The organism is candidate division TA06 bacterium, assembly GCA_016235665.1.
Lineage (GTDB): Bacteria > Edwardsbacteria > AC1 > AC1 > EtOH8 > UBA5202.
In genome coordinates, this window is sequence record JACRJI010000001.1 from 1 (window position 1) to 57671 (window position 57671).

Genomic DNA, 57671 nt, shown 5'->3' on the forward strand with positions numbered 1-57671 from the left:
AATGAAGCTTATCCCCCACTGCCTGACTCCCGGAATTGATGTGCACGGTATTCGGAGTTTGAGTGGGGTCGGTAATCTGGTAAGATCCCTTCCCCATCCAGTGCTCTACCTCCGCCACAAACTTTCCGAGGCTATACCTAAATATATTTCGAGGAGAACCAGCTATCCCTGGGTTTGATAGGCCTTTCACTCCTACCCACAGCTCATCCGAGAACTTTTCAACGTTCATCAGTTCGGACCTCCATGACGTGTTACCGTCACTTCATCCTGGCCATGGGTAGCTCACCCAGTTTCGGGTCTGCTGCATGTAACTAAAACGCCCTATTCAGACTCGCTTTCGCTACGGCTACGCCCCAGAAGGGCTTAACCTTGCTGCATACAAGCAACTCGCCGGATCATTATGCAAAAGGCACGCCGTCACCCTGTATAAATACAAGGCTCCGACTGATCGTAAGCACATGGTTTCAGGTACTATTTCACTCCCCGCCAGGGGTACTTTTCACCTTTCCCTCACGGTACTAGTTCACTATCGGTCAGATGAGAGTATTTAGCCTTAGAGGGTGGTCCCCCCATATTCCCACAGAGTTTCTCGTGCTCCGTGGTACTTAGGTATCGTCAAGGAGAGATCGCTTCCTTTTCGCCTACCGGACTATCACCGTCTGTGGTAGGACTTCCCAGACCTTTCGGCTAAGGAACGACTTTTTGACTCTCCGGTTCCGGTTGGTACACGGAACCAATAACGACCCTGATACCCCCGCCCTGCAACGCGCACCAGCTATTACGCAGGACCGAGTTTGGGCTGTTCCCCGTTCGCTCGCCGCTACTAGGGGAATCTCAATTGATTTCTCTTCCACTGGGTACTTAGATGTTTCAGTTCGCCAGGTTAGCCCCGCAGGAATACTTCCCGTTAGGTTTTCTTCCTGTGGTATTCCGACATTACTCGGAAGGGTTTCCCCATTCGGGCATCTCCGGATCTAAGGTTGTTTGCACCTCCCCGAAGCTTATCGCAGCTTACCACGCCCTTCATCGCCTTCATCTGCCAAGGCATCCACCATGTGCTCTTTGTAGCTTGACCAAAAACAATATTAAAAACCAATAGTCATCAATCGCAGAATCCAATGACTATTATTCCAAGCTCTAAAGTGCTTATTACTTTTCTTTATTAATAAAGACCCTATTCAGTTTTCAAAGAACTAAGTAATCCATCTTGTCCATAGTTTTTGCAGAGCTTTGTATTATAATAAAAAACGCCCCAAATGTCAAGGGAAAAGTTAACGATATCCTAAAAAAGATGAAAATAGTTTGTATACCATTGCAATCATTAGTTATGCAGAACAAATATTCTTTTACAATAAACGCCATTTACAGGGCATTTTAGCGCCAATTTGCAAGGAAAAAGGTTAAATCACTGTCTGGATTATCTTTTTAAGCTCCCGGACTGCCTCCGGAGGACTGATGATCCTGGCCTCGGGGCCATATGATAACACCCATCGAGCTATCCATGCAAAGTTTTGGGCCATCAGGCTCAAGCTGGCCGAGCCGTCCTTGTTCTTGGTGGCCTGCGCATTGCGCTCCAGTATCCACCTGGCGATGGCCGGAGAGAACCACAGCACCACCTTCTGCTCGTTTCCGGTGGGCTTGAAGATGTGGCCCTGGGCGAACTTGTTGACGTCAAACCCTTCGGGTATCCGGTATTTTTGTTTAAGGAGTTTGGCCTGTTTTATCCGGCTGACCTTGAAGGTCCGCTGTTCCCGGCTCTTATGGCAGAAGGCCACCGCATACCAGGAACCGTTGAACATCACAAAGCCGTAAGGCTCGATGGTTCTGGTAGAGCTCTGGCCCGAGGAGCCGCTGTAATATTCAATTTCCGTCTGGACATTTTGCTGCCGGGCTTTGCGCAATGTTTCCAGGGCGCCGGGGTTGGAGGATTCGGAAGCCGCCGCCATTATCTTCTCATCCAGATGGTCCACCGCCAGGCGGTCCTGGGGCAGCAGGGCCTGGTCGATCTTGTCCAATATCCCCTTCACTGTTTTGCCGTATGGTCCGGAAGAACCGGCCAACAGCGGCAGCAACGACATCCTTAAGGCCATGGCCTCATCCGGCAGAAGGTGGAGGGGCGCCGCAAACTGCTCGGTGTAGGCCATCTCCAGACGGCCCTGTTCATCCACCGCCGCCATGAAGAGATCGTTGGGCCCAAAGGGCGGCGTGCCGTAAAGGCAGAGGCTGTCCAAATCTTTCAACAGCTGGGCCTGGGAGATCCCCAGCTCGGCGGCAATGTCCCGGACCGGCTGCCCCCGGCGGCTGTTAAGGAACGGGATCAGGGTCAGCAGCCGCTCCAGCTCGCCCGATGTTTTAGCCATACACTGTACTCCGGTTAAATTGTTACTAAACCAAACGATGGTTATCCGCAGATTACGCAGATAAAGCTTGTATGATCATTATTAATGAACCATAGAAAAATCTGCGAAAATCTGTTTAATCTGCGGATATCAGGGTTTATAAAGTTTAAGCACTTGCTGTAGCCGGGCCTCCACCTGCCGGGCCATTTCCTCCGGCTTCTCCACCCGCACTTGGTCGCAGTGGGCCGCGGCCCAGCGGATGAAGGAATCTGTGTTACTGACCATTATGCTGACGCTGTCCGCTCCATTGTTCCAGACCGCCTGCGGGCCCAGTTCTTTTTTGACCAGCCAGACGTTTTCGGGTTTGACTTTCAGGGTAACCGGCACAACCAGGCCCCCGCCCAGTTCCCAAGCCTTACGGCCCAGGTATTTTGACTTGTCGAAATCTTTGGGCACATTGAACCGGGGCTGGCCGTTAAGCAGTTTCAGTTCCTGGATGCGGGAGACCTTGAAGGTGCGGACCTCTTCTCTCTTGTGGCAGTATGCTATCAGGTACCACACCCCGGCATTGTAGATCAGAAGATAGGGGTCGGCTTGCCGCTGGTCCCTGGCATCGCGCTGGATGCTGTGATAGCTGAACCGGATGGAGACTCCCTCCTTTACCGCCTGCTGGATGCGTCCCAGCACTTTGGCTTCGGCGGCGGCCTCGGGCCGGGCATTGGCGCTGAGCCCGATCTCGGATCGCCGTTCATTTCCCCCGGGCTTCTGGCAGCCTATCTTTTGGGCCAGGCTGGCCAAAGCCTTGGCCTGGTCTTTGGCGGCCGGGGACTGCGGCCCGGCGCAGACCAGGGAGATTACCGCCCATTCTTCTGAAGTAAGGTCCAACCGGGGCAGGTAGTACTCTTCGTGGTCTATCAGGTACCCCAATTCCTGCGCCTCGTACTTGGCGGCCTGGGCGGGATTGTCCACTTCTTCTCCGGTCTCTATGGAATAGACCTTGAGCGGCACCCCCAGGCTGCGCAGCTCCCTTTTATCCCGTTCAAAGGTCCGGTCAAAGCTGGAACCGGAAAGCCTTTGATAGTGGGGCAGTAGTTCCCTGATCTTGGGCTTGGGAACCGGGCGGCGGTGCTTTAAAAGCAGGGATACCAGTTCCAAAAGTCTCTCTGTCTTTTTCTGGGCCATTGTTTGCCGGAATATTCAGTTCATATTTTAAGTGAAACATAATGATAAGCCTTTGACCGGTTAAAAGTCAATAAAAAAGGCCGGATCAATTATGTTTTGATCCGGCCGGGGTAAGTAGCAAGATATTTAGGACGCAGATAAACGCAGATTTTATAAATTCAATAATATTGTCAGCGCAATCAATTCCAATCTGCGGAAATCAGCATCCGGTATATTCCCTGGAAGTTCCTGGAGGCTACTATGCCGCCCGCAGTTCTGTCAGCAGGTCACTGAGATCTATCTGCCCGGGATGCGATGGGCCTGCAGGCCCTCCGGCAAATTCGGAGTATAGTTGATAGAACTTTTCCCTGCTGCCCGACAGAACGCCCTGACAATGGCCGCAAACGCCCCACCAGCCGTTCCGGCCGCTTAAGGCGCCCCCTCCGGCCCCCAGAATGTAAACGGTCTCGCCACAGGCCGGGCAGGTCTCGGTCCATTTATCCTGGTTCCAAAGGTCCAGCAGCCGGCCCAGGGCTATGGCCTTGGTCTTTAAATGAGGCAGACCGATGTAGGCGGTGTTCAGGCAGCATCCGGAAAGCCTGGGATCCTGGGTTATCTGCCGGCTGTTTTCCACCAGCAGGCCGATGTTCCGGGCCAACAACCGGACTTCCTCCCAGGCGTTGTTCCGGAGGGAAGGCTTTAAGCCGTTCTTGTTATCCGATCCGTTCATTTTTTAGTCCTCACCATTTCAGTTTTTTTATACGGGTTTATTTTATGTCCGGAGTTTACCCTGATGAATAGAAGGGTGCTTTTTGTAGCTGAAAAATTTTATTTAACCGCCCTAAGAGCGCTGGGGCTAAATTACTGGTTTGATCCCGTTTCCGGGGTTTCTTTCTGGTCCTTCTTTTTGCCGGCCACTCTGGCGATCAGGCCGCCCAGCATCCGGGATATCTCACCCAAAAGTTTGAGCCTCTGTTCGGCCGCTTCCGGGGTCATATAGCCCATCCGGGCTATCTTGTGGTACCAGTCCTGGGTGGCAAAGGCGAAGCCCTTGGCCGCGCTCAGGCGGTAGCTGAACTCCTTCTGGCCTCCCCGGCCATAGCCCTCGGCGATACTGGCGCCGATGGAGCCGGCGCACTTGACCACCTGGCCGGCCATTAAAAATGAGGCCTTGCCCTGGGGGAACCTTTCGGTGTCCTGGGCGGCCAGTTCAAATAGTTCCTCCGCTTTTTGCCAGACTATCAGGTCGGTAAAGCTGGCGGTTTTGCTGTTGGTTTGTTCCATGTTCACATTCTCCTTTTGTAAATACACATCACTTTTGGTTGTTTGTTTTTTGCCCGCGCTCTTTGGGGCCGGTTTGTTTATTGTTTGAAGTTTACTTGTGAGGGGTGACAGTTTTTGGCCTGGCTCCGGTTCTTGGCCTGGACCGCACAAGTACCCACGGCCAGGATCAGGAACATTACAGTGGCAGTTCTCCTGAACATTTGAGACACCTCCTCTTAATTTATAAATACTGACTACCGTTGATTGACTGTATTTTAGTTTTAAGGGGTGACAAATTTCGTTTCCAAAAAGATATTTATCTCCCGCTATTGATTTTGCGCTTCCCGCACCTTATAATTGTTAGATTGAGCAACCTCCAACAAATATATACAAACCTCAATGAAAGGACCTTTATGGCTGGATGGTTCAAAAATCTCAGGATCAGGAACAAGCTCTTGCTCTCCTTCTTTATGGTGATACTGCTGGGGGCGATTGCCTTGACCCTTAACATTTCCTACATGATCAATGTCCGGGCCTCGACCGACCGGATGATAACCGAAACCCAGAAGATGACAGCCCTGCGGGAGTTTCAGAGCGTTTACTCCGCGGTGGAAATGTACGAGCGCAGTTATCTGCTGAGCGGGAACGAGGAATTCCTGGAGAAACGGGAGGAGTCCGAGATGGCGGCCGGAAAACTTTTGGAAAGAGCCCGGTCGCTGGCCCACGATGAGGAAAAAGAAGAATTCGCCAAGCTGGCGGAAATGATGGAGGGCGAGGAAGAGTTCAACCGGGTGGTGGCCCTTTACCAGTCCGGAAAACGCAAGGAAGCCATGGCCCTTACCCAGGAGCTTTACAGCGAGGTATTGGACGAAGCCGACGTGCAGATAAGCCGGATCATCAACAACGCCCAGCAGCTATTGGACCAGATAAATGCCCAGACCCAGCGCCAGGTGCACAAGACCGTGGCCACCGGGTTTATCGTAGCCCTGGCCTCGGTACTCTTGAGTCTGCTGATGGCGATCCTGCTGGCCGGAAGCATCACCACCCCCATCGCTCATTTGCGGGACGTGGCCGAGAAGATCAGCCTGGGAGAGCTCAGCATCCGGGTGAATGTTGACCAAAAGAACGAGATCGGAGAACTCGGGGACTCATTTGAACGGATGGTGACCGCAGTGAAATTCTTTGCCGCTGAGGACGGGGAAGCCCAGGAAGACCAGGCCGGAAAGGAGGGCCAGAAATAATGTTGTACGACAAAATACTGAATATCACCAAATATTATCTGGGCCCTGCCGCCGAACCTTTCCTGAACCGCCAGATAACCAGACACCTTAAGACCGAGGCCTCCATGCTGGAACCTCAGCATATTGGCGAGTTGGCCAGATGGTGCGGCATTTCCGGGGCCTTGATCATGGACAAAGCCAAAGCGCAGGAGTTCAGCCAGAGGATCCGGACCGTGGTCTGATAGTTTTTTTAGTCTTATACTGGGAAACAGAAAAGCGCCAATCATTTGGCGCTTTTTTTGTTGGGGTTTCCCGCATTCCGGCAACGATCTTAAAAGAATGCTCCCTGTCAATTAATATCAGTGGAGCAACGTGCCGGTTCTTATCCTTCGCGAATAGATCTGGCCTGCCGTGAGCCCGGCCCCTTGCCTTACAAACGAATGGTGGAGCTGATCGGATTCGAACCGACTACTTCCTGCTTGCAAAGCAGGCGCTCTACCAATTGAGCTACAGCCCCACTTACTTACTTCCTTGCTGTGCCTGCCCCCCTTGCGCCCCGCCCTGAGCGGAGTCGAAGGGAGCTACAGCCCCACTTAAATGCTTTCGTGTTGTACTTGGCTGCCCCGTTTCCCGTCCCGAGCCTGTCGAGGGAAGCTACAGCCCCACAAAGACGTAATTATAACAGATTTTTTAATTTTTGCAAGGCAAAAAGAAAGCGGCCCCGGTAAAACCGGGGCCGCTTTGAACAAGTTATCTAAGATTAGAATGTGTAGGTCATGCCGATGGAGGTGATGGGCTCAGTGTGGGACACACCGGCCATGCCGCCGTTGTCAATGCCGCTGAACATATAGCCCAGGGAATACGGGGCGTTGTTATTGACCTTGGTGTCAATGGCCAGTTTACCGAATTTGAAGCCCAGACCGAAGGCATAGAAATACGGGGCATCGGTGGACGAGTATTCTGTGGTGGCGGCGGTGGTCTCGTACTTGCCGGAGTTGCTCTGCAGCAGCTTGGCAGCGCCCGCCCTCAGGGTCAGCCACTTCAACAGGTCCACTTCCAGTCCGGCGCAGAATCCGGGGAAGGTAAAGGTGCTGTTCTCTTCGGTGTTGACGCCCACCCCGAACACCCCCATGGTGTCTTCGATGGTCTCGGTGTACTGGCTGACCAGCAGACCGCCCACGATGGTGACGTTCTCGGCCGGCTTGTAGTTGCCTCCAAAGGCGCCGCTAAAGCCGAAGCTGCTGGTCTTGCCGCCCTCGGCGTGAATGGCGGTGTCAACATATGAGGTCTTGTAGGCCACCGAGTTCATGCTGATGCCGATCACCGGGATCAACGCAAAATTGTCGGCCATTCCGTAGCTGGCGCGCAGACCGATGTCCAGTCCCATGCCGCCGTCGGATTCGATGGTGGCTCCGTCCTGGGGCGGGGTGGGCCAGGTGTAATCGTACTTGCTGGAGAAGCTCTGCATCTTGAGAGAGAAGGCCAAATCGGCGCTGGTGTTCTCGTTGACTTCCATGGCCACGTTGCCGTTGATGTCCCAGATGCTGGAAGAGCCTTCGCCCTTTTCGGTGGCGGTGGCGGTGATGGTGTCGCTGTAATCATAGGAAGAGGATGAGCCGGCCCAGCCCACATGCAGTCCCAGACCAAGTTTATCCATCTTGCGGGCATAGAACATATGGAAACGATTGTCCGGGGCGGGAACCACCAGGTCGTAGCCCATCGGGGACAAAGCCGGCAGCGCGTTGGAGGTGTTGATGTTGTTGATGGCGTCGTTGAAGAAGTCCGCTCCCAGTATCTCGTGGTTGATGTCCAGCCCCACCACGCCATAGGTCTGTTCGGCATTGGAGAACAGCACAGCAGCCGAACCGTAGGTCCAGCCGTAATCGCTGGTGACCGGGAAACTGTTGCCCATTTCGGCAGCGATCAATCGGGGATAGGATAACGCTGCTGCGGGCAGGAAATAGATATCGGTATAGTCATCAACGAAGATCGAGGCTGGGCCAAAAGTGGCCACCCGGGTCTCGGTGGCGGCTGCCATGCCGAACATGATCGCCATTAAAGCTAGTACCATTAGTGTTCTCTTCATGTGGTTGAAACCTCCTTAGTTATGTTGAGTGAGTATCTAGTTAATTACGGTAAAGATACCACAACATATTGTGGTTTGTCAATGATAAATTGACTTATTTTTAACATTTTTTAACCATTTGAAAATGATGTCAAACCGACGGTCGGCAATAAAAAAGAGCGCCTTTGTCCCGGCGCCCTTTTCCCTAAAGCCTGAAAATACCGGTTAAAATCTGATTCCCAGCACTAGGCCAACGGTTTGAAACCCAAAATCCATGGTGCTGGTCAATGGGTTCCTGGTGAAACCGGAGTAGGAAACCGTAACCCCGCCGTCGGTATAGGACTCGGACCAGGTGGTCTCGTCCTTGCCCTCGCTGGACATCTGTATCCCCAGTTGGTATTCCGCCCCCAGGCTGATGGCCTCGGTGATGAACCACTCGGCTCCCAGCAATGCCCCGCCGCCGAAATTGGTGCTGCTGCGCTCGGTCTTGGTGTTATAGACCCCGGTCATGGTCCCTCCGACCTCGACGTAATTTTCACCATATTCCCTGGTGTAGGAGCTCATGCCGAAGCCGAAGCCCAGCCCGCCATTGACGTTGACCGCTCCCTTGGTCAGCAGCGTCTTTTCCAGGGCCAGCTCCAGCCCAAAGCTGTTGGTGGAGGTCTTGTCATCTTCATAGGTGGTCTGAAAGCCGGCCACGGTGTCGATGTTCTCGTCCTTTTGGGTGGTGGAGCCCATATTGAAGGTGATCACCGGGCGCAGGGCCAGGCCCTGGGAAAGATAATACTTCAGGCCCAGTCCTCCGTTGTAGGTTCCGGCATTGACGAAGGTGGCGTTGAACAGCAGGGCCTTATCACCCGGTTCAATGCCTTTGGATGCGTCGGCCGCGTAGGCCGAGACGGCCATGGCCAGGACTGCCAGGATCAGCAGGACCTTCTTCATGTTGGTTGGTACCTCCTTTTTAAATTTTGGTTGCCTGATTGGTTGGGTTGGGATAAGTATTATTGCTTGGATTCCGGAGGATCACCGGATGACTATCATCTTCCCAATTCCCCGGCTATCTCCTGCCTGAAGCTTGAACAGATATACTCCGTTGGCCACCCGCTGGCCACTGTGATCTTTGAGATCCCATATTTTTGAATAATATCCGGCAGGCTGCTTTCCTTGGGTCAGGGTGGCCACCTTCTGTCCGGCAATATTGTAGATCTCCAGCCTTACAACAGCTTCGCACGGAAGCTGATAGTTGATGACCGTGGAGTGCCCGGCCGGGTTGGGCCGGGCCGGGCTAAAGGAAAAGACGGCTGGGAGGCCGGGCTTGACAGGCATGGGCGTGGCCAGGCTTCCTTCTGCCAGTACCTCCCCGTCTTTATCATAAAGGCGGTAGCTCAGGCTGACCGGTGTCTGTCCCTTGGTTTCGGAAAGACTAAAGCGGAAGAGTTCGCCGGTGGTCTTGGTGCCGCCAGGCCAAAGCGCGGCGCTGATCTCGGTCAGTCCCAGGGTCTGCCGGGTCAGGAACAGCTGCGGATTGCCCTCTGAGTTCCAGAGTTCGGAGGCGGTGACGGTGACGGTTCCGGCCGCGGGGTCAAACCTCAGGGAAACGTCCAGCGAACTGAATTCAATTCCGGGCCTGACCTTCACTAGCATCCCTCCGCCATCGGTGGCTGATTCCAGAGTTAAGGATCCGGGATCACCCTGCTTGGCCGGGGCGTATTTTGCGCTGCCGGATCGATTCCAGGAATAGATCAAGCCCATCAGGTCCTCAAAATCCAATTTGGTGGAACTGCCGATGTAGATCCGCTGGTGGGGCCAGGTGCCGAAGTATGGCCCGGCCTCGAAATACCTGCTGTAATTATACCAGCCCCAGGTAAACAAGGCCAGGTCGGGGCCGTTCAGCAGTCCGTCGGAATTATAGTCGCCGATGAACGAGGTCCGGAAGGTCATCTGGTAACTGTCGGTGGAATCGCCGCTGGCTGTCCCGCTGTTGTTGCCGTCCAGGGTGGTGCTGTTGGTAGAATCGCGCAGAGTGCCGTGAATGAAGACAGTGATGGTGTCGTTGGCGGCCAAAGCGGTGTCCGGGGCGACCATCAGGGTGCGGCTGGTGGCCTGCCAGGTGAAGGTGGACCTGACGATGGAGGTGTGCCGGCCCCGGACCTTGATATGGGTGGTGTCGATGAAACCGGTGTAGATGGGTTTGGTGAACTGGATCCAGACCGACTGGCTGGGGGCCCACAGCGCCCCGGTATCCGGGGTGATCAACGCCACCTGCAGCAGGCCGGCGACGGTGACGGTGCGGTAGTTGCTGTAGGCCGACCAGTTGCCGGCCAAGTCGCGGCAGCGCACCCGCCAGTAATGAGTACCGTCGTTGAGGCCCCAGAGCGGACGGACCGCGGTGTCGGCCAGGGCCGAATCCATCTCCAGCGGCGAGAACGAAGTGTTGTTGGCCGCCTGCAGCCGGTATTGGATGGCCTGGGCCGACGTGTTCCAGATGAAGGCCGGCAGGTTGGTGGTCACCGTGCTGTTGTCCCCGGGATTAAGCAGCACCGGCACCGCCGGGGCCTTGGTGTCCACCGTGAATTTACGGCGGGCGGACCAGACAGACCAGTTGCCGGCGGCATCCCCGGACTTCACCTTCCAGTAATATGCGCTGTCGGGCAGTGTCACCTGGATGGTGTAGGCCGTGGTATCGGTTTCCTCATCCACTATGGTGCTGCCAAAGGCGCTGTCCGGGCTGACCGCCAGCCGGAATTGCACAGCACCCGTAACCGCGCCCCAGGTGAATTGCGGGGTATTGTCATTGATCAGACTGTCATTGCCGGGCAAGGCTAAAGCCGGAGCTGCCGGAGCCTGGGTGTCTATCCGCAGTATGCGGGCCGGCGACCAAACTGAAGTGTCGGACGCAGAATTCTGGCCCCGGACCCGCCAGTAGTACAGGGAATCTGTCAGGGTTATGTTGGCCAGGCTGTCGGCGGCTAGAAGCGTGTCCTTGACCACCGTGGCGAAATCGGAACGATACGAGCACTGCAGGCGCGATCCGGTCTGGGTGGTGGCTCGCTGCCACAGGAAGGCGTTGGAGGCGCTGTCGCTGATGGCCCCGTTGTAGGGAGAGACCAGGATGGGTGCGGTGATGGTGTTGTCCACCAAAGTGCTGCATTCGGCCACCCCGGCAAAAACTTCGGTGTTATTGGCTGAATCCCAGGCTGCCACTTCAAAGTAGTACTTGCTGCCCTGGACGCCGGCATAGGTGTAACTGTTGCCGGCATAATAGGTGTTCAGGTCGTTCCAGGTGCCGGAATTGACCTTCATCTTGATGTAATAATAGTCCTTGAGGCCCGAGCCGCCCTGGTCGGTTCCGTCGTTCCAGCTGACGGTAAAATTGGTGGTCCGGCTGAACTCATTGGAACGGGCAATGGCTCCGCTCGGCGGTATGGTATCGTAACGCAAGTTGACCGTGGCATTATTGCGGTAATCCAGGTTGCCGGCGTTGTCCCTGGCCCAGACGTAGAATGGCGTGACCCCCACGTTCTGGACCGCTGCAATTATCGGCAAGGTAGTGGAGTGATACCCATAACCGGTGGTATCATAATTCGATGATGGCGCGGAGCCGTACTTGTAATAATAACACTGGTTGCCCGAGCTGTCGAAAGGCGGAGTGAAGCTGACGTTGAAGCTGTTGTTCTTGGTCCAGAGAGATGGATTGGCGCCGTTGGCGGTGATGGCAGTTGGCGCACCCGGCGCCTGGGTGTCCAAACGGAAATATGTGCTGTCGGACCAGGGAGCCCAGTTACCGGCCAGGTCCCGGGCCCGCACATGCCACCAATGGCGGCCGTCTCCCAGGGCTGTCTGCAGGGTGCAGCCGCCTACCGATACCATTGTATCAATCTCTAACACGGTAAACGCCGAATCCCGGCAGACCTGCAACTGGTAGCGGAAGGCATCAGAGATGTCGGAGTAATCAAAAGCTGGTTTCTGAGTATTGATCAACTGCCCCGGGTTGGGCAGTACGTGGGAGGTCTTGGACGGCGTCTGGGTATCAATGGTAAAGCGCCGGGCTGGGCTGTAATCTCCCCAGGTGCCGGCTCCAGCCCTCACCCTCCAATAGTGGTTAGCGTCCCCCAGGAAAGTGTCGCTCTGGCAGGATGATGCCGTAAGCACAGTGTCGTATTCCATTGCGGCGAAAGAATCCGCCAAGGCCACGGCGTAAACCCGCGACCCGCCTTCGACATGGTTCACCGCCCGGGGATGGTAGGGGTCGCTTATGTTAAGCAGGAAAGACCCGCTGTACTCGCCACCGGTGATCAGGTAGTCGCCGCTTACGGCCACCTGGCTGAAATCGTAACCATACTCGGTGGTATCGTAAAGGGCCACCTGGAAAGGCCCGGCCGGGTTGCTGATATTGACCACCCGCACCCCGTCGTAGCCGGCTCCGATGTAGGCGAAATTGCCCTTGACGGCAAGCTGCTGGTAGCTGCCGGGACCGGTATTCATGAAACCCACCTGGACCGGGGAGGCCGGATTGGAAACATCCACCACGGTCAGGGAGCCGCCATTTGTAAGATAGCAGTAATTCCCCGACAGGGCCATGTCGTCGCCGCTCACCGCCAGCGATCCGAGCAGGGTGGGGTTCCGCGGATCAGTTATGTTCACCGATTTCAGTGCCGCATCACCGACCAGATAAGCGATATTGCCGCTTATGGCCAGGTCCCTCACCCGGCTGGTGGTGTCGAACCTGGCGGCCAAAACCGGGTTGGCCGGGTCGGCAATGCTGTATATCCACATGCCGTAGTTCCCATCTCCGATATACAGGAAACTGTCCTTGACCACCGCGCAATAGTTGCTGACCGAAATGGTTTTCAACAGGAACGGATTGCGGGGATCGGCTACGTTGAACAACCGGACCTCGCTGTAGGACGAGGTCACGGCCAGGGTCTCGCTCAGGAAAATGTTATTGACGTAACTACCGGTTACGACCGGCCCGGACTGGAAACAGTTGGCCGTGTCGGACAAATTGAATATCTTCAACCCGTCATAATAGTTGGCCACGTAACCCCAACGGGTGCCCCGGGCCACCTGCAGCTGGTATTGTATAGCAGTGGGAACGTCGGCCCAGTCGAAGTCCGGGAAGCTGTCGTTGGTGACGGTGTCGGCCGGGGGGAAAGTGAGTGTAGGCACGGCAGGCTGGGCAACTGTTTGACTAAAGATAGCGGCTAGCGCCAGCGTCATCAATAAGATATTCTTCATTTTCCGCCCTCCTTCTTGCCGGTGACAGTGACATAACAATTATTGGGATATGTTATGCCGGCGATGGTATTGTTAAGGGTGTCGCGCACATCCGCCGAAACTATGTAAATGCTGCCGGAACTCTTGGCCTCCAGCTTGAACTTGCAGATCCGGCCACTGCCGGTGACTCCGGCCGGAGTGCCCCCGGCCACCCCCATGTTCAGGTCAAAATAATACTGGTAACTTGAGGTGCTGAAGAACGGCCCCAGCGGCGAACCTCCGTTCTTGATCCACATCATCCCGGTGTCGGCTCCGGTGCCGATGGTGTCCAGGGCGTAGGGGTAGGCGTAGATCGTCAGCTTGACCCCAGCCGCCGGGGTGGTCATATCCTCCAGTTCACACCACATGGTCACAGTGTCGCCGGCGGCCACGGTCTGACTAAGCGGATAGAGCATGATGGAGTTGTTGTACCGGTTCTTTATATAATGCCTGACCGCCACCTTAGTGGTGTCAAAATAACTTCCGTCGCCGCCGTCCCGGGCCAACACCATCACGGTATGGGAGCCCTCGCTGGCATTACTGATGATGGCGAAGGTGTCTGTTTTCCATCCGTGCCAGCCCATGTTGTCGATCTGCCAGTTGAATTCCTGGGCCGAGCCAACCCTGGTCCATCGGACGGTATCCACACTGCCGGTCAAGGTAGCGCCTTCCCCGGGATAGACTATGCTGGCGCCCGGAGCCAGAAAATTTGGGTTCAACAAATCGGCCGGGTTGGTGTGTTCCGGCGCCATGGGCTTGCTGCATCCTTCCAGGGACATGGTCAGCGCCAGGATCAGGACAGCAATAACGCTGGTCATATCATAAATGTTCTTTTTCATACTCGCCTCACCAGCTGTAGGTTAATAATAACGAGGTCTTGAGCCCACCGGTCTTGTCCGGCACGGGCGCGACCTTGAACTTGGGCTTGCCCGGAAAGAAAGCGATGGCGTCAATGAATTGGAAGGCCCACAGCCCAGCGGTGGCGTAAATGGCAGTCTTCATCTGCTTGTCCCTGTCAATGTACACACTGTATTTGCTCTGCCACTCGTCATAGGTACTGGAGGCAGCCACGGCGTTAGTGGCCTGCAGGTAATTGTTCTCAGCGTCGTCCGCATTCTTACGGGCATCCTCCCTGGCTCCGATACTGGCCCCGGTCCAGCCCACCCCCCCCATCCAGGCTACCAGGTATAGCGCGCCTATGGTCTTGCGGTCGGAATGCCACTGGCCCATTCCCGGGAAGAATAGAGAGGTGAACCCGGCCTTGACCCGGGATTTGCGCTTCAGATCCAGCTTAAGCGTATAGCCCTGGTCGCGGTCTATGGCCACCAGCCCCGAGACCGGATGGTATCCTTTGGCCTTGAACTTGAAGTTGTAAGTGCCGAACGGCAGTTTGACGGAGCAGGGCAGTTTGCCGACGTTGACGGTGTCCCCCAGCCAGACCTCGGCCCCGGGCGGGTTTCCTTCCAGGGCCACCTGGTATTCCTGCACCGAAAGCCGCACCTTCATGTCGTAGTCTTTGACCTCCTTCAATGACACCAAGCCTTCGTAGTCCTGATAACCCGGTTTTTTCAAAACCAATTTGTGGGTGCCCAAACCCTCATTCTCGATCTTGAGGTCGGTCTTGCCCACCTTGCGGGCATCCCAATAAACGTCGGCATCGGCCGGGATGGAGGAGACGAACAGGCTGGCCGAGGGCACCAGCTTCCAGACCACCTTCTTCATCCCCCACTGCTGGACGTCCTCGATGGTGCCGGTGAAATCCTGGGAAACTTCGGTCTCGATCACACCCTTCTCCACGTCTATCACCCGGGCCTGGACGGTATAGGTGTTGCCGATCTTGGAGATGGTGCCGCCCATCATCTTGGTGACGGCCATAAGCTGTCCCACTTTCACCAGGCAGGAGGCGTCGGAGCAGGCCCCGGTCAGCTGGAGCTTCTGCTCCCTCAGGATCTTGTCCATCTGCTCCCGCTCCAGCACGTTGAAGTGGTTGGTGGCCACCAGCTCGGCCCGCAGGCGGTCGGACAGTATCACCGCCTCGGCCTGGCTGATGTTGCGGGGCTCGAACTGGAGCACGGCCACCGCGGTCTTCTCCGGGGCTTTGTCCTGGGCCGCTGCCGGAAGTATCGCCGCCAATACCGCCATCAGCAGAATGAAGATCAATTTTTTAATTGGGTACATTTTTCACCTTTTTGCTTTTCTTGCCTTTAATTCCTTTCTTCAGCACCAGCTGGTCCAGCACTTTCTTGACATTAGCCAGCCCCTTCTTCTCATCAAAGCCTACCCCGGCGTAGCGCAGGATCCCATTGTTGTCAATGATGAACAGCGAAGGGAAACTTTTGACCCCGTACTTTTCCCCGATGGCGTTGAACTGGTCCAGCAGTACCGGATGGAAATAGGCGGCGGGGTTGAAATTGGCCAGCACGGTGTCCCTTTTCTCGCCCACGTCTATCAGCACCAGCAGCACCGAGTCCTTGGGGTATTGTTTTATCAGAGAATCCAGCAGGGGCAGTTCCTTTTTGCAGGGCCCGCACCAGGTGGTAAAGAAGTCCAACACCACTGTCCTCCGACCCTGGGGGGCCATGTGCTCGGACAGGAAGAATTTGGAGCCGTCCAACGCCGGCAGAAAGAAAGTCGGGGCCGGCAGGCCCACTTTGACCGAATCCTGGGCCATAAGCGCCGCCGGTAACAGCAGGACCAGGGCCAGGTACTTTATGATCTTCATATCCGTCTCCTTAACAACTGTTCACAGTTCACCGTTTACTGTTTATCGTTCATTGTCAATTGATCCTATTTGTCCGTCAATGCCGCCACCCCCGGCAAAACCTTGCCCTCCAGGAACTCCAGGCTGGCCCCGCCACCGGTGGAGATGTGCGATATCTTGCCGGCCACCCCGGAAAGGTGCACAGCTGAAGCGGAATCCCCGCCTCCCACGATGGACTTGGCCCCGGTGGCCGCCACCGCCTTGGCCACTTCGAATGTCCCCCGGGCGTATTCCGGGGTCTCGAAGATGCCCATCGGGCCGTTCCAGACTATGGTCTTGGCGTTTGAGATTACCTTGTTATACTCGGCTATGGTCTTCGGCCCGATGTCCACACCGGCCATGTCTTTTGGGATCTCATTGACCACTTGGGGATTGACGAAATTGAAGGTCGGCTTGCCCTTCTTGTCCGGCTCGCCCTCCTTCTTCTCGGCCGCCACATGGTCCGTGGGCAGGAGGAACTTGATGTTCTTGGCCTTCGACAGGATGTCTTTGGCCGTCTCCAGCTTGTCCTTTTCCACCAGGGAGGAGCCGACCTCCCGGCCCTGGGCCAGAAGGAAGGTGTAGGCCATGGCCCCACCGATCAGGATGGCATCGGCCTTGGGTATCAGGTTCTCGATCACTGCGATCTTGTCCGACACCTTGGCCCCGCCCAAAATGGCCACGAAGGGATGCTCCGGCCTCTCCAAAACGGCCGAAAGGTAGTCGATCTCCTTTTCCATCAGGAACCCGGCGGCGTTCTTCTTGAAGTGCTTGGTGACCCCTTCGGTGGAGGCGTGGGCCCGGTGGGCCGTGCCGAAGGCGTCGTTGACGTAAAGGTCGCCCAGTTCCGCCAGCTGTTTGGCAAAAGCTGGATCGTTCTTCTCCTCCTCGGCGTGAAAACGCAGGTTCTCCAGCAGCAGCACCTGGCCGTCCTGCAGTTCTTGTGACTGCTTCAGCGTCTCGGGTCCGGTGCAGTCCGCAGCGAATTGGACCGGCTGTTTGAGCAGTTCCGAAAGCTTCTCGGCCACCGGTTTCAAAGTGAACTGCATATTCACCTGTCCGTCGGGCCGCCCCAGGTGGGACATCAGGATCACTCTGGCTCCGTGTTCAAGAAGATAGTTGATTGTGGGCAGTGCCCCCACTATCCGGGAGTCGTCCTTGATGGCCAGGGTCTTCTTGTCCTGGGGGACATTGAAATCGACGCGGACCAGGGCTCGCTTGCCCTTGAGGTCCAGGTCGCGAAAGTTAAGTTTTTTCATATTGTCTCCTTAATACTATATTATGCCACAGAGCGTTGCCCTGAGTTTATCGAAGTGGCACAGAGAAATATTACGATTCATAATTCAAGATTCACGGTTTGGCCCCGTGCCTTCGTGACAAGATAATTAGAAGAATGGGTTATCCTCCCGCTCGGCTTATATTGTAACAAAATAGGTAATACCTGTTCTGAAAAAACACTAATAAACAATGATTTCCTAATGTGTTTTAGGTTCCCATAATTTTTTCCCCTTTGCAACACGAAATCCTATGTCTCTGAAGCCAAAACCTGTCTCGCTACTGTTCCGTTTTCCCGTGCGGCAGTAACTGTAATCGAGACCCCACGATCCACCACGATAAACACGAAAACCTGGGATGCCTGGACCTTGGGGGTTGCTATCCGGTGGTGAACTACTGTAGTAGTTATCATCATAGTTGTCATGGCACCATTCCCATACATTGCCAATCATGTTGAAACAACCGTATGGTGAAACACCAGATGGAAAACTGCTTACCGGAGATGTATAGGGATAATTGTCTCCGTTACCATTGCTATTGCATTTGGATTGATCCCATTTGTTTCCCCAGGTATATTTTCTACCATCAGATCCCCTGGCCGCTTTCTCCCACTCGGCTTCGGTCGGAAGTCGAAGGCCGGCCCAATCACAATATGCTTTGGCGGCCTCCCAACTAACGTTTACAACTGGGTAGTCAGGTTGGTTGTTAAAGCTGGGCTGTTCAGGCATTGTTCTGCCAGTAACATTGCAATATTTTTTAAACTGCCCTACTGTAACCTCATATTTTCCGATGTAGTATTTATCCAAATATACTGTATGCACGGGTTTTTCGTCATCTTGGTCATCTTTGCTTCCCATGGGAAAAATACCGGCAGGGATTTCTATAAGAACCGAGCCGTCTATTGGGTTTATACTCTCACCTATTCCATTTCCATCAATTGTAACCTTAGCTGCAATCGTTGAGACAGATGCTTGAGCCTTATTATTAATTAATGTGGCAATAATGTTGGTGGTTAGGTCTTTACCTAAGACTACGGATGTATCGTATTGTTGATACCCGTATTTAATCAAACTAATTTGCAATTCGCCAGTTTCAATTTTATCAAGCTTAGCTGGGGTTTCCCCCACTTCAACCCCTTCTATCAATATCTTGGCGCCACTCGGTTTGGAGGATATAGTAATATTACTGTATTCAATATTTCTCTTTAACGAAGTTACTTGGAGTTTGGGCTTCCATTTGCATAGTTCCTCGGCTGCTTCTTTCATTGCCCCTAACAGAACTGAGACATCCCCGGGGTATTGCCGGGAAAAGGCCCTGTCTATCTCCCCGGTTTTAATATCTATCATCCTTAGTTCTACTGCAAAAACATTTCCCATCTTACCTATTGTTCCCCCGACAATCTTCTCTACGCCCAACATCTGCCCAGCTTCCACTAAGCAAGTGCTTTGGTCACAGGCGCCGCTCTGTTGGAATCCTTGTTCTTTCAATATCTCGTCACGTTTGGAACGCTCCACAATTTTAAATCTTCCCAACTTCACAAACTCATTGAGAAGTTTGTCTGTCAGCATTATTACTTCTTTGCCGGTTAACCCCTCGGTGACATTCAGATCCATCACGGAAACTGACAACTGTTGGGATGAGGACATTACTGGTGATAGCAGGACTAAAGTAAAAATAATGGAGAATAACAATTTCATTACTGAACCTCAAATGTATGATTAATTTGATCATTTTAGATCAAACACATAACACCCCAAACATATATTACTCAGTCCACCATATGTGTATTGGCAATGAGGGTAATATTATGGATTACCATCATCTATCACAGGAAAAAATACGTTTATAAAATATTGTTACTTTGCCGGACGAAAACCGACATTCAGGTAGTTTCTGCCTTCGTGCGCACCAAAACTACGGTAGGCAGTACGACAGTAATAATTCTGTAGTTTCCATGCACCGCCGCGCATTACCGAACCAATGCCAGTTTGCGGCCCCGTAGGGCCGCTGCAAGGGGAACTGCAATAATATTTGTTGTTGTACCAATCATTACACCACTCCCATACATTACCTGCCATATCATGACAACCATAGGGGGAAATCCCCAAAGGGAAACTACCCACTGGCGAGGTATAAGGATAATTGTCCCCGTTTTCACTACTATTACACATGGTGCTGTTCCATTCATTTCCCCAGGGATATTCTCTGCCCTCCGTTCCTCTTGCTGCTTTCTCCCATTCAGCTTCAGTCGGCAACCTAAGCCCGGCCCAATCACAGTACGCTTTAGCGTCACACCAACTAACATTTACTACCGGATGGTCCTCCCGGTTGTTCCAGTTTGGTTGCTCAATCATTGTTCTACCAGTAACATTGCAAAACTTCTTAAACTGTCCTACTGTCACTTCGTATTTGCCGATGTAGTATTTATCTAAATAAACCTTATGCACAGGCCTCTCTTCAGGGCTTCTATTGTTACTTCCCATAGAAAAGTCGCCTGCTGCAACTTCCACCAGGATACTGCCATCCTTTTCGTTCCTAATTTCTCCCTTGCCGAGAGGGGAAAGGAGTACATTCTGAGGTTCAGCCTTTAGGTCAGGCGTTTGCGTTATGGGTGTCCTGGATAATAGGACATTAATGCTGGACGGAGATTCCTTGTCGATGGTTACAATAGTATCGTACTGTTGATACCCATACTTTATCAAACGTATTTGCCAAGCCCCTGCTTCTATTTTATCAAGCTGGGCTGGGGTTTTTCCCACTTCGACTCCGTCTAGTATTATCTTGGCGTCACTTGGCATGGAAACAACTTTAACGCTGCCATATTCTATTTTTGACTCAATAGCTGTAACAATTGCCCCCGGCTTCCATTTTGAGAATTCCTGGGCCGCATCCTTCATAGCGCCAAGCAATGCCGATATGTCACCGGCAAATTGCTGAGAAAAGGCTATGTCTATTTCGCCTGTTTTTATATCCATCATCCTCAATTCGACTGCATAAGCTTTGCCTAACTTTCCAATTGTTCCGCCAAACATTTTTTGAACTCCCAACATCTGCCCGGCTTCTACCAGGCAGACACCCTGGTCGCAAACTCCGGACTGTTGAAATCCCTGTTCTTTCAATAGCTCGTCTCGTTTGGTGCGTTCAATCACTTTAAAGGTTCCCGCCATTACTAACTCATTGATCAGTTTGTCTGTCAACATTATTGCTTCTTTGTTGGGCAACCCCTCGGTTATATTCAAGTCCATTACCGATACTGTCATCTTTTGAGCACTAACGGTAACACCTATAACCAATACCAACAAGAAAACCATTTTATTCATTTTGTAAAAATCTTCCCTGTAAAATGATTAGATGCCTAAACCTACAGAAACGGGTTCTCCTCCCGCTCGGCCCCGATAGTTGTCCTGGGCCCGTGGCCCGGCCGGACCGAGGTGGCATCCGGCAGCACCATCAGTTTTTCCTTGATGGACCTGATTATCTGATCCTCGCTGCCACCCGGCAGGTCAGTGCGCCCCACCGAGCCGGCGAACAGTGTGTCTCCGGAGAAAAGCGTCCCGTCCACCAAAAGTCCGATGCCGCCCTGAGTGTGGCCCGGTGTGTGCAGCACCTTCATTTCCAACTTTCCCAGCATTATCACATCGCCGTCGCTTAACAGCCGGTCCGGCGGCGGTGAGACCAGGTCCATTCCGAACATCTCCGAACCGTTCTGCCGGGCCGAGGTCAGCATATCCGCATCATCGGCATGGATGCACAGCTTGGCCCCGGTCTCCTTGAGCAGGGCGCGGTTGCCGGCGATGTGATCTATGTGCCCGTGGGTGTTGACGATGTACTTTACCGAAAGACCGTGCTGCTGGATGATGTCCAGAATGGTCTGGACCTCCTTGGGGCTGAAGGCTCCGGGGTCTATCACCGCCGCTTCCTTGGTCTCGGGGCAGGACGCGATGTAACAGTTGGTTTCCACCAGCCCCTTGGCCACCACTGTTTGGTATATGCTGGGTTTCATAATCTAAAATCTATCAACTATAATTCATATATCTGCCACAGAGGACACAGAGTTATCACAAAGAAAACCTTTTGACCCCATCGATAAGTTTATTTTCACCAAAATTGATCAGTAATGCCCTTTTAAGCCTGGTGCTTTTAAGATACGATAACACCTGTGCAGTGAAGACATCTTCCAATCTACGGACAGATTTTATCTCAACCACAACCTCATCACTTACCACTAAATCAATCCTTTGGCCCTTGATAATACTATCCTTATAGAATACCTTGACTTCTTTTTGCCTGTCAAAGGCAATACCCCTTAATTGCAACTCATGGCAAAGTGCTTCTTCATATATCGATTCCAGCAGGCCTGGCCCCAGAATACGATGAACCTCTATCGCAGCTCCAATTATTGCCTCTGTTAATTTATCTGCCATATTCTTTTCTCGGTGTCTCTGTGCTCTCTGTGGCTATGGTATCTGGATTAAGATCTCCCGGTCCAGGCCCCCGCGGCCAGCAGCGCCTTGCAGACGCAGGCGATGGTCATGTTGTCCCGGATGGAGCCGTTGAGCAGGGCTTTCTTATAGTCGTTAAGTTCCCACATTTTGCTTTTCATGTCGGCTTCGGAATGATCCCTCCGGGGCGGGGCAAAGGACAGGTCTTGGGCCAAAAAAAGATGGAAACGGTTGACCACCGGATCGTTGGATTCGATGATGCCCAGCTGTTTCCATTTTTTGGCGCTGATCCCGGACTCTTCCAGCAATTCCCGTTTTGCGGCCTTGAGCGGGCTTTCATTGCTGTTAATCCCCCCACAAGGCACTTCCCACACCCGTTTTCCCCAAGATGGACGGTACTGCTGGACCAGGCAGACGGCGTTGTCTTGCAGGGCCACTATGCTGACCGCATCGCCCACCTCCACCACCCCGTAAATACCGGCTGACCCGTCAGGCCTAAGGACCTGGTCCTCATGGACGGCGATCCAGGGATTCTGGTATATCTTGCGGCGCTTTATGGTCTGCCAATTTTTCATCAATAACCTACAGTTGCAGTAAAGGCCAAGTGAGGGTGTACATACTGAATACTGAATACTGAATACCGAATACCGACTACTATTTATAGCTTATAGCTTATAGCTTAGAGCATAGAGCTCCTTAGTCCTTAGCCGCTTCCTTCTTCCCCTCGGCCTTCATGTCCAGGCTGAAATCCTTCCAGCCGGCCAGCTGGCTTCCCTTCATATACAGATTGATCACCAGATACTTGTCGTTAAGGTTTTCAAAATAGAGATGGGCGGTCCTCTGGACGTAATTGACCGTTTCCTGCATCATGTTTTTCAGATCGGCCTGAGGATAGCTGAATTTCCCGGCTCCCAGATAGCTGGCCCGTTCCTTTTCCTGTAGGTCAATGTAAGCGTTGATCACCAGCGAATCCGGCCAGGCGAAGCATTGCAGGGAATTGCAGATCAGCCTGGCGCTGATGCCCTGAGCCCGGCTGTTATAGGCTGTCAGCTTCAGCGCGATGTAATCGGCCCGGGTGAACGAGGCCTGCTGGCCGGATTCTTCTGGCAGGTATTTGTATATCCCGGTGGAAACCGCTGACTCTGGCTCTTGTTCGGTCTTTACGGGAGGTTTGACGTCCTTCTTGCCAGCCAGCGCCAGGTTGCCGGCGGTCAGTAAAATCAATATTGCTGACAATGTTTTTTTTATCATATGAATCCTCACTTGTTCACTTTCCATTTGTTTATTTATTGTTTAGCCCTTTTCTAAGTGTCATCCTTAGGATAGCAACTTGCTCAGCTTCCTATTTACATTATTTCCTAATTCCCATATATTTTTTACTCAATCTCTTCCAGCAGTTTCTTCAGCAGGCCTGCGTCGTGCTTGATCCGCTCCGCCGTCCGGTCGCCGATCTTTTCCCGCAGGGCCATGATCTGAGGCGGGTATTTCTTGAGATTGACATTGGACCGGCCCACCATCTCCTCGTCGAAAATCAGCCGGCTGACTGTCTCGTAGATAGTTTGGACCTCGGTCCGTTTCTTGTCCCTTAGTTTTTTCAGCTCCCTCTGGGCGATCTCTTTCTGGAACTTGTCCCGGGCCAGCGATTCCTTCTTGCGCCACTCCATTTCGTCGGGCACGTATTTTGAGGCCAGGGGGGTCACTATCAGCCTTTTGACCGTCTGCATCTCCTCGTCCACCGTGGACTGCTGTTCCAGGATGGAAACTTCAGCTCCGCACACGGTCTCGGACTGTTCCTGTTCGTAGTTCCGGTGGTGGGCTATGTGCATCTGGGTCTCCTGCAGGTCGCCGATCACCTGGTCTATGGACTGGATCTCCAGCAGCTGGCCGGATTTGAGCTCGTGCAGCCAGAACTGGACGGTCTGAATGGAGGAATTCCTGACAGCCTCCAGATAGATCTGGACGTGGAGCGGATTCTTGCTCAATAATCCCAGCACTTCCTCGTCGCTGGGGATCTCTCCCTTGGCCTTGCCCTTGTAGACGCTGGAGGTGATCTCGAAGCCCTGCCCCAGACAGACATAGTCCTTGGTGTCGTTGAAGAACAGGCGGCCGATGAAATACTTCACCTCGTCGCCTGGCTGGAAGCGCAGTAGCACGTGGCTGCCTTCGCACAAGCCCTGTTCCCCCTCCTTTAACTTGAGGACCTCGGCCAGGTCGAACAGCCTGGGGTTGCCCAGCTCGTCGGAAAGTTTTGGCAGGCGCCGGGAATATTCCTGCTGCTGCTCAAGCGACAGGTCTTCCAGGTTGGCGGCCGGGCGCACCAGCATGGCCCGCTTGTTTACGTCCCCGTACTCCTGCTTCAGGTTCTCCATCTCCTCGGAATGCTGGGCGATGGTGATGGTGTCGGAAAGCTGCTGGGCCAGCTGCTCCAGAGTGCGCTCCAGATCGGCCTTTTCTGCCTCTATCGACCTGACCGCCTCCTCCACCATCTCCATGGCCTCGCTGCGGGCCCGGGTCACCAATTGTTCCTTCTCGTTGTCGGAGAGGGTCTGCAGCCGGAACTGGTTGGCCATGGTGGCAAACTGAATGGATTTTCCCTTTTCGTTCTCGTACAGGGTCTTTAGCCTTGTGATGGCCGCCATGTGCTCCCGCCGCTCTGTCTCCAGTTGTTTCAACCGGTCAGCGTAGACCTGGTTGGCCACTGTGATGGCCCGCTGTTTATCCCCGGAAAAGGCGTTGGGGGCGTAGTAGACCAGAATGTCCGTCTTGTACTGGCCCATCACCTCGATCTTGGAGCCGAAGGCCTCCTTGAGTACCTCGGAGAGGTCCACCATCAGGGCTTCCTTGGCGCTCATGATCATCTGGGGGCTGCCCCCGAACATCCGGAACACGGTCTTCTGCTTGTCCCGGATATCCTCGATGGTCATGATGGTGGAAGGCTCCATCACCCGGCCGTCGGGCATGATCACCATGATCTGCTTGCCGGAAGGCTCGATCACCTTGCCGTCGGGCATCAGCACCATGATCTTTTTGGGGGGAGTGTTTTTGTTTTCGGGAGGCATTTTTTACATGATTTATTTTTGTTAAAAACCGGCTGCCGGGACGCTGAAATCGCCTGAAATATAATATATCAATTTACCATAAATTAAAATATTGGTCAATACATTTTTCAATCTTTTATTTGCAGTAAAACCCCGGCCTTTTTAAAGACCGGGGTTTTGTTTTGTATGTATTATTAACGTATTGTAAATTGATTTATTATTGCTCTTAGTTCTGGAGTGTTGCTTTTTATATGCCTTTTATACAAGCTAACGGCTTTCTTTTCTTCTTTTTTATGAGAGAAGTTTATGACCTGTTTGCATACTTTTGAATCAATACCAAATATGCTGTCTCCAAACAACATGTATAAATGCCCCAAATTCCAATCAACAAGCGGAGGTTTCAGCGCGCCGGTTTGTGAAACACAAAGTTTTACGAATTCATCCATAACTGAATTGTTGCCCAAGGTCGGCTTGAAGGAAGTATCGAAGTTAATATATTTGATAAGAATATCATACCGACCATCAGAAGAACGCTGGATGTTGGCAGCAATAGTGTATCCCCTCTTCGCGGCTATCGCTTCCATGGCTGAGGCGACCTGTGTTGGCGTGTAAGAAGCGGCCTGTTTTCTTTGCTCGGCATAGGAAACTGTAACAAGAAATATTCCTGCTATCAATATCTTTAATATATTATAGTGCATAATATTAATCTATCATTTATAAGACCTGTTGTTAAGTGTTTTAACAATAACCCCCGGTCTTTTTAAAGACAGGGGGTTTGTTTCCTGGGGTCTTGTTGGGACACGGCATGCCGTGTCCTTACATTATAGCTGGGCGATCAGCAGATCGCCCGCCCCTACTTTTTCTCTTCTTTCTCCTTCTGGGCCTCGGCTATGATCTTCTGGGTGGTCTCATACGGCACGTCCTCGTAATGCGAGAACTCCATCTCGAAACTGCCCCGGCCCTGGGTCATGGAGCGCAGGGCGGTGGAATATTTGTACATCTCGCCTTGGGGCACGGTGGCCTTCACCACCTGCATTCCCTTGGCCGATTCCATCCCCTGGATCCGGCCCCGCCGGGAGTTAAGGTCGCCCATCACCTGGCCGGCGAATTCCTCGGGAGCCGTCACCTCCAGCTTCATCACCGGCTCTAAAAGCACCGGGCTGGCCTCCAGTACGCCCTGCTTAAGGGCGTGGACCGCCGCGATCTCGAAGCTGGTGCCGGCCGAATCCACCGGGTGGTAGGAGCCGAAATGCAGGGTGGCCTTGACGTCCACGATGTGATAGCCGGCCACGGCGCCTTCGTTCATGGCCGCCCTGACCCCCTTTTCCACCGAGGGGATGAAGTTGTTGGGGACCACCCCGCCCACGATGGCGTCCACGAACTCAAAGCCCGTTCCCCTGGGCAGTGGCTCCAACCGCAGCACCACGTGGCCGTACTGGCCATGACCGCCGGTCTGCTTTTTATGCTTGTATTCGGAACGTTCCACCTTTTTGGTGATGGTCTCGCGGTAGGGTATCCGGGGTTTCAGCAGGTTAACCTCCACATTGTACTTCCGCTTCAAACGGCCGACCATAAGATCCAGATGCAGTTCGCCCAGTCCGTTGATCAAGGTCTGCCGGATCTCGGGCACAAAGCCGTAGGTAAAGGTGGGGTCCTCGTCCCGGATCTTGGAGAGGCCGGTGGTCAGCTTGCCTTCGTCGTCCTTGGATTTGGGTTCCACCGCGATGGAGATGGAGGCCTTGGGCTGGATGATGGCCGGCAGGATCACGGGATGGGCCTTCTGGCCGATGGTGTCGCCGGTGCCGGAGTCCTTGAGCTTGACCGCGATCCCGATGTCTCCGGTGCCGATCTTGGCGGCGTCGGTCCGCTCCTTGCCCAGGGGATAGAACAGCTGGCCGAATTTCTCGGCCTTGCTCCGGGAGCAGTTGTAAAGCTCAGTGCCGGTTTCAATGGACCCGGAATAGACCCGGAAGAAATTCAGGTTGCCGGCATGGGATTCGATCGAAGTCTTAAACATGAAGGCCAGGGGCTGCCCGGCCGGATCGCACTTGACCTCCACCTGCTCGTCGGTTCCGGCCTTGACCGCGCTGACCGTTTTGATGTTGGCGGCCGGGGGGAAGGAGGCGGTAACGATGGAGGCGAAGGCCTTGATGCCTATCTCAAAATATCCGTCTCCGGCGAACACCGGCACTATCTTCTGGCTGGCGATGCCGGCCTTCAAACCGTTGGCGATCTCGGTCTCGGTCAAAGTTTCTCCGCCCAGGTATTTTTCCATCAGGGCGTCGTCGGTCTCGGCGGCTGATTCCACAAGCCGTTCCCGGAATTTCTTGGCCTTGTCGGCCAGCTCGGCCGGGATCTCGGCCTCGGTGGATTTGCCGTTCTCTTCGGCGTAAGCCTTCATCCGGGTCAGGTCTATCACCCCTTTAAGACCGGCCTGCTCGCCCCAGGGCAGTGTCATGGCGGTCAGGTGATTGCCGAACATGTCCTGGGCCTGTTCCAGTGTCCGGTAAAAATCGGAATGCTCTTTTTTGATCCGGGTGATGAACAGGGCCCGGGGCAGGTTCATCTCGTCGGCGTACTTCCAGGTCTTGTCGGTGCCCACCTCTATGCCGGAGACCGCCTGGGCCACTATCACGGCACAGTCGGCCACCCTTAAGCCCGCCTTGACCTCGCCGGCGAAGTCGGCGTAGCCCGGGGTGTCTATGATGTTGATCTTGTGATCCCCGTATTCGCAGGCCGCCAGGGCCGAGGAAATGGAGATCTTGCGGGCCACCTCGTCGGGATCGAAGTCGAACATGGTATTGCCGTCATCCACCCGGCCCAGCCTTTCGGCCGGCCGTACCAGATGCATCAAAGCCTCGGCCAAGGTTGTCTTTCCGCAGCCGCCGTGTCCGGCCAGCACTAAGTTGTGGATCTTTTCGGCAGTATAGGTTTTCAAAATAGTTCCTCCCCTCAGTATAATATGTGAAAATTTTATTTGGCTAAAGAAATTTTATTATAGCAGGCTTAAACCTTAAAAGTCAATATCAAACACAAATAGGAAGTAACTAAATAAATGGGAAATGGGAACTTTATCCGTTCGCTACACTTCCCCTTTCCTATTTACCTTTAGTTGGTACCACACCTCCCAATTCCTATTTGAATACTTACCATTCAGTGTACTTCCCATTTATTGCAAGTGTTTCCGGGCGGTTTCAACGCTTTTTCCCAGTATGTTCCTTATCTCCCTGGCTTCTTTGATCGCCTCGTCAATATCTTTGCCGGCAAGCAAGCCGCTGTCCTTGATCATCGACAATCAGTTATAAGATTCCCAGGCCTCTTTAAAACAGATGCTTAGTTTGAAGGCGAAATCAGGCTTGGTGTAGGCTCCTCTTGCCTCTTCGTAGTTGCCGGAAATCGACATGGCAGCGCGCACTAATTGCTTTCCCAGCTCATATCCGGCAATACTTTTAGGCAACGTTCCCACTAACTTAATTATCCTAAGGGCAAACTTGTAAAACCGGTCTCCCAATTCCTGATTGCAGTTATTTCTTTTCTCATCAGTCGCCATGTGCATCACTTCCTATTTCCAATTTCATGACTTCCCATCTGGTTACTTCCCATTTCCCATTTGATCACTTCCTATTTATTTTGCTCCTGTTGCTGTCCCTGGTCTTTCAGCGCCGAATGGCGGTTGAATATCCGCATGGAGTCGTTGAAAATGGTCCAGGCAAAAAGCATGATGATGAACCCGAACCCGATCTGCTGGATCACCATCTGAACCTTGTTGGACAACGGTTTTTTGCGCAGGCCCTCCAGCAGACAGAAGAAGATCACCCCGCCGTCCATGATGGGAAGCGGCAGCAGGTTTATCACCATCAGGCTGATGGACAGCACCGCCATCAGGAATAGCAGATCGGAGAAACCCTTTTGGGCGGTCTGGCCGGCCATCTGGCCGATCATCATTATTCCGCCCAGCTGTTTGGCGTTTTTGGGTTTGGTGGCAATATTCCCCAGCAGGCTGTAGGTCCGACCCACTATGCTGGAGGTGTTCAAAAAGGCCGCAGTCAGTGATTCTAACGGACCCAGCCGGATCTTATAACTGCCGAACTGGACCGGAGTCACCCCGATCACCCCCACCTTGCCGTATCCGGGCAGGTCCTGCTCTATCGGAACTATCTTCAGATCCAGGGTGTCACCCTGGCGCAGTACTTTTAAGCCGACTTCCTTTTCGGCATTTTTGTAGATGGTAAGCCGCATCTCGTCCCAGCTGTTGACCGGCTGGCCGTTGATCGCCAGCACCAGGTCGCCCTTGGTAAGCCCGGCCTGATAGGCCGGCATGCCCAGGGTCACCTCGCCCAGCTGGGGCTGGATGCTGGGCTCCAGTCCGGCGTGCCAGGGCTTTTCTTTGGTGGAGGAAACATTGAGTTCGCTGGTCGCGCCCTCCCTTGCTATTCCCACGGTCAGAGCATCGGCAGATCTGAGTTTGGCCAGGCTGTCGGTAACGAGCTGTATCTGGTGCCAGGAGCTTATCGCCCGGCCCTGGATGGAGACAATGATATCGCCCGGCCGTATCCCCATCTGCTGGGCCGCCGTGCCGTCCTGGACCTTGGAGACCACCGGGGCAAAGTCCGGCACCCGGATCCCGGCAAAGCCGATCAGGATGAACAGCAGAAAGGCGAATATCAGGTTCACCGCCGGGCCCATGAAAGCCATGAAGACCCTGCCCCACCAGGGCGCGGCCATGTAGTCGCCGGGCTGTACCTGGTAGTTGTCCTCAAAGGCCTCCTCGCCGGCCAGCTTGACGTACCCGCCCAGGGGCAGGGCCGAGAGAATGAACTCTGTGTCGCCTTTTTTGAAACCCGCCAGCTTGGGGCCGAACCCCAGCGAGAATTTAAGCACCTTTATCCCGACCTTCCGGGCCGCCCAATAGTGGCCCAGCTCGTGAACGAAGACCAGTACTCCCAGTACGAACAATGTTGCCAGAATGGTGATGATCATTTATATCTCCAGTTTAGTAAATTATTCCGGTCAATCCCAAAACGCCCATTATATTAGTGGATTTTTCTTCGTCCCCAAGCTTCAGGTAATCCAGTCCGAAGGAGATGCCAAAGTGGGGCTTGGGCTGCAACAGCACACCGGCTCCTATCCTCATTGCATCCTCTTCGCCAAAGTCCGAGGTCAGAATGTCATATTCAAAAGATGCAAATGGCAGAACCTTGCTGTTTTTCTTCCCATGATAATAAGCCAGGCGTGGGCCTATCAAATTGACCGAGGTTCCAGAATTGCCAAAATAAGAAAAAGAATAATCCTCTTCATAATCGGTTTCCCGCTTGGTGGACATGGACAATACCCCCAAGGTCCCTCCTATGGAAAACCCCTCGGCCACAAAATAATTTGCGTTAAATAGAACCGCATACATATAAGTTTTATATGTTATATCATATTCTATTGTAGTGCCTGAATACCAATCGTAATCGGTCCCTGTTCCAACGCTTTTATTGTAAAAATACAAACCGTTACAAGAAAACAAATAGGCCCCGGCCAGGCTGTTAGCGTCTTTCATCTTCCTGACAGGCAGTGCCGGAGCGGTCTTGGACGCATTACTTTCAACTGCGATTGGCAGTTCCACGGCAGGGGCCGGAGCTTGAATGCTGTCGCCGGCAACGGGGACAGAGTCCGTCTGGGCCTGGACACCGGTGAAGGAAAACAACAGTATCATTGAGCATAACGCGATGATGATTCTCATTTCCCACTCCTTTTCGGCTTTGTTTTGTGTCTTATGTGCTTTATGTGGTTAAATAAAATCATGGTATCATCACTTCCAGCTGCATTCCCACCTCGGTCTTCCGGGTGGTCTCGTTTTCGTAATCCCTTATCTCCCGGGCCGCTTTCAGGTCCAGTTTGGCCCATTTCCCAAAACCATACCTTAAGACCACTGCATCGCGGCGGCCCCGGCCCCAATAGCCATGGAAAGAGGCGTCGTTCAAAAGCTCCGGCTCGGAGGCGTAAAGCCGGGCGTCGTAGCCTTGGGTGTTGAACAGGACGCTTTGGCCCAACAGTGAGATATTTCGGCCGGCTTTGTATTTAAGCCCCAGGTCAAAACACTCGCCCCTCTCCCTGGTTTGCAGGAGAGGTATCCGGTAACCGGCCTGCTGGTAATGCCCGTAAAATGTATGCTTGCGGTTGATGTCCCAGGCCAGCGACAGTTTGTATGAGGTCTTGACCGCCAGGGCTTCAAAATCGTTTTCCCCATCGCTGGAATGGATCTCGTATTTGCCCTTTTGCCGCCAGCGCCAGGAAAGCTTCAAGTCTTTTATTATATCATTTTCGGCGGCAAATTCCAACAAGTACCCCCCTTGTCCTTTGGCAACTTCCGCCCCGGCCGAAAGAGGGTGGAACAGGTAGCCCAGTCCGCTGAACTTGTTCTTGAATGGTACTTTGACGGTGGAGCTGATCACAGCCCCCTGCTCGTCCCGGCCGCTGTAGTATTCCATGGCCCCGAACCTGGGCGCCTTGTAACCTTCCCCATAGCGGTAATAGGCGAAATATGATTCGGCCGGGCCGCTGCGGAAACCCAGGGCGGCATTGGCGGCTGTCTGACCCGCGGTGGAACCGGCCATTTCCGCCGCCAGCCATAACCCGGGAAACATCAGCCGGACATCAACCCCGGCATTGGCCCGGAAAAAAAGACTGTCGTTAAGGTTTGGAGAATAGCTCGTATGACAGACCGTTGCTCCGATCTCAATTGGTTGATCCGGTTTCCAGCCCAACCGGACTGCCGCTATTCTTTCGCTGGATTTGTTCTTATTGGCATATTCGGAAGAATCGCGGTGGTAGCCGTCGGTGTAAATACCGGCGATATGTCCCAGGGAGTCAAGTTTGGCATCAATCCGCTTATGGGAAAAAAGCGCCAGAAGAGTGAGATCATACGGCAATTCCGTCTGACCGGCCAGTCCCCGCAAAAAAGCCGATTCGCTCCCGCTGTGATAGGGTTTGATCAATTGGGCCTGTTTAAGATTGGCCTGGGTCCATCCGGCCGAGACAATTGATCTCCCGCCGCCGCCCAGGATCAGCCCCTGGCCTATCCGCGAACTGAAATCGCCCGCCACCCAGGAATAACGGCCATGGAGAGGGTTATAAAACAAATTGGCCGAATAAAAGTCTTTTAAACTGCCTTCGCCGGGATCCTTCTGGGCCTGGACAAACACTTCGTAATTTAGAAAAATATTTGTCGTAACTTTTTCCCTAAAGTCCCAGGGAGAGTTTACCTGGTCGCCCGAGGCCATTTCTTCTGCCAACGGCCAGGACCTTTTGGCCTTCAAGGCAGCTTTAACCAAAGGCTTTTTTGCCGCCAAGGTTCCGTCTATGCAGAGATATGGCAGGATAGCATCAAAACCACTTTGATCCAACACCGAATCCCGGACCAGCATTTCCGGCTGGCTGAGATTGGGGTTCTGTTTCAGGTAATCGCCGATCCTTAACGCCTGATAGGCGGTGATCCCCGGCAGCATCAGCAGTTGATCCAGCCCGGCATGATTCAGGTTGACCGGATGAGAACTCAGGTACGACAGCTCGTCGGTGTATTCCCGGATCAGTTCTTCGTCCTCTGTTTCCGGCAGATCCTGGGAAAAGAGGACGGCGGAAGGCAACAGTAGCAAGAATATCAGTAGAAGGCGCTTGGGCATTTTTTGCAGTTTACAATTTGCAATTTGCATTTTGAAATCCAGCCTGTCCAGTTATTCTGCCGTGATCAGGTCCCTGATCTTCTCAAATGTCTTCCGGCCGATGCCCTTGACGTTCATGATATCCTCCGTCTGCTTGAAGAGCCCTTGAACACTGCGATATTCGATGATATCCGCAGCAGTGCCGGGGCCTACCTCCGGCAGGGCCTCCAGTTCCTTTTGATCAGCCGTATTTATGTTGATCCTGGCCGCCGGCTGCTCCGGTTTGAATTTTAGATTGACGAAAGGCGCTACGTTTTCCAAGGTGCGCCGGGAGATGCCTTTGATGTTCCCCAGATCGTCCAGAAAGACAAAGGCACCGGCGCTGTCCCGGAAGGCTATGATCTGCTCCGCTGTTTTGGCGCCGATCCCCGGCAGCATCTCCAGTTCCTTGGCCGTGGCGGTATTGATGTCCAGACTTTGGATGGATTTTTTAGGCAAGGGATCGGAGACCGCCGGAACAGTCTCCTCCGGCCAGACGGTTTGCCTTAAAATGCAGCTGACCGTCAAACAATGGCCCAGGCCCAGGGAGCTGTGGGTCTTTACGGCGTAGTCCAGCCTCAGTTTTTTCAGGAAAAGCCCCAGCCCGAAACTGAAGGAAGACGGCTGGCTGGAAAACCCGGCCCTTAAGGCCAGATGCCTGTTATGCCGGTACTCCTGGCCGAACCGCAACTGGGAATTGTATCCCCGCTGGGTCTGCAATTGGAAAGCAAATGTCAGCTGGTTCAGCAGGCGGTAAGAGACACCCCAGTCCAGCCATTGGGCGATCTCCTCATCAGAGCTGCCGATCCGGGGCCGGTTGAAGTTCCTTGCTACCGCCGCCATGGTCAGGTTTTCCAGGGGAGAACCGATGAGGCCCAGATCCAGACCCAGAGCGTTGGCCGAGCCGTAACTCTGAATGGACAGGTTGTAACCCGAGATCCCCAGTCCGAATCCGGCCTGCTTGAAAGGCCTGAAGGATACCGCAGTTTTGATGGTGTTCTCCCTGTATAGAGCGCTGCCCATTGAGCTGAATCCTGCGGCCAGTCCCAGTTTTTCCTTTTGATATCCGGCCTGGGCCGAAACGGCTGTCAGGTCGGTCATACCGAACGGAATGGAGGTTCCGCTGCCGGCGGTCTGGACCGGGGCCAAGCACGGCAGGGCCGGGTTTTCCATTCCGGCTGAAAGATAGTCCGGCAAGGCGATCCCTGCTCCGCCCATTCCCAGATTGCGGGCGTCGGTGGCGGTTTCCTCAAAGGCGGCAAAGCAGGCGGCAGAGATCAGCCACACCAAGATGAAGACCAACGTTTTTCTCATACAGGCAAAGCTCCCGGTTTATAAAAGCCGTGGAGATGGTTACAGACGATTATTTATTATACGAAATGTAAAAGCTCCGGGTCAAGGAAATTAAGCATTGGCAGGAAATAAATCCGCCCCTAACCTACCGGAGGCGGGGCGGGATGCTGACGGGTTCGGGGATGGTATTGGTTCTCAGGGCTGCCCGGATATTCACTGGTCCCTGGCGCAGGATTTCTCCTCCTTCTTCAGTTCGGCCGAGCGCTTCAGCTCGGCCCGGGTCATAAAACCAACCGCGATCAGGATCAGGGCCAGCGAGATCCAATCCTCCGGCTTGGGATACCTCCCCTTGAAGAATACCGCGAACAGCAGGGTGGCCGCGGTTCCGGCCATCAGCGAGGTCAGCCGGTTAGACAGCCCGGCGAAGGTGGCGGTGCGGCCATGGAACATGAAAATGAAGACCGAAAAAAAGGCCACTATTCCATAAGCGGTCCCGGCCAGCACCTCGCCGGCCACATAGGGCGAAGGGGACCAGTAATTCTGCTGCAGGACCGAAAGCAGTTTTGACCCGGCTGCCGGCAGGACCATCACCGCCAGCAAAGCTGTGAGGATGGTGGCCGAGGCCGCCGCCTGTTCCACCCCAAAGAAGGCCTTGTTGTTCTGCCGGCACCCCCGGCCCCTGGTGTTCTTGTAATAGTTCATGATGTAGATCCGGATAAAATACGCCAGCAGATAGCCTCCCAGCACCAGCATGGCCGGTACGTTGTGGAACAGGTCCGCCCCGCCGGCGTCCTTGACGAAGAACAGCTGGACGCAGACCGCACCCACGGCGAATACCACCGCCGCCTCTTCCTCCCAGAATACCCTTTTGTGGAGTATCCTCTGTTTGATCTGAATGGCATCTATCAGCCGGGAGATGATGATGATCGAGCCCCGCATGATCAGCATGGCCACCATCACCGAGCGCAGCAGGGTGTACATCAGGGTGGTAGTGGGAATGACCACAGCGGTGCAGATGCCCGAGGGGATGATGTACAGGTACTCGGCCGGGAATTTTAATTTTCCCCAGGTTATCATGTTGGCTGATTCCATCCGGGCCCATCGGCCGAAAAGCACCACCAACAGGCAGATCAGGCTGCCGCCCACGGTGGAAAAGATCAGCAGTTCTATCTGGTCCACCCCGGGCAGGCCGTCCCTGGCCGGACCGGTCAGGTACTTGGTGGCCACGGTGTAAATGACGTAGAACAGGAAGTAGCCGCCGCAAAGTTCCAGCAGCCTCCCGGTGCTGCCTTCTTTTGATTTGAACATGGCAGTCATATTGATATGTTATATCGGATTACTTTTGGCAATGGCCACAGAAAGCACAAAATTCAAATACGTTTAACGTTTTTACGTAGTAACGTTATAACGTTTTATGTGCTTTTTGTGGCAAAAATAGTTGGGTCAGGCCCGGATCGCGCCCAACCGGGCGAACACGTCATCCAGGGCCGGGCCCAGCTTGGCCGGATCGTCGGTCTTCTCCGGCATGTTGCCGAATACGACGAAGGGGACCCTGTGACCCTTGATCTCGAGCACCCCCTGCTCCATGCCGCCGGACAGCTTCTCCCAGTCGTTGATCTTGTAATAGTATTCCATCTTGTCATCGGGCAGGGAATGGTAAAGCACGCTGTGCTCCTGGCCCTTCCGGGCCCGCTTTTTGTTCTTGCGCACCGATTCCTCGTATGGGACATTGATGTAGACTATCCGGGCCTGTTCCAGTATTTCGCCCGACAGGAAGTTGAAAGCGTCCCGGAACCCGTTCTCCCCGCCCCGGGCGAACTCGATGATGGCGGTGTGCTTTTCTATGAACCCCGGCTCGCCGTGCAGCCGCTTGGCGAAGGCGTTGTTGATCTTCTGGATGCAGACCTGCCAGGCGAACTCGTCCAGAAAGTAATAGTCAGGCCGAGTGTGCAGCCGCGGCTTGCCGTGCTTTTCCAGGAAATCGTCCTCCTCGAACCATTCCCAAATATAGGGAAAATCGTCGAACTCGGCCAGCTCGGCTATTTTGAACCGCTCCAGCCGCTCAGCCAGGGGAGTTTTCTTGAGGTAATCAATGACCTCGCTCTTGCCGGCCGCCGGCCTGGCGATCAGGATTATGACCGGGAAATGAATGTTCATGTTGTGCCTTTATATTTGTTTGGCTAGACCTCTCCCTGGCCAACTTACGTAAGCAATCCTAAGTTGTTCCACTTAGTACAGGCTCTCCCCTGTGAGGGGAGTGAAACAAGCCTCCCACTCCTGCCGGGAGGGAGATATGCCAGCACTGAGCAGCGTCGAAGTGGGTCGGTCATAACTTTTAACAAATAATACAACTAATCATCACTAAAAGTCAACCAAAACCAACAAAAAGCCTCATTCCATATTTTGGAATGAGGCTTTTTGCAATGAAGAAAAATCAAAACGGGAGAACCCCGGCAGCAAACGGAGGATCTGCTGCCGACAACAAACCTTGAAGACTCCCTAAAATTGGCCGTTTCAGGGTACTCCATACCATGAGCCCGGGCGAGGTCCGCCTCGCCCCTACCAGCACAACACAAATCCCAAATTTCTGTTCCCAGTTCCCAAGGTTAGTCCATCAATCTCCGCATGTAGGTCGGGATCTCCAGATCGTCCTGCTTTACCACGCCTACCTGGCCCTTGGTGACCACGGTCTGGGTCTGTTCCTTGCGCTGGAAGCTGGACTTGGGGGCATTGTCCTTGCGGAAGATCTGGTTGAAATCTATCCGGTTGTCGCCGGGGATGTCCTTCTCCAGCTTGCTGACGGGGCTGCCCAGCCCGGTGGCGATCACAGTGATGGTGATGTTGCCGTTGGAATTTTCGTCGATCACCGTACCGAAGATCAGGTTGGCGCCTTCGCCGGCGGCCTGGCGGATCTCCTTGGCGGCCTCGTCAACTTCGTGCATGGTCAGGTCGTCGCCGGCCGAGATGTTCAACAGCACTGCCTTGGCCCCGCTGATGGAGACGCCCTCCAGCAGGGTGTTGGCGATGGCTTCCTGGGCGGCCAGGATGGCCCGGTTCTCTCCCTGGGCCACGCCCACCCCCATCAAGGCGTCGCCCCGCTCCATCATCACCGAGCGGACGTCGGCGAAGTCCACGTTGACCAGGCCGGGAACGGTGATCAGGTCGGAGATGCCCCGGACCGCCTTCAGCAGGATGTCGTCGATGATCTTGAAGGACTCGGTCAGCTTGGCCTGCTTGCCAACCACCGTCAGCACCCTCTGGTTGGGGATGACGATCAGGGTGTCCACGTTCTCCTTGAGCTCCCGGATGCCTTCCTCGGCCTGCATCAGGCGCTGGCGGCCTTCCCACTCGAAGGGCTTGGTGACCACGCCCACGGTCAGGACCTGATTCTCCCGGGCCAGCTGGGCCACCATGGGGGCGGCCCCGGTGCCGGTGCCTCCGCCCATCCCGGCGGCCACGAACAGCATGTCGGTGCCCTTCAGGATCTCGGTGATCCTTTCCTTGTCCTCTTCAAAGGCCCGGCGCCCGATCTCGGGGTTGCCGCCCGAGCCCAGGCCCCTGGTCAGCTTGGTGCCTATCTGCACGGTCTGCCCAGCCTGGGATTTCTTCAGGACCTGCATATCGGTGTTGATCGCCACGAAATCCACGCCCTTCAGGCCGGCCTCGGCCATCCGGTTGATGGCGTTGCCGCCGGCCCCGCCCACTCCCACCACCTTGATGAAGCATTCGCCGGTGCTTACTTCTTCTTCGAATTCCAACATGACCCGTCCTCCCTTTTTTGGTTTTTCTTCATTGTTTGTTATTTCCTGCTCCGGCTCGGCCAAAGCCAGCGCTATTTGCCGGTCCAAAAACTTTTTTTCTTCGCTCATTTTATTCCCCCGTATATTTGTTTGCCTTTTAGTGCTTATCATCAGGGTTCCCTGATTGATCCCTGCCTTCCTGGTTTCATTATGTATGGAGAACCTGAACCGTGGCCGGATATCACCCGTTGAACAGGTCGGAGAACCAGCCCTTCATCTTGCCCATCAGCGATTCGAACAAGTGTGATTCGTCGATGCCCGGCCCGTCCTTTTTGAAGCGCTTCTCGTAGCCGTAAAGCACCAGCCCCACCGCCGTGGCGTATTTGGGATCGCGCACCAGGTCGGTGATCCCGCCCAGGCCCTTGGGCTCGCCCACCCGCACCGGCTGGTTGAAAACCTGCTCGGCCAGCACCGTGGCCCCGGCCATCTTGGCGCTGCCGCCGGTCAGCACTATCCCGGCCCCGATGGTCTCGCCGGCCTCGGCCCGCTTGATCTCGCGGTGGGCCAGGCTGAAGATCTCCTCCATCCGGGGCTCTATGATCTGGGCCAGCACCTGGCGGGAGATGGTCCGCTCCTCTCGCCCGGCCACCCCGGAGACCGCGATCATCTCATCCTCCTTGACCTCGCTGATGGTGGCGCAGCCGTATTTCTGCTTGATCAGTTCGGCCTGCTCGTAGGGGGTCTTTAAGCCGATGGCGATGTCATTGGTCAGGTTGTGCCCGCCCAGCCCGATCACCGCGGTGTGGCAGATGGCGTCCTCGTAGAACAGCGCGATGTCGGTGGTTCCGCCCCCGATGTCCAGCAGGGCCACTCCCAGCGCTTTCTCGTCCGGGGTCAGCACCGCGTAGCTGGAGGCCAGGGGCTGCAGCACCAGGTCGTTGACCTTGAGTCCGGCCCGCTTGATGCTTTTGTAGATGTTCTCGGCCGAGGTCACCGCCCCGGTCACGATGTGGACCTCCGCCTCCAGCCTCACCCCGGACATCCCGATGGGGTCCTTGATCCCCCGCTGGGTGTCCACTATGAAGCCCTGGGGAATGACGTGCAGCATCTCCCGGTCCATGGGAACGTAGACCGCCTGGGCCGCGTCGATCACCCGGTCCACGTCGGACTGGGTGATCTCCTGGCTGCCCCGGGCCACCGCGATCACCCCCCGGGAGTTGATGGAGCGGATGTGGTCCCCGGCAATGCCGGCGTAGACCGAGTCCACCTTGATCCCGGCCATCTGCTCGGCGTCGGAGACCGCCTTTTCAATGGCCTTGGCGGTCTTCTCCAGGTTGACCACCACCCCCCGGCGCAGGCCTTCGCTGGAGTTGCAAGTTCCCACTCCCACTATCTTCAATTCGTCCCGGTCCACTTCGGCAATGATGCAGGCAATTTTAGTGGTTCCCAGGTCCAACCCCACTATGGTGTTCGCCATATTATTTTCGGGCCTCCTTTATATTCATTCCCCAGATCGCGCCTGGGTAGATTCGTATTAACTTAGTTACTGTTTACGTACCCTGAGCTGCCAGGCTGAGTTTATCGAAGCCGTGTCGAAGAGCTGTTTACCATTTCCAATTTCCCATTTTGCCATTTTGCCAATTATCTTACGGCTGTCCCGCCTGGTTCTGGGCCACCTGTCCCGACACAATCGCCTGGTCCTTGAACCTCAGGTCTATCTCCGCCGCCTTAAGGCCGTTGTTTTCCTGGTTCTTGAGGACCTCGGCCAGCCGGGAATATTTGTCGGAAAAATTCCCGTTGCCAAAATGAACCAGGGTGCCGTCAGCCATACGCAGTTTGATGTCTTCATCATCACCGGGGTCAACAAGGCATTCCCGGTCCAGGTTCGCAACCATTGTTATCAGATTGATGGCCCGATGCCGTCCGGGCTGGCTGGTGCCCAAGATCCTAAGCCTGGGCAGGTTTCCGGAAAAACTGTCGGGAAACACCACACCTTCTTCATCCATGGCCATCAGGGTGTCCGACTCCAGCACTGCCAGGGCCTGCCGTTCTTCCACCGTCAGCCTTAAGGTTCCCCAGGGCAGGGCTGTGACCGAGGTTTTTTTGATGGCCGGGTATCTTTGGGTCAGGCTTTTATTGATCCCTTTTCCATCCACCTTCCAAAATGGCCGCCCCATGATCTTCTGCGCCATGCCTGTAATGGCCTGGGCCGAGACCAGGCGCTGTCCGTATACTTCAATGGAGGTGATCTTCAAGGCCCCTTTTTTCAGGATCCAGGTCCAGCCGGCCCGCAAGCCAAAGGCCAACCCGGCCATCACCAGCAGCACTGCCAGCAGCCGGAAACGCTTTTTACGCCCTTCCCGCTTTCTGACCCTTAAGGCCTGCCCTCTGTCAAAATATTGTTTCATTTGACCATTCAATCTTTTCAGGAATAGACAGGATTTACATGATTTTACCGGAGATATTTTTTTAACTTGTAAACGCTGTCAAAAGTCTCTTCGTTATTTCCCCAGGATCTTGACCTCGGGGATCAGCCTGATGCCCAGCCGCTGGTAGGCCTGGCTTTGGATCTTTTTTATCAGGGCCAGCACTTCGGCCGCCTTGGCCCCCCCCTGGTTGACTATGAAATTGGCGTGCTTGACCGAGACCGCCGCTCCGCCCAGCTTCTGGCCTTTCATCCCGGCCACCGCGATCAGCCTCTTGGCAGAATCGCCCGGCGGGTTCTTGAAGATGCACCCGGCCGAAGGCATGGTGAGGGGCTGGTTCTTCTTGCGTTTGGAAAGGTAGAGGGCCATGGCTTTTTCAATGCTGCTCCGGCGCCCCGGCTTAAGCTCCAACTCGGCTCCGGTGATCACAAACCCCTTGGGATAATTGGCCTGGCGGTAGGAAAAATTTATCTGTTGGGGGGAGAGTTTCAGTTTCTTTCCCTCCGGGGTCAGTCCCCAGACCTTTTTTACCGAGTCGGCAATCTGTCCGCCGTAGGCCCCGGCGTTCATCACCAGCGCCCCGCCCAGGGAGCCGGGGATACCCACCGCCCACTCCATCCCGGACAGGCCTTCCCTGGCGCAGTAATCCACCAGGGCCGGAAGGGAATATCCGCTGTCCACCGTCAGGCGGTTCCTGTCCCGGGAAAGATTCTTGAAACCCCTGGCGATCTTGATCACCACCCCTTTGTATCCCCGGTCTTCGGCCAGCAGGTTGGATCCGTTGCCCAGGACGTAGTAATTCAGTTTTTGTCTTTTTATTTTGACCAGCAATTCCGCCAGGGACTGCTCGCCATATGGAATGGCCAGCAGTTCCGCCGGCCCGCCGATCCGGAAGGAAGTGTGTCCGCTCAGCGGCTCGTTGAAAAGGAATTCCCCGGCCAGCCCCTGGGGCAGATCGAGTATCTTTGACGTTTTAACCATTCAAATATTCCTCCCCGGCCTTGTAGATATCGCCGGCTCCCAAAGTTATTATGATATCGCCGGGCCGGGCCATGGTTTTAAGCTCGGCGGCCACTTGCGACCTTTGTTCGAAGTATTGCACCTGACGGTGCCCCAGTTCCCGGGCGGCGTCGGCCACCAGTTTGCCGCTGACCCCCTCGATCGGCTGTTCCCGGGCCGGATAGATGCCGGTTACTATCAATAGATCTGCCTGATAGAAGGCCGAACCGAATTCCTTGTAAAAATCACGGGTGCGGCTGTAGAGGTGCGGCTGAAATACCGCGATCACCCGGCGGCCGAAGGCGTCCTTGGCGGCCTTAAGCGTGGCCTCGATCTCGGTGGGATGGTGCCCGTAATCGTCTATCACCAGGATGCCGTTCTTTTCCCCCTTGATCTCGAACCGGCGGTAAACCCCGCTGAACTCGTAGAGGGCCTGGGCGATGACGCTGAACGGGATCTCCAGGTCCAGGCCCACCGCCACCGCCGCCAGGGAGTTCTTGACGTTGTGCATCCCCGGCAGTTTCAGCCTGATCTGCCCGAACTCCCCCCGGCCGTTGAAGGCGGTGTAGGAGGTTTCCATTCCGTTGAACTTGACATCTTTGGCCTTGAGCTCGGCCTGGGGAGAAAAGCCGTAGGTGATGCAGCGCTTCTCCAGCCGGGGCAGGATGGCCTGGACCCCCTTTTCATCCAGACAGGCCACGATGGCCCCGTAGAACGGGACCTTGTTGGCGAACTCCACGAAGGCGTTCTTGATCTCGTCCAGGTCCTTGTAACAGTCCAGGTGCTCGGCCTCTATGGTGGTGATCACCGCCAGGGTGGGCGAAAGTTTTAAGAACGAACGGTCAAACTCGTCGGCCTCGGCCACCAGGTACTGGCCGGCCCCCAGCTTGGCATTGCTGCCCAGGGTCTTCACTTTGCCGCCGATCACCAGGGTGGGGTCCATCCCGGCCTTGGTCAGCACCTGCCCGATCATGGAGGTGGTGGTGGTCTTGCCGTGGGTGCCGGCCACCCCGATGCCGTATTTCATCCGCATCAGCTCGGCCAGCATCTCGGCCCGCCGGATCACCGGGATCTTGCGGTCCCGGGCGGCCCGGACCTCGGGGTTGTCGTCGTGGACGGCCGAGGAGGTGACCACCACCTCCACCTGGCCCAGGTTCTCGGGCCGGTGGCCCTCGGCGATCCTGGCCCCCATCTGCTGGAGGCGGTCGGTGACCTCGGACAGTTTCAGGTCCGAGCCAGAGACCTGGTAGCCCAGGTTCAGCAGGACCTCGGCGATGCCGCTCATTCCGATCCCGCCGATCCCCACGAAATGAATTTTTTTGATTTTTCCGAACATTTATTTATTCTGAAAGTTTAAATATTTTTCCGGCTATTTCCCGGGCCGCTTCCGGCCGGGCCAAATCTTTTGCAGCTTCGGACATTGCCTTATATTTTTTGCCGTCGAAAAGAATCTCAATTATTTTCTGGGATAAAATCTGTCCTGTCAGTTCCCGGTCCAGAATCATCTCCGCGGCTCCGGCTTTTTCCAGGCTGCGGGCGTTGTACTCCTGATGGTTGCTGGCGGCGTAGGGAAAGGGGATCAGGATCGAGGGCAGGCCGCAGGCCAGAGTTTCCGAGACCCCGGCCCCGGACCTGCTGATGACCAGCTCGGCGGCCGCCATGGCATAAGGCATCTTGTCTATGTAAGCCAGCACTTTGACCGAAGCTTTTGAGTTTTGGCACTTCTCCGTTACCAAGCTAAGATCTTTTTGTCCGGTTTGAAAGATGATCTGAATGTCCTTCAGGTGTCCTGCCTGGTCCAGGTGAGCCAGGGAATCCAGCACTGCCAGGTTGATGCTGTGGGCTCCCTGGCTGCCCCCGAAGACCAGGATGGTCTTTTTGCCCTGTTCCAGGCCAAATTCTTTGAGCCCCTGTTCCCTTGAGATATTTCCCATCTCCCGGCGGATGGGGTTGCCGGTAAAAGATACTTTCGCCTTTTTATCCAGGTGCTGGGAGCATTCGGGAAAGCCGCCATATATCTCGCCGGCAAAACGGGACAGGAATCTTACGGCTTTGCTGGGCATCACATCCAGAGCCAGCAGGGACACCGGGATCCGCAGCATCCAGGCGGCCAGCACCGGCGGGGCCGAGACATATCCCCCGGTTCCCAGGACCGCATCCGGCCTTTCGGCGATCATGTAAAAGAGTGACTGCAGGGTGGCGATAATGAAACTGAAGGGAAAAAGCATCTTCTGCCAATGGGATTTTCCCAGGTAACCTCCTATGGTGATATATTTCAGGCTGTAACCGGTTCCCGGCAGCACCCGGGCCTCAATGCCTTTTTTGGTGCCTATGAATTCCACTTTGTTCCCCGGAGACAGTCTGGTGAACTCAGCGGCTACCGCCAGCCCGGGATAAAGATGCCCGCCGGTTCCGCCTCCGGCTATCAAAAGTTTCATCCTTCCTCCAATCACTGCCTGCGCCGGGCCGGTCGGCCCGGTAACGCGAAAGGTTCAGCATCAGGCCGGCCGCCGCCCCGTTGACCATCAGGGCCGAACCGCCAAAACTAAGGAACGGCAGGGGTATCCCGGTGATGGGGAAAAGCCCTGAAGCCACCATTATATTTATTGCCGCCTGAATGAATATCCCCAGGCTTAAACCCAGCATCAGATAAGATTCAAAGGCCTCCGGCATCTGGCGGGCCATTTTTATCCCCCGCCATAGGATCACCCAAAAAAGAACCAGCACCGCCGCTGCTATCAGCAATCCGCCTTCCTCGGCGATGATGGAAAATATGAAATCGGTGTGGGCTTCCGGCAGGAACAGCAGTTTTTGGCGGCTTTGCCCCATCCCCACTCCCAGCAGCCCCCCCGAGCCGATCCCCAGGAGCGACTGGTAGGTCTGGCTGAGGGCGTTCTTGAATCCGCCCAGTTCCTGGGGCGAAGGGACATGACCGAGCATTTTTTGGAATTGCAGGGAAACCGCCGACTGAAAATCGGAACTGGGGAGCTGGAACAATGTGCTTAGTTCATCGGAACCCTGGGAAGCCCACCAGAATCCGGCCAGCCGGTTCTTAACGTGGCGGAACGTCAGCGCCAGGCCCACAAAACCAGCCATTCCCAGCCCCAGCACCGCGAACCAGGCCGGCTGGCTGACCCCGCCCAGGTAGATCAAGAGCAATCCCAGAACCGCTATCACCAGGGTGCTGCCGAAATCAGGCTGCAGCAGCACCGCCGCGCATACCAAACCGATACAGGCCAGGACCGGAAAAAATCCCTGCTTAAAACTTTTCATCTTTTCCCCCCGGCGGGCCATGAAATCGGCCAAAAACAAAACTAAAAAAAGCTTGGCGAACTCGGCCGGCTGGACCCCCAAAAACCAGCTCTTGGCACCGCGCACCGCCCGGGCCGCGAAAGGAGTGATGTACAGGATCACCAGCAGACCCATGAACACTGGCCCGATCAGGTGCCGAACCTTGCGGTAGTTGATCTTGAAGGCGGCAATGAAGACCAGGGCCGCCGCCAAAAAACGCCAAAATGTTCCCTGCAATATCCCCAGCCGGTAATAGAATGACCGGCCCCGGATCTCCCGGGGAAAGGCCGACTGCAGCAGCATTCTGTTCAGCTTCACCAGCTCCTCGCCTTCCGGGTTCTGGGCCAGCATCCCGGCTGCGGCCTTTGATACTTTCACATCCTTGAAGGCCTGGTCGTCGTAAATGGCCCCACCCAGCAGCAGCGGGTTAAGCGCTTCGGTCAAGATCTTCTTTAAACTGTCGGCGTCGACCTTTTTCAAACTGCCGTAATGCCCCAGCTGGTACAGGACCGAAGCCGTGAGCCGGCTTTTTATCAGGGCAGGAACCCCCTCCCGTGCCTGGGAGATCTTTTGGGCCAGCGCGGCCGGCTGCTTGAAATCGCGGGACCGGAACAGGGCGGAATTGCCTGATATCAGATAATCGCTGACGCTGTAGCTCATCACAAAGCCGTAGCCGGCCAAAAGCAGCACCGCCACCAGCAGCAGATGGTCTATTTCCCCCTTACGGTAGTTCATTCTTCTTCAATCCGGCCACAGCCTGTTTGAACTGGTTGCCCCGGTCCTCAAAATCATTGAACATGTCAAAACTGGCGGCCCCCGGCACCAGCATCACCAGCTGGCCGGGCCGGGCCAGAGCCGAGGCCTGCAAAACCGCCTCTTTCATGCTTCCGGCCTTGTGAAGGTTCTTCATTCCCAGGTTTGAAAGCTCCCGCTCCATCCGGTCCCGGCATTCTCCTATCAACACCGCCGCCCCTGCCTTTTGGGCGATCTCCTTAAGAAAATCGGAAAGGTCGACGTTCTTCTCCTTGCCCCCGGCAATGACCACCATCTGTTCCCCGAAGGCCCGCAGCGAGCTGACCCCGGCCGCGGAGTTGGTGCACATGGAATTGTTGATGTAGCGGACGCCGTTCACCATCCCCGCTTCCTCCAGCCGGTGGGGTACGCCTTTGAAGGTTTCCAGCGCCTGTTTGATGGTGGCCGGTGAGATTTTCAGGATCAGGGCCGCGGCCGCGGCGGCCAGGGCATTTTGGACATTGTGCTGTCCGGGCACCGCCAGTTCAGAAGCCCGCATCAGCGGGACCAGTTCCTTGCCCTGCGCCCAGCACATCGTCCCCTGGTCAAGACAGGTCCCCCGCTCCACCCTGGGCAACAGGGAAAACATCATTTTTTGCAACCCGGCCCCCGAGGCATATTTCATCACCATCTCATCATCGGCATTCAAAACGGCATAATCGGCAGGGGTCTGGTTCTCCAGCAGCCGGGCCTTAAGTTTGGCGTAGGTCTCAAAATCCGGGTGCCGGTCCAGATGGTCGGGAGTGATGTTGGTGATGATGCCAATATGAGGTTTGAAATCCACGATGGATTCCAGTTGGAAGGTGCTGACCTCGGCCACGATGAAACTTTGGGGGCCGGCTTCCAGGGCCAGCTCGCAGACCGGCCGACCCGGCGCTAGGTTGCCGCCGATGTAGCAATCCAACCCGGCGGCCTGCAATATCCCGCCCAGCATGGAAGTGGTGGTGGATTTTCCGTTGGTGCCGGTGATCCCGATGATTTTGGCCGGGGTCAGCTGATAGGCCAGTTCCATCTCGCCGATCAATGGAATGTTCTTTTTCCTGGCTTCCGCTAATATGGGCAGTTCCAGTCTGACCCCGGGACTTATCACCACCAGATCGGCCTCCAAAACTTTTCCGGAATGTCCGCCGGTTTCATATTGTATGCCGGCCGCCTTTAAGTCTGATTCTGCCTGGGAGCTTAAAGATCTTCCCTCGGATAACAGTACCCTGGCTCCGTTCTTTTTCAACAGACGGGCCGCCGCCAGTCCGCTTCTTCCGGCACCGATCACCGCCGCTGTTTTATTTTTAAGTTCCAGCTTCAAAATTTTGCTTTTTAGTGGTCTTTGTTTATCTGATCTTTAGGGTGCTCAATGCCACCAAAGCACAGATGAAGGCGATGATCCAGAACCGGACCACTATCTTCTGCTCGCTCCATCCTATCTTCTGGAAGTGATGATGGATGGGGGTCATCCTGAATATCCTCTTCCCGGTGGACTTGAAGGAGGCCACCTGGAGGATCACCGAAAAGGCCTCCATCACGAACACCCCTCCCACCAGTCCCAGCAGGATCTCCTGCTTGATCAGCACCGAGACCGTTCCTATCACCCCGCCCAAGGCCAGTGAGCCGGTGTCCCCCATCATGATCTCGGCCGGGTGGGTGTTGTACCAAAGAAAACCCATGGCCGCTCCCACCATCGCGGCGCAAAGCACCGTCAGTTCGCCCGAGCCCTTCATGAACAACAGGTTGAGGTACTGGGCCCATTTGAAGTTGCCGGTGATGTAGCACATTACGGCGTAAGCGGCGGCGGCGAAAAGAAAGACCCCTATGGCCAGGCCATCCAACCCGTCGGTCAAATTCACCGCATTGGAGGTGAACACTATCACCAGGGTCACAAAGGGAATGTAGAACCAGGCCAGGTCTATGAACACATTTTTAAAGAACAGCAGGCTGGTCTTGGTGGCGTATTCCGGATTGAGGGGAAAGAACCTGAGATATACGGCTATCAGCAGGGCCACTGCGAACTGCCCCAGCAGTTTTTTCCGGCCCACCAGTCCCTTGGGGTTTTTTTTGACCACTTTCAGGTAATCGTCATAGAAGCCGATCAGACCCAAAAGGATGGTGGCCGCCAGAGATATCTGAATGTACTGGTTGGAAAGGTCGGCCCACAAGAGCACCGGGATGATTATGGCCGCCAAGATTATCAGCCCGCCCATGGTGGGGGTGCCGACCTTGTTACGGTGTTCGTCCGGAAGGTCTTCCCGGCCGGTGTCCTTGATCTTGAGCTTCTTCAGCCAGCCGATGATCAGGGGTCCCAGCAGAAAGGAGATCAACAACGCCGTCACCAGGGCCGAGGCCGAACGAAAGGTGATATAACGGAACAGATTGAATAAGTGGACCTGCTCGGCCAGGGGATAAAACAGATAGTACAGCACTTATTGGATCCTCTTTATTGCTTCTAATACTTCTTCAAAATGCATGGAACGGGAAGCCTTGACCAGGATCAGGTCTCCGGGCAGGAGCAGTCCGGAAAGGTTTTGAATCAGACTGGAGGTATCCTCGAAATGACGGGCCTCCACTCCCTGTTCTTTTGCTCCCCGGTGGATTTCCCCTGCCAGCGGCCCGGCGGAGAGCACCAGTCCGGCGGACTGAGCCGCCAGCCTTCCGGTATGCCGGTGCCGGTCGGAAGAAATCTGACCCAGCTCCTTCATGTCCCCCAGAATGGCCACTTTTCTTTGGGCCGGAAGATTTTTCAGCACCGCCAGGGCCGCCTGCATGGACTGGGGGTTGGCATTGTAACAGTCGCTCAGTATTTTAAATCTTCCGGCCTCCATCATCTCCAGCCGCATCGAGGCAGGTTGAAAATCAGCCAAAGCCAGGGCCGCAGACTTGAGATCTATTCCCCAAACCTCTCCGGCCGCCGCCGCCGCCAGGGCATTGTAGACGTTGTGCCTGCCCAGCACCGGCAGTTGGAACCGGACCCCTTTTAGGGTGAACTTTATCCCCTGCTCCGTCAGATCAAGGTCTTCCGCCCGGTAATCGGAGCCGGATTCTATCGAGAATCCCAGCACCCTGGATCTGGCTTTTCCGGCATGGGCCTTTAAATTCCCATCGTCGTAATTGATGATGGCCGTGCCGGGACCCGGCAGGGCCTCCAAAAGTTCGGCCTTGGCCCGGGCCACGTTCTGAACGTCCTTTAAGAATTCAGTGTGGCCTTCGCCGGCATTGGTGATGATCCCCAGTTCCGGCAGCACCATTTGGCAAAGAGCTGTGATCTCCCCCAGACCGCTCATCCCCAGTTCCATCACCGCTACCTGGTGTTCCCTCTCAATATTAAAGAGCGAAAGGGGTATGCCATACTGGTTGTTTAGATTTCCGTGATTTTTAAGCACCCGGTATTTTTGGGATAATACTAAAGCCGTCATTTCCTTGGTGGTGGTCTTGCCGTTACTGCCGGTGACGGCCGTCATCTTCAGGGAGAATTTTTTGCGGTAATATCCGGCCAGCTGCTGCAGGGCCGCCGTGGTGTCGGGAACGGTGATCAGGGGAAAACCTTCCAAGCCCGGTTTGTCCTTGGAATTATGAGCCGAGACCAGGGCCGCTGCTGCCCCGCTCTGTCGGGCTGCGGCCAGAAAATCATGCCCGTCGAACTTCGGACCCTTGATGGCCGCGAACAATTGATCCGCTATCAGGGAACGGCTGTCGATGCTGACGCCTGAAACATTCCGGTCCGGGCCCTGCAGACTGCCCCCCACCGCTCCGGCGACCTGTGACAGCAGCATGGGCTCCATCAGGCCTGCCCCAGTGAGCGGGATCCGATGGCTTCCAGCGCCACCTCCCGGTCGTCAAAATGTATCTTTTCGGCGCCGATGATCTGGTAGTCCTCGTGCCCTTTGCCGGCAATCATCACCAGGTCGCCTTTTTCTGCTTGGCCCACCGCCTGGAAGATGGCCTGACGCCTGTCCGCCACTATCTGATATTTACTGCCTTCAAGACCCGGCAAAATGTCTTCTATTATCTTGGCGGGATCCTCTGTCCGGGGATTGTCAGAGGTAAGTATCACCAGGTCCGAATGACCGGCCACCGCCTTACCCATCAAGGGGCGCTTGCCGCGATCCCGGTCGCCGCCGCAGCCGAAAACCGTGATCAGCCTTCCCTTGGTCAGCTGCCGGGCGGTGATCAGCACCCTTTCCAGCTCCTGCGGAGTATGGGCGTAATCCACCACCACCTCGTAGTCCTGCCCGGCCGAGACCCGCTGAAACCTGCCGGAGACCGAGGTCAGCGCTTCCAGGCCGGCCTTGACCGCCTTGAGACTGAGTCCGCCGGCCAGGCCCAGGCCGCAGGCAGTCAGGGCATTGTAGACATTGGGCTGCCCGGCCAGACCCAGGCTGACCTCGATGTTCCCTTCCGGGGTAATCAGCTGGAATTTTGTTCCCTGCAAACTGTATTCGATGTTGCGGGCCGTGATCTGGGCCGGCTTCAAAAGCCCAAAGGTCAAAAGCGCGGCCTTGGTGGCCTCAATGACATTTTTTGAGGCCGGATCGTCAATGTTCACCACGCAGCAGGCTTTTTCGCTTAAACCTTGAAACAGGCGAAGCTTGGCCTTAAGGTATTCATCCATGGTGCCGTGAAAGTCCAGGTGGTCCTGGGAGAAATTGGTGAAGGCCGCCGCCTTGAAATCTATCCCGGCCACCCGTTCCAGCTCGATGCCGTGGGAGGAAGCTTCCATCAGGACCGTGTCGGCCCCGGCTTCCAGCATTTCGGCCAGCAGTCTTTGCAGGTCCAGCGACTCCGGAGTGGTGTTGGGGGCGGGATAGCTTTTATCCATCACCCAGTAATTGATGGTCCCCAGCAGCCCCACTTTTTTGCCGGCGGCGGCAAAGACCGAGCGGGCCAGATAGGAAGTGGTGGTCTTGCCAGCCGTGCCGGTGACGGCCAGAAGTGTCATTTGGTCGGCCGGACGGCCGTAATACTCCGCCGCCATCAGGGCCATGGCCCGGCGGATGTTTTTTACTTTGACCACCGGAGCCGGGCCATACTCCTGGCCGCCCTCGGCCACTATGCCGGCCGCTCCCCGGGCCAGGGCCTGGTCCACGAATTTCCGCCCGTCGGTCTTGTAACCGGAGATGGCAAAGAACAGCTCGCCCGGCTTGATGCTCCGGGAATCGTAGCCCAGCCCCAAAACCTCAAGGTTTTGGGAAATATTGGCCACGGATGGTGTTTCTCCCGGTATGGCTTTCAGCAGCTGGTTAAGTTGTTTCACCGGTCTTTCTTTTTCGTTGTTTGTTTTTATTGGCTTCCGGCAGTTGTTTTTTATCTGGCGGCCAGCAGATCCTGTCTGAGCCCTTTGGGAAGGCTGATTATCCTTTGCATTACATTGTGACAGACCGGAGCCGCCACCTCTCCCCCGAAAAATCTTCCCTGGGGTTCGTCGATTATCACCGCAACTAGAAGCCGTGGCGCCTCGGCCGGGACAAAGCCGATGAAAGAAGCCACATACTTATCCGAGGCGTAGCCTTTTTTGCCCTGCTCCTTTTTTTGGGCGGTTCCGGTCTTGCCGGCCACCCGCCAGCCTTCTATCTGGGCGGCCTGGCCCGTCCCTTCGCTGACGCAGCGCTCCAGCATGTTTATCATCTGGGCCGAGGTCTGGTCCGAGATCACCCGGCGCAGGGTATCGGGTCGGCATAATCCATTGACGGCCTGACCGGCTGGGGCCAGGCCCTTGATCAGCCGGGGCCTTAAAAGATAACCCCCGTTGGCTATGGCCCCGTAAGCCATTGCCAGCTGCAGGGCGCTGACCGAAAGGCCCTGGCCGAAACTGATGTTGGCATGTTTGATCACCGGCCAGCCGTCCGGCTTGTCCATCAGGCCCGCCGCCTCGCCCGGACACTCGATCCCGGTCCGGGACCCGAACCCGAAGGCCCGGGCGCCCTGATACAGTTTGTCTTTGCCCAAAGCCAGCCCTATCTTGGCCAGACAGATGTTGCTGGAAAAGGCCAAGGCCTTGCTGACCGTGATCGGCCCGTACTTGTGGCCTTCGGCCTCGCCGATCCTGTGCCCGCCCACCGCGAAGCTTCCCTGTTCGCCGTCGAATATCTCTGCGGTGTCTATGACCCTGGACTCCAGCCCCAGGGCGATGGTCACCGCCTTGAAGGTGGAGCCGGGCTCGAACTGGGCGGCCACCGCCCCAAAGGTCATGGCCTGGCGGCCAAAATTTTCTGGTCGGTTGGGGTCGAACTCCGGGTAGCTGGCCATCCCCAGGATCTCGCCGGTGGATGGATCGGATATCACCACCGTTCCCCAGGCGGCCTTGAATTTATCCCCGGCTTTTATAAGTTCCTCGTCGGCGATGGCCTGGTATTCGGCATCTATGGTCAGTTGGAGAGAGTTTCCCGAACGGGCCGTCTTGGAGGCGTATTCCAGCGAAGGCCTGATCCTTCCCCGGGCGTCACATTGACGGGTGGACCAGCCGGCCTCTCCCGAAAGTTCCTGGTCGTAATAAAGCTCCAGGCCCTCCAGGCCCCGGCCGTCCCGGCCTGTAAAACCCAGCAACTGCCCGGCCACCGTGCCATAGGGATAAGAACGCCGGTCGTCGATTGATAATGCCAACGGCCGGCCTTGACGGTCAACTATCTGCCCACGCTCAGGAAGGATGCCGATCCGAAGCTGGTGCTGCCTTTGGGCCAGGTTCCGGTAATGCCCGCCCTTGAATGCCTGCAACCACACCAGCCTTCCGGCCATCAAGGCCCATATAAAAAAACAGAAAACCGCAAGGGTTTTCGTTCGTTGTGACATCATGGCTTGCTCCAGGCCGATGAGACCGGCCGGAAGATCCCGGCCAGGACATAGGCCAGCCCGCCCCGCTCCATAGCCGGGGATTTCAGCATCACCACCACCTGGCTGTTGGAGGGATACTCAAAACCCAGGCCGGACGCCGCCCTGGATTCCAGACGGTTCCTGGCCTCCAGCTGCTGCAGTTTTACCAAAAGCTCCTTCTGCAGGGAGACCACTTCCCGGTTGTAGTTTTGGTCTTTTTCGATGGCGGCCAGCTGCTGGGAAAGGTTGAATTTCTGCCGGATGGACAGGAACATCACGGTGAACAGCAAAAAGACCAGGCCGGCAATGAACCAGCCGGTCCGGTTTTTCTGGAGCTTGATCTCTGTTTTATGTAAAAAGGTGTTCATACTTTTTCGGCCGCCCTTAATTTGGCGCTGCGGGCCCGGCTGTTCTCCGATATCTGCCGGGGCCCCGGAACCATAGCTTTTTTGGTTATTATTTTGATCACCGGCATTTTACCGCAAACGCAGGACGGCAGGCGGGGAGGGCAGGTACAGGGTTCGGCCATTTGGCGGAAGGTCTCCTTGACCATCCGGTCTTCCAGCGAATGATAGGAGATGACCACTATCCTGCCGCCGGAAGCAAGCATTTCCACTCCGGTCTTCAGGCCCTGTTCCAGTTCGCTCAGTTCATCATTGACCTTGATCCTGATGGCCTGAAATATCCGGGCCATGGTCTTGGCCGGCATCTGGGGCCGGGTCTCCTTTATCACCCGGGCCAGCTGTCCGGTGGTCTCTATCGGATTGTTGATCCTGGTCTCAGCTATGGCCCGTGCGATCTTTCTGGATTTCTGCTCCTCGCCATACTGGTAAAAAATATCGGCCAGTTCCTTCTCTCCGGTGTTATTCACCAGGTCCCGGGCCGAGACCCCGTTCAGCCCCATCCGCATGTCCAGCGGACCGTCGCCCATGAAACTGAAGCCGCGCTGTGAATGGTCTATCTGGGGGGAGGACAGCCCCAGGTCAAATAGTATCCCGTCGATTTTCAGATCCCTGCCCCAGTTCATCTCGTCCATCAGGCTGAACTTGAGGTTGACCGCAGTGAACCTTTCTTTGTAATCAGACAATCTGGCGGTGGCGGCCTCGATGGCCCGGGGATCGCGGTCCAGCCCGATCAGCTTGCCCGAGGGACCGTTCCTTTTCAGTATCCCCAGCGCGTGCCCGCCTCCGCCCAGAGTGGCGTCGATGTAGTTCCCCCCGGGCCTGACGTTTAAAAGATCTATTGCTTCTTCCAGCAGAACCGGCTGATGCCGGAATTCATCCATAGTTCACCTTGTGTTTATTGTCTGATCCGCCTGAACCCCGAACGATCCCCAATCATCAAATGACAAATGCCAAATGACTCGGTCAGGCCACCGCGGTCAGCGGTTTGCGCTCCTGGCGCTGGAACAGGTCGCACTGCACCGGCTCCCGGGTGGAGGCGATCTCAAAGGCCTCGCCGGCCCCGGCCATCTGCAGGATGTTGATCAGGTATGGGGACAGACCGTGCAGGATCAGGTCGCCGCCGTAGCTTCTCAGCCGCTCCGCCCGTTTGACCAGTATCTCCACCCCCCGGTAATCCATGTGCTTGACCCCGGACATCTCCATCTCCAGCTTGAAACAATTCTTCTTCATGATCTTCAAGATCGCCTCTTCGATCTGAAAGAAGCCCTGCAGGTTGATCATTCCGTTCACTTCCAGCCTGACGCTGTTGTCGGCCGCAGGGATGGCTTGGATTCTCATGATTTATCTTCCTCTTTTGATTGCTGTTTCAGGTATCCGGTTTTTTCAGGGCTACAGTTTCTTGATCAGCTCCTGGTGGAGCCCGCTGTTCTGGTCCAAAAGTTTCTGGTAGGAATCAGGATTCCAGATCTCCATCTTGTCGCTGACCCCGACAATCACCGCTTCTTTGACCAGCCCGGTCTCCTGCAGGAATTTGGCCGGGATCATGATCCGCCCCTGGGCGTCCAGTTCGGCCAAAATACTCTCGGCCGCGAATATCCTCAGGGCGTTCCGGTTCTCCTCGGTCCGGGGCTGCGATTCCAGCTCGGCCATGATCTTGGTCCAGTTGTCCTGGGGATAGACGAAAAGACAGCCGCCCTTCAGGCCCTTGGTGATCAAAAGCTGGCCGGCCGATTCGTTGGATATCTGCTTCCGTAATTGGGCCGGCAGATTGAGCCTTCCCTTGGAATCAAGATTATGGTGGTATGTGCCGAAGAAATATGCCATGGTAGCGCTCCAAAACACCTTATTTTACGGTGTTTCTAGAATTTTCCGGGATTATTGTTTTTTTACTGAAAAAGGCCATAAAAATATGGGATTTTAACCATGTTAAACCACTATCCCCCACTTTAACCCACTGGTCACCATTTTAGTGTTTTTTAGCCCCATTGTCAAGCAAAAAATGACTTTTTTTTGACTTATTTTTTAGTCGCCTGCCAGACCTCGGGGAAATAAAAAAAGCAGGCAAAATTTGCCTGCTTTTTAGGTTTTTTTGATACAAATTTGAGTTTATTTATATACCGGGATTCTGTATTTTTTACTAAAGATTTCAGGTCTTAGACGACCATCATGGCATCGCCGTAACTGAAAAAACGGTACCTATTCTCTATGGCCTGCTGATAAGCATTCATTACATTCTCCCTCCCGGCCAGGGCCGAAACCAGCATGATCAGGGTAGATTTTGGCAGGTGGAAATTGGTCACCAGCGAGTCCACTATTTTAAATTGGTATGGCGGGTAGATGAATATTTCTGTCCAATCGGACAATTTTCCACTTTGCCCGAAACTCTCCAAGGCCCTGCTGGTTGTGGTACCCACAACAACTATTTTTCGATTTTCCAATTTCCCATTTTTTATTTTTTCTGCAGCTTCCCTGCTTATCTTGTAGTACTCCGCGTCCATCTTATGCTCCCGGATATCATCGGACTCCACGCTTTTGAAGGTTCCCCAGCCCACGTGCAAGAGTATTTCCAGGACCTCCACCCCTTTGTCCTTGACCTTTTCCATCAACTCCGGGGTGAAATGCAGGCCGGCGGTGGGGGCGGCCACCGCGCCTTCCTCCTTGGCATATATTGTCTGGTAGCGGTTTTTGTCTGCCTCCATTGGTTTACGGTCGATGTATGGCGGCAGCGGCACCTGTCCTACTTTTTCCAATATTTGGTAAAAGTCGCCCTGATGCGTGAATCTGACCAGGCGCTGCCCGCCTTCCCGGTGTTCGACGATCTCCGCCTCCATCAAGCCGTCTTTAAACTCAACCCGGGCCCCGGGCATCAGCCTCCGTCCCGGCCGGACCAGGCAGTTCCACAAATTTTCGGATTCATGCCGAAGCAACAAGATCTCCACCTCCCCGCCGGTCTGTTTCTTGTGCCCGATCAACCGGGCCGGGATGACCTTGGTATTGTTGAGCACCAAGATGTCTGAAGGCTTAAGATATTCAACGATATCGCTGAACCGGCGGTGCTCGATATGGCCGTCGTTGCGGCGCAACACCATCAGCCGCGAGGAATCACGCTTTTCCGCCGGGCTTTTGGCAATGAGCTCCGGTGGGAGATTATAGTCAAAGGAGGAGAGTTTCATTAAGAATATATCCTGTTCTTTAATTTGAACAATTATAGCACAGCTGGTTTTTGCCTGCAACCGGAGGACATGATTTATTTGATTTACAGATCAATAGCCCAGGCATTAATGCCTGGGCTATTGACAAAACCAAATCTGCTCTTTATTTCGTCCCACCGCATACCGGACAATTCTGCAGGCTCATCGGCACCTCCAGCCCGGCCTCCTCCATCAGTTTTTTATCGGTTATGATATCCTTGGTTGGACCATCGGAAATTATCCGCCCGTCTTTGATGATTATTGTTCTCTGGCACAATTCCAGCACCATGTCCAGATCATGCGAGGTGATTATCTTGGTATGTGCAAAGCCTTTCAGGGTGTCCATCAGACGCCGCCGGGACCTTGGGTCCAGCGACGAGGTCGGCTCGTCCAGGATCAGGATGTCCGGAGACATAGACAGTACCGAGGCTATGGCCGCCGCCCGCTTTTCCCCGGCCGAAAGATGGAACGGCGCCCGATCCTTGAGCTGAACAATTCCGACCTGTTCCAGAGCAGAGGTTACCCTCTGCTTCACCTGGGTTTCGTCAAGTTTGAGATTGCGGGGCCCGAAGGCCACATCGTCAAATACCGTGGTCATGAAAAGCTGATCGTCCGGATTCTGAAACACCATGCCCAGCCTCTGCCGGATCATGTTTATAGTATCTTTGTTCAGTTTGACCTCGCCTATTATGACCTCCCCCCGGGAAGGTGTCAGTATGCCGTTCAAAAGCATCAACAGCGTAGATTTTCCCGCCCCGTTAGCGCCTATGACGCCGACCGATTCCCCGTGATGAATGCGAAAAGATATCCCGTTGAGCGCCTGATGGCCGTCGGGATATGCGTAAAACAAATCTTTCGCTTCGGTTATATGATGGCTCATTTTACGGAACCAATAAGAATATTGCCCAGCCATAGGGGAAGGTTGACCGCCCGTGAAGCGGCAATGAATGCCCCCCAGCCGGCCACGAACAGATAATCGCCGAACCCAGGACTGGTATTTTTCCCGGTGTTATATTCCCCGTTAAAACCCCTCAGGCACATGGCACCATAGACCCTTTGGGCCTGGTCCAAAGTTCTTAAAAGGATCTGCCCCAGCAAGGGACCCCACACCTCCCGCTTGAGGCCCTTTGGATCAAAGGCCCTAAGCGAATAAGCCTGAATGATGCGGGCGGCCTCCTCCAGCAGAACCGTTATATACCGGTAGGTCAGCATCAACTGGAGGACGAATATTTTCGGGACCTTTAGTTTTCTCAACGACAAGGCTATCCCGTCCATCCCGGTGGTGGCCATCAGGATCAGGGCCGAGGTTACCGCCAGGCTTCCCTTGATGACGATGGAGATGAGTATCAACCAACCGGAGGATACAGAATATCCCAAAATGCCCGTTGTGCTCCGGTCAAACAGGGGGTTTAAAAGCCCCACGCAAATGATCATCGGTTCGATATACAGCAGCCGCTTCAGGATCGGGCCGGCCGGTATCCGTCCCGCCGCCGCCATGAACACCGGAAAGATCAGAAAAGGCATCAGGGCAATGGTGGCGTACTTATCATAGGATACCAGCACCACCGTATAAATCAGCGTGGCCAGTAGTTTCGCCAGGGGGTGCAGGCGGTGTATGAATGAATCCTGCCGGGCCAGTTCATCAAACCGTCTGATGTTATATGTGGCGTTTACTAAATTGGGCATTTAGTATCTATGTCTTTTTGCCTGTTCTATTTTTCATGTTTATCACGAAGCCCATGAAAGCCGCCAGCAACAGGGTCATCGAACCGCCCACCAGGCCGGAGACGGTTGTCCCGGCACTGACTGCCGGCCATTTTTCACTTTGTCCCTTGGTTGGTGATTCGTCTCCAGAAACCTTGAATCCGTAGTCCGGCAGGAACGCCGTCTCCTCCTGCACTGCTGCCATTTTTTTATGAGCGGGATCGGTGGACTCCAATTCTTCCCGGCCCGAGGTCTTGAATATGGACCACTCCAACCCGTCGGGGTGGGACGAAGCGAACCAGGAAAGCACTGCGCCGGCAAACACCGCCATAACGGCCAGACCGATCATAACCTTTTTAATGGACAAGTTGCCCAATGCCTGATTCAAAGCGGCTTTCTCCATGATCTCCGGCCGGGCCTTCCAGACAAAGGATACCACGGCTGCCGTCACCAACCCCTCCACGATCCCGATGGCCAGATGGATCGGTTGCATCAGCAGCACAAAGGCCCTGAATGGCAGCTCGGTCTTCCCGGATAATACCGTCTCCAGCA

At 55.0% G+C, this 57671-nt stretch carries 49 protein-coding genes, 1 tRNA gene and 1 rRNA gene (1 of these 51 running past the window's edge); 2 read left to right on the forward strand and 49 right to left on the reverse strand.

The genetic code is table 11. The features are described 5' to 3' along the window. The 5 genes from HZA73_00005 to HZA73_00025 all read right to left on the reverse strand — a co-directional run. Positions 1 to 1080, reverse strand: a 23S ribosomal RNA gene (locus HZA73_00005); the annotation flags it as partial. A 320-nt stretch (positions 1081 to 1400) separates the two neighbouring features. Further along, entirely contained in the window at positions 1401 to 2360 is a 960-nt protein-coding gene (locus HZA73_00010) for a WYL domain-containing protein (GenBank protein MBI5804408.1), read from the reverse strand. Between the two features lie 129 nt (positions 2361 to 2489). After that, positions 2490 to 3521: a WYL domain-containing protein gene (locus HZA73_00015; protein ID MBI5804409.1), complete on the reverse strand. Its 1032-nt coding sequence runs from the start codon at positions 3519 to 3521 to the stop codon at positions 2490 to 2492. Positions 3522 to 3759: 238 nt separating this feature from the next. Next, complete coding sequence (locus HZA73_00020; GenBank protein MBI5804410.1) at positions 3760 to 4230, reverse strand: hypothetical protein; 471 nt, start codon at positions 4228 to 4230, stop codon at positions 3760 to 3762. Between the two features lie 131 nt (positions 4231 to 4361). Then, positions 4362 to 4784, reverse strand: a complete 423-nt coding sequence (locus tag HZA73_00025; protein MBI5804411.1) for a four helix bundle protein — start codon at positions 4782 to 4784, stop codon at positions 4362 to 4364. A gap of 392 nt (positions 4785 to 5176) precedes the next feature. Here HZA73_00025 and HZA73_00030 point away from each other — a divergent pair, with 392 nt between their 5' ends. Together HZA73_00030 and HZA73_00035 are read left to right on the forward strand one after the other, a co-directional pair. Next, entirely contained in the window at positions 5177 to 6004 is an 828-nt protein-coding gene (locus tag HZA73_00030; GenBank protein MBI5804412.1) for a HAMP domain-containing protein, read from the forward strand. After that, complete coding sequence (locus HZA73_00035) at positions 6004 to 6225, forward strand: hypothetical protein (GenBank protein ID MBI5804413.1); 222 nt, start codon at positions 6004 to 6006, stop codon at positions 6223 to 6225. Before HZA73_00030 ends, HZA73_00035 begins: the two co-directional genes overlap by 1 nt. Positions 6226 to 6424: 199 nt before the next feature. On the opposite strand, the gene HZA73_00040 is transcribed toward HZA73_00035, so the two are convergent. From HZA73_00040 to HZA73_00255, 44 genes are all read right to left on the reverse strand, one after another. Continuing rightward, positions 6425 to 6500 (reverse strand) — tRNA-Ala (locus tag HZA73_00040). 243 nt (positions 6501 to 6743) lie between these two features. Further along, positions 6744 to 8069: a hypothetical protein gene (locus HZA73_00045; GenBank protein ID MBI5804414.1), complete on the reverse strand. Its 1326-nt coding sequence runs from the start codon at positions 8067 to 8069 to the stop codon at positions 6744 to 6746. Between the two features lie 204 nt (positions 8070 to 8273). Continuing rightward, complete coding sequence (locus HZA73_00050; protein MBI5804415.1) at positions 8274 to 8990, reverse strand: outer membrane beta-barrel protein; 717 nt, start codon at positions 8988 to 8990, stop codon at positions 8274 to 8276. A gap of 81 nt (positions 8991 to 9071) precedes the next feature. After that, complete coding sequence (locus HZA73_00055; GenBank protein ID MBI5804416.1) at positions 9072 to 13286, reverse strand: T9SS type A sorting domain-containing protein; 4215 nt, start codon at positions 13284 to 13286, stop codon at positions 9072 to 9074. Beyond that, a complete protein-coding gene (locus HZA73_00060; protein ID MBI5804417.1) occupies positions 13283 to 14143 on the reverse strand; it encodes a hypothetical protein in 861 nt (286 codons plus the stop codon). The genes HZA73_00055 and HZA73_00060 overlap by 4 nt, the downstream gene beginning before the upstream one ends. 7 nt (positions 14144 to 14150) lie before the next feature. After that, entirely contained in the window at positions 14151 to 15482 is a 1332-nt protein-coding gene (locus tag HZA73_00065) for a PEGA domain-containing protein (protein ID MBI5804418.1), read from the reverse strand. Further along, positions 15469 to 16026 (reverse strand): TlpA family protein disulfide reductase, encoded by a 558-nt coding sequence (locus tag HZA73_00070; protein MBI5804419.1) that lies wholly within the window; start codon positions 16024 to 16026, stop codon positions 15469 to 15471. Before HZA73_00070 ends, HZA73_00065 begins: the two co-directional genes overlap by 14 nt. Positions 16027 to 16091: 65 nt before the next feature. Then, positions 16092 to 17303, reverse strand: a complete 1212-nt coding sequence (locus tag HZA73_00075; GenBank protein ID MBI5804420.1) for a phosphoglycerate kinase — start codon at positions 17301 to 17303, stop codon at positions 16092 to 16094. A 216-nt stretch (positions 17304 to 17519) separates the two neighbouring features. Then, positions 17520 to 19016 carry an SUMF1/EgtB/PvdO family nonheme iron enzyme gene (locus HZA73_00080; protein ID MBI5804421.1) on the reverse strand — a complete coding sequence of 499 codons (1497 nt, stop codon included), beginning with the start codon at positions 19014 to 19016 and terminating at the stop codon, positions 17520 to 17522. A gap of 159 nt (positions 19017 to 19175) precedes the next feature. Further along, complete coding sequence (locus tag HZA73_00085) at positions 19176 to 20639, reverse strand: SUMF1/EgtB/PvdO family nonheme iron enzyme (GenBank protein ID MBI5804422.1); 1464 nt, start codon at positions 20637 to 20639, stop codon at positions 19176 to 19178. Positions 20640 to 20680: 41 nt separating this feature from the next. Further along, complete coding sequence (locus HZA73_00090; GenBank protein MBI5804423.1) at positions 20681 to 21322, reverse strand: MBL fold metallo-hydrolase; 642 nt, start codon at positions 21320 to 21322, stop codon at positions 20681 to 20683. 55 nt (positions 21323 to 21377) lie between these two features. Further along, positions 21378 to 21743: a GxxExxY protein gene (locus HZA73_00095; protein MBI5804424.1), complete on the reverse strand. Its 366-nt coding sequence runs from the start codon at positions 21741 to 21743 to the stop codon at positions 21378 to 21380. 47 nt (positions 21744 to 21790) lie between these two features. Continuing rightward, entirely contained in the window at positions 21791 to 22336 is a 546-nt protein-coding gene (locus HZA73_00100) for an NUDIX hydrolase (GenBank protein MBI5804425.1), read from the reverse strand. 121 nt (positions 22337 to 22457) lie between these two features. After that, positions 22458 to 23012: a hypothetical protein gene (locus tag HZA73_00105; protein MBI5804426.1), complete on the reverse strand. Its 555-nt coding sequence runs from the start codon at positions 23010 to 23012 to the stop codon at positions 22458 to 22460. A gap of 125 nt (positions 23013 to 23137) precedes the next feature. Further along, positions 23138 to 24820, reverse strand: a complete 1683-nt coding sequence (locus HZA73_00110) for a hypothetical protein (protein ID MBI5804427.1) — start codon at positions 24818 to 24820, stop codon at positions 23138 to 23140. Between the two features lie 173 nt (positions 24821 to 24993). Next, positions 24994 to 25497 (reverse strand): hypothetical protein, encoded by a 504-nt coding sequence (locus tag HZA73_00115; GenBank protein ID MBI5804428.1) that lies wholly within the window; start codon positions 25495 to 25497, stop codon positions 24994 to 24996. A 155-nt stretch (positions 25498 to 25652) separates the two neighbouring features. Then, positions 25653 to 27737 carry an elongation factor G gene (gene fusA / locus HZA73_00120; GenBank protein ID MBI5804429.1) on the reverse strand — a complete coding sequence of 695 codons (2085 nt, stop codon included), beginning with the start codon at positions 27735 to 27737 and terminating at the stop codon, positions 25653 to 25655. Positions 27738 to 28094: 357 nt separating this feature from the next. Beyond that, the gene (locus HZA73_00125) at positions 28095 to 28349 is read right to left on the reverse strand and encodes a four helix bundle protein (GenBank protein ID MBI5804430.1); all 255 of its coding nucleotides are present in this window, start codon (positions 28347 to 28349) and stop codon (positions 28095 to 28097) included. Between the two features lie 71 nt (positions 28350 to 28420). After that, entirely contained in the window at positions 28421 to 29779 is a 1359-nt protein-coding gene (gene rseP / locus HZA73_00130) for an RIP metalloprotease RseP (protein MBI5804431.1), read from the reverse strand. Between the two features lie 13 nt (positions 29780 to 29792). Further along, positions 29793 to 30527 carry a hypothetical protein gene (locus HZA73_00135; protein ID MBI5804432.1) on the reverse strand — a complete coding sequence of 245 codons (735 nt, stop codon included), beginning with the start codon at positions 30525 to 30527 and terminating at the stop codon, positions 29793 to 29795. A 58-nt stretch (positions 30528 to 30585) separates the two neighbouring features. After that, entirely contained in the window at positions 30586 to 32466 is a 1881-nt protein-coding gene (locus HZA73_00140; protein ID MBI5804433.1) for a helix-hairpin-helix domain-containing protein, read from the reverse strand. 51 nt (positions 32467 to 32517) lie between these two features. After that, complete coding sequence (locus HZA73_00145; protein ID MBI5804434.1) at positions 32518 to 33798, reverse strand: helix-hairpin-helix domain-containing protein; 1281 nt, start codon at positions 33796 to 33798, stop codon at positions 32518 to 32520. A 192-nt stretch (positions 33799 to 33990) separates the two neighbouring features. Further along, positions 33991 to 35085, reverse strand: coding sequence for a hypothetical protein (locus HZA73_00150; GenBank protein ID MBI5804435.1), 1095 nt, complete (start codon positions 35083 to 35085; stop codon positions 33991 to 33993). 135 nt (positions 35086 to 35220) lie between these two features. Next, positions 35221 to 35934 carry a hypothetical protein gene (locus HZA73_00155; GenBank protein ID MBI5804436.1) on the reverse strand — a complete coding sequence of 238 codons (714 nt, stop codon included), beginning with the start codon at positions 35932 to 35934 and terminating at the stop codon, positions 35221 to 35223. A gap of 449 nt (positions 35935 to 36383) precedes the next feature. Beyond that, the gene (ftsZ, locus tag HZA73_00160; protein MBI5804437.1) at positions 36384 to 37538 is read right to left on the reverse strand and encodes a cell division protein FtsZ; all 1155 of its coding nucleotides are present in this window, start codon (positions 37536 to 37538) and stop codon (positions 36384 to 36386) included. Positions 37539 to 37758: 220 nt separating this feature from the next. Beyond that, positions 37759 to 38994 (reverse strand): cell division protein FtsA, encoded by a 1236-nt coding sequence (gene ftsA, locus HZA73_00165; GenBank protein ID MBI5804438.1) that lies wholly within the window; start codon positions 38992 to 38994, stop codon positions 37759 to 37761. 169 nt (positions 38995 to 39163) lie between these two features. After that, a complete protein-coding gene (locus HZA73_00170) occupies positions 39164 to 39925 on the reverse strand; it encodes an FtsQ-type POTRA domain-containing protein (GenBank protein ID MBI5804439.1) in 762 nt (253 codons plus the stop codon). A 93-nt stretch (positions 39926 to 40018) separates the two neighbouring features. After that, positions 40019 to 40924, reverse strand: a complete 906-nt coding sequence (gene murB, locus HZA73_00175; protein ID MBI5804440.1) for a UDP-N-acetylmuramate dehydrogenase — start codon at positions 40922 to 40924, stop codon at positions 40019 to 40021. Continuing rightward, complete coding sequence (locus HZA73_00180; protein MBI5804441.1) at positions 40917 to 42278, reverse strand: UDP-N-acetylmuramate--L-alanine ligase; 1362 nt, start codon at positions 42276 to 42278, stop codon at positions 40917 to 40919. The genes murB and HZA73_00180 overlap by 8 nt, the downstream gene beginning before the upstream one ends. 4 nt (positions 42279 to 42282) lie before the next feature. Beyond that, the gene (murG, locus tag HZA73_00185; GenBank protein MBI5804442.1) at positions 42283 to 43380 is read right to left on the reverse strand and encodes an undecaprenyldiphospho-muramoylpentapeptide beta-N-acetylglucosaminyltransferase; all 1098 of its coding nucleotides are present in this window, start codon (positions 43378 to 43380) and stop codon (positions 42283 to 42285) included. Beyond that, positions 43313 to 44968, reverse strand: a complete 1656-nt coding sequence (locus HZA73_00190) for an FtsW/RodA/SpoVE family cell cycle protein (GenBank protein MBI5804443.1) — start codon at positions 44966 to 44968, stop codon at positions 43313 to 43315. The genes murG and HZA73_00190 overlap by 68 nt, the downstream gene beginning before the upstream one ends. Beyond that, a complete protein-coding gene (murD, locus tag HZA73_00195) occupies positions 44955 to 46328 on the reverse strand; it encodes a UDP-N-acetylmuramoyl-L-alanine--D-glutamate ligase (GenBank protein MBI5804444.1) in 1374 nt (457 codons plus the stop codon). Before murD ends, HZA73_00190 begins: the two co-directional genes overlap by 14 nt. Before the next feature lie 25 nt (positions 46329 to 46353). Further along, a complete protein-coding gene (locus tag HZA73_00200) occupies positions 46354 to 47439 on the reverse strand; it encodes a phospho-N-acetylmuramoyl-pentapeptide-transferase (GenBank protein ID MBI5804445.1) in 1086 nt (361 codons plus the stop codon). Further along, positions 47440 to 48795 carry a UDP-N-acetylmuramoyl-tripeptide--D-alanyl-D-alanine ligase gene (locus HZA73_00205; protein ID MBI5804446.1) on the reverse strand — a complete coding sequence of 452 codons (1356 nt, stop codon included), beginning with the start codon at positions 48793 to 48795 and terminating at the stop codon, positions 47440 to 47442. It abuts the gene before it with no gap. Next, the gene (locus HZA73_00210; GenBank protein ID MBI5804447.1) at positions 48795 to 50249 is read right to left on the reverse strand and encodes a UDP-N-acetylmuramoyl-L-alanyl-D-glutamate--2,6-diaminopimelate ligase; all 1455 of its coding nucleotides are present in this window, start codon (positions 50247 to 50249) and stop codon (positions 48795 to 48797) included. The genes HZA73_00205 and HZA73_00210 overlap by 1 nt, the downstream gene beginning before the upstream one ends. Before the next feature lie 68 nt (positions 50250 to 50317). After that, entirely contained in the window at positions 50318 to 51745 is a 1428-nt protein-coding gene (locus HZA73_00215; protein ID MBI5804448.1) for a penicillin-binding protein 2, read from the reverse strand. A 53-nt stretch (positions 51746 to 51798) separates the two neighbouring features. After that, a complete protein-coding gene (locus HZA73_00220; protein ID MBI5804449.1) occupies positions 51799 to 52188 on the reverse strand; it encodes a hypothetical protein in 390 nt (129 codons plus the stop codon). Next, positions 52185 to 53105 (reverse strand): 16S rRNA (cytosine(1402)-N(4))-methyltransferase RsmH, encoded by a 921-nt coding sequence (gene rsmH / locus HZA73_00225; GenBank protein ID MBI5804450.1) that lies wholly within the window; start codon positions 53103 to 53105, stop codon positions 52185 to 52187. Before rsmH ends, HZA73_00220 begins: the two co-directional genes overlap by 4 nt. An 82-nt stretch (positions 53106 to 53187) precedes the next feature. Continuing rightward, positions 53188 to 53562, reverse strand: coding sequence for an STAS domain-containing protein (locus tag HZA73_00230; GenBank protein ID MBI5804451.1), 375 nt, complete (start codon positions 53560 to 53562; stop codon positions 53188 to 53190). 51 nt (positions 53563 to 53613) lie between these two features. Continuing rightward, on the reverse strand, positions 53614 to 54048 hold the full coding sequence (gene mraZ, locus HZA73_00235; GenBank protein MBI5804452.1) for a division/cell wall cluster transcriptional repressor MraZ: 435 nt from the start codon (positions 54046 to 54048) through the stop codon (positions 53614 to 53616). Positions 54049 to 54377: 329 nt separating this feature from the next. Further along, a complete protein-coding gene (gene queA, locus HZA73_00240) occupies positions 54378 to 55397 on the reverse strand; it encodes a tRNA preQ1(34) S-adenosylmethionine ribosyltransferase-isomerase QueA (protein ID MBI5804453.1) in 1020 nt (339 codons plus the stop codon). A 142-nt stretch (positions 55398 to 55539) separates the two neighbouring features. Next, positions 55540 to 56295 carry an ABC transporter ATP-binding protein gene (locus HZA73_00245; GenBank protein MBI5804454.1) on the reverse strand — a complete coding sequence of 252 codons (756 nt, stop codon included), beginning with the start codon at positions 56293 to 56295 and terminating at the stop codon, positions 55540 to 55542. Next, positions 56292 to 57101: a cobalt ECF transporter T component CbiQ gene (gene cbiQ / locus HZA73_00250; GenBank protein ID MBI5804455.1), complete on the reverse strand. Its 810-nt coding sequence runs from the start codon at positions 57099 to 57101 to the stop codon at positions 56292 to 56294. Before cbiQ ends, HZA73_00245 begins: the two co-directional genes overlap by 4 nt. A 7-nt stretch (positions 57102 to 57108) precedes the next feature. Then, on the reverse strand, positions 57109 to 57671 hold the 3' portion of the coding sequence (locus HZA73_00255) for an energy-coupling factor ABC transporter permease (GenBank protein ID MBI5804456.1). Its footprint extends 478 nt past the window's final position; the window shows 563 of its 1041 coding nt (coding positions 479-1041); its start codon lies off the right edge, out of view; its stop codon occupies positions 57109 to 57111.

Bases quoted from the DNA above. Each gene is read 5' to 3' on its own strand.
- HZA73_00170 (MBI5804439.1), bottom strand. From the start codon at position 39,925: ATGAAACAATATTTTGACAGAGGGCAGGCCTTAAGGGTCAGAAAGCGG.
- HZA73_00110 (MBI5804427.1), bottom strand. From the start codon at position 24,820: ATGCCTCCCGAAAACAAAAACACTCCCCCCAAAAAGATCATGGTGCTG.
- HZA73_00155 (MBI5804436.1), bottom strand. From the start codon at position 35,934: ATGAACATTCATTTCCCGGTCATAATCCTGATCGCCAGGCCGGCGGCC.
- rsmH (MBI5804450.1), bottom strand. From the start codon at position 53,105: ATGGATGAATTCCGGCATCAGCCGGTTCTGCTGGAAGAAGCAATAGAT.
- HZA73_00135 (MBI5804432.1), bottom strand. From the start codon at position 30,527: ATGAGAATCATCATCGCGTTATGCTCAATGATACTGTTGTTTTCCTTC.
- HZA73_00055 (MBI5804416.1), bottom strand. From the start codon at position 13,286: ATGAAGAATATCTTATTGATGACGCTGGCGCTAGCCGCTATCTTTAGT.
- ftsZ (MBI5804437.1), bottom strand. From the start codon at position 37,538: ATGTTGGAATTCGAAGAAGAAGTAAGCACCGGCGAATGCTTCATCAAG.
- HZA73_00230 (MBI5804451.1), bottom strand. From the start codon at position 53,562: ATGAGAATCCAAGCCATCCCTGCGGCCGACAACAGCGTCAGGCTGGAA.
- cbiQ (MBI5804455.1), bottom strand. From the start codon at position 57,101: ATGCCCAATTTAGTAAACGCCACATATAACATCAGACGGTTTGATGAA.
- HZA73_00075 (MBI5804420.1), bottom strand. From the start codon at position 17,303: ATGAAAAAACTTAACTTTCGCGACCTGGACCTCAAGGGCAAGCGAGCC.
- HZA73_00150 (MBI5804435.1), bottom strand. From the start codon at position 35,085: ATGTTCAAATCAAAAGAAGGCAGCACCGGGAGGCTGCTGGAACTTTGC.
- HZA73_00105 (MBI5804426.1), bottom strand. From the start codon at position 23,012: ATGATAAAAAAAACATTGTCAGCAATATTGATTTTACTGACCGCCGGC.
- HZA73_00140 (MBI5804433.1), bottom strand. From the start codon at position 32,466: ATGCCCAAGCGCCTTCTACTGATATTCTTGCTACTGTTGCCTTCCGCC.
- HZA73_00035 (MBI5804413.1), top strand. From the start codon at position 6,004: ATGTTGTACGACAAAATACTGAATATCACCAAATATTATCTGGGCCCT.
- HZA73_00205 (MBI5804446.1), bottom strand. From the start codon at position 48,795: ATGGAGCCCATGCTGCTGTCACAGGTCGCCGGAGCGGTGGGGGGCAGT.
- murG (MBI5804442.1), bottom strand. From the start codon at position 43,380: ATGAAACTTTTGATAGCCGGAGGCGGAACCGGCGGGCATCTTTATCCC.
- HZA73_00045 (MBI5804414.1), bottom strand. From the start codon at position 8,069: ATGAAGAGAACACTAATGGTACTAGCTTTAATGGCGATCATGTTCGGC.
- HZA73_00085 (MBI5804422.1), bottom strand. From the start codon at position 20,639: ATGAATAAAATGGTTTTCTTGTTGGTATTGGTTATAGGTGTTACCGTT.
- HZA73_00180 (MBI5804441.1), bottom strand. From the start codon at position 42,278: ATGTTCGGAAAAATCAAAAAAATTCATTTCGTGGGGATCGGCGGGATC.
- rseP (MBI5804431.1), bottom strand. From the start codon at position 29,779: ATGATCATCACCATTCTGGCAACATTGTTCGTACTGGGAGTACTGGTC.
- HZA73_00220 (MBI5804449.1), bottom strand. From the start codon at position 52,188: ATGAACACCTTTTTACATAAAACAGAGATCAAGCTCCAGAAAAACCGG.
- ftsA (MBI5804438.1), bottom strand. From the start codon at position 38,994: ATGGCGAACACCATAGTGGGGTTGGACCTGGGAACCACTAAAATTGCC.
- HZA73_00020 (MBI5804410.1), bottom strand. From the start codon at position 4,230: ATGAACGGATCGGATAACAAGAACGGCTTAAAGCCTTCCCTCCGGAAC.
- HZA73_00115 (MBI5804428.1), bottom strand. From the start codon at position 25,497: ATGCACTATAATATATTAAAGATATTGATAGCAGGAATATTTCTTGTT.
- queA (MBI5804453.1), bottom strand. From the start codon at position 55,397: ATGAAACTCTCCTCCTTTGACTATAATCTCCCACCGGAGCTCATTGCC.
- HZA73_00065 (MBI5804418.1), bottom strand. From the start codon at position 15,482: ATGTACCCAATTAAAAAATTGATCTTCATTCTGCTGATGGCGGTATTG.
- HZA73_00145 (MBI5804434.1), bottom strand. From the start codon at position 33,798: ATGAGAAAAACGTTGGTCTTCATCTTGGTGTGGCTGATCTCTGCCGCC.
- HZA73_00245 (MBI5804454.1), bottom strand. From the start codon at position 56,295: ATGAGCCATCATATAACCGAAGCGAAAGATTTGTTTTACGCATATCCC.
- HZA73_00190 (MBI5804443.1), bottom strand. From the start codon at position 44,968: ATGAACTACCGTAAGGGGGAAATAGACCATCTGCTGCTGGTGGCGGTG.
- HZA73_00100 (MBI5804425.1), bottom strand. From the start codon at position 22,336: ATGAAAAATTGGCAGACCATAAAGCGCCGCAAGATATACCAGAATCCC.
- HZA73_00095 (MBI5804424.1), bottom strand. From the start codon at position 21,743: ATGGCAGATAAATTAACAGAGGCAATAATTGGAGCTGCGATAGAGGTT.
- mraZ (MBI5804452.1), bottom strand. From the start codon at position 54,048: ATGGCATATTTCTTCGGCACATACCACCATAATCTTGATTCCAAGGGA.
- HZA73_00015 (MBI5804409.1), bottom strand. From the start codon at position 3,521: ATGGCCCAGAAAAAGACAGAGAGACTTTTGGAACTGGTATCCCTGCTT.
- HZA73_00025 (MBI5804411.1), bottom strand. From the start codon at position 4,784: ATGGAACAAACCAACAGCAAAACCGCCAGCTTTACCGACCTGATAGTC.
- HZA73_00070 (MBI5804419.1), bottom strand. From the start codon at position 16,026: ATGAAGATCATAAAGTACCTGGCCCTGGTCCTGCTGTTACCGGCGGCG.
- HZA73_00010 (MBI5804408.1), bottom strand. From the start codon at position 2,360: ATGGCTAAAACATCGGGCGAGCTGGAGCGGCTGCTGACCCTGATCCCG.
- HZA73_00125 (MBI5804430.1), bottom strand. From the start codon at position 28,349: ATGGCGACTGATGAGAAAAGAAATAACTGCAATCAGGAATTGGGAGAC.
- HZA73_00090 (MBI5804423.1), bottom strand. From the start codon at position 21,322: ATGAAACCCAGCATATACCAAACAGTGGTGGCCAAGGGGCTGGTGGAA.
- HZA73_00215 (MBI5804448.1), bottom strand. From the start codon at position 51,745: ATGGCCGGAAGGCTGGTGTGGTTGCAGGCATTCAAGGGCGGGCATTAC.
- murB (MBI5804440.1), bottom strand. From the start codon at position 40,924: ATGGTTAAAACGTCAAAGATACTCGATCTGCCCCAGGGGCTGGCCGGG.
- HZA73_00060 (MBI5804417.1), bottom strand. From the start codon at position 14,143: ATGAAAAAGAACATTTATGATATGACCAGCGTTATTGCTGTCCTGATC.
- HZA73_00080 (MBI5804421.1), bottom strand. From the start codon at position 19,016: ATGAAATTGTTATTCTCCATTATTTTTACTTTAGTCCTGCTATCACCA.
- HZA73_00050 (MBI5804415.1), bottom strand. From the start codon at position 8,990: ATGAAGAAGGTCCTGCTGATCCTGGCAGTCCTGGCCATGGCCGTCTCG.
- HZA73_00030 (MBI5804412.1), top strand. From the start codon at position 5,177: ATGGCTGGATGGTTCAAAAATCTCAGGATCAGGAACAAGCTCTTGCTC.